Here is a 57,671-nt window from a genome sequence, read left to right on the forward strand (position 1 = left end):
ACACAAAACAACTTTATTTAACATAAAGTTTACACAGCAACACAATGGGGACAAATGATGCCATAAGATTCTGATTATTAAAAGATTATTTAAATATTGGAGTTATCAACAAAAGACAACTGTCAAATAACCGGAACTTTTACTCAGAAAAACCGTTTGATTAATACCTTATATATATAGTAGCCGATTAAACATCCTATAGTATCAGCAACGACATCTAAAGACTCCATGGATCTACCCAGACCCATTTCCTCCTGAAGAATCTCTGTAAGGAAGGCATATATAAGAATAATCTGAAAGAAATATGAAAATTTGATTTTAGGGAAAGTAGCAATGAAGCAGAAACCTAACATTGCGAATATGCTCAAGTGTAAAACTTTGTCGATGCCATTGAACATAAACCAGTATTCCTGGTTCTCTTCTCCGGGTTTGAGGAGCATATAAGTAAGAAATGCCCAGTAAATGGGCAAAATCTTACTAAATATTTTTGAAATCTTATCCAAGGATTGCCTGGTATTCTTCTGCAGAAAGCAATTCAGAATGATCTGCACCTTCAGCAAGTTCTAATTTAATGATCCATCCGTTTCCATAAGGATCCGTGTTTAACAACTCTGGCTGATCTTCCAACTCTGAATTAAATTCAATCACTTTTCCTGCAATAGGTAAGAATAAATCTGAAACCGTTTTCACCGCTTCTACACTTCCGAAAACAGCTCCACCTTCAAGATCATCATCTACCGTATCTACATCTACGTATACGATATCGCCCAATTCTCCCTGAGCAAAGTCTGTAATACCGATGGTAGCAACATTACCTTCAATCTTGATCCATTCGTGATCTTTCGTGTACTTTAATTCTGATGGTGTATTCATTTTAATTTTTATTTTGTACAAATGTATTCAAAATAATAGTAGCTTCAAATATCGGATATAAAAAATGTCCTTCAAAATTGAAGGACATCTAAGGTTTTATTTAATTTTATTTAGAAACCACCGCCTGAATCTCCAAACGTAAATGTCGCAGACAGGCCGGCTCTAATGGTAGATAGCGGGAAAGCCGTCGATATTTTATACTTGGAAGTCATCTGCTCATAGAATACTCTTAGGTTTAGGTTTTCAGAGACGTTATAGTCTGCAGAAATCTTAATATTCATCAGCTTCTGTCCTCCTGTAATCTGCGAATCATTTAACAGAATATTCATAATAGAGGTTTTACTGTCTCTTAAAGAAATATCTCCTCTAATATTAAGATCACTGCCCTTTCCTCTGGATCCTCTTGTATTCGCCATCCCTAATCGGAAGTTTCTAACAATATACCCTAATCTTACCACATACTCTGTATTGGAGTCTTCGGTAAGGGTATGGTTTACCAGCCCCAGAAGCATCATTCTATTTCTATTGTACTGGAGACCGAACTGCATATTGTTTCTCATGGTAACATCAATACCAATAAGTGGTGAGAAGGATTCTACATAACCGACCTGTGAGAATGTAAATGGATTGATATAATCATTATTGACGTCAAAAGCATTTCCACCAGAAACCCTGTTAAAATAGTCAATACTTGATTGAATCCCTGTTGCCGTATAGGTTGCGGTATATCCATGCAGTAAATCAAATTTAGAGAACTGCCCGTTAATGATCGGAACATTTCTTAATCCTGAATAGGTGATCTTCCAGTTTGGAATTGGAAGTCCTGCTTTTCTGGCGTTTCCAATCTGCTTAACCGATTTCCCTTCAACTGCAGCTCTAAATGCAGGGATCAATACATAAGCGTTGGCAATGCTATAATGTTCGGCAAAACCTTCATTTGTCATCACTTCACCGATACCCATTTGCTGAGAAAGTATCATTGCATTTTCTCTGATTGCCTGATATACGGCCTGGGTTTCTTTAAATGAAGTTTTAAGAAGAACGACTGAATTGGAATAAGTCACCTGATCACTGGCAAATGCATAATCGTGGTTTACTGTTCCAAGATTATTACGGTTGTTGAATCCAGATTGTGAAAAGTTCCTGTTATAGTTATGCAGGGCACTAAGGTCTATTCTAAAATCGTTCATCGGAACAATCTGAAGATTGGCTCTTAATTCCCTCGTTGACATCTTAATGTAAGGATCGGTCATATAAGGTGAATCACTTACCCATCCATTTTCCAGAACAGTTCTTCTGATATCAGCCTGCGATCCAAAAAGGAATCCCATAGTAGGTCCTCCAAGTGTTTGACCATAACCATACATATTAGGAGCTGAAAGCAAACCGGGAAGTACTGTTCCGTTGTTTTCTGAATAATTAACATCCAGCTGCTTGAAAGAGGTCATAAAAAAGGCTGCACTCTGAAGTATCGTCAGTTTATTCTTGAATTTATAACCTTTATATCTATACTTTTTCTTCTCCCACTGTTGGGTATACACGTTATTCAGGGAATCAATTTCCTGCTTACGTTTCTGCAGTTTTGCGGAGATATTCTTGAAATATTTAAACTGTCCGAAGAACTTAGGAATATCTGCAGTAGCTGTAGCCTGAATCACATTTGTGTTTTGTCCCACAGAACCTAAACTTCCTTCCGGACTTGAAAGAAGCGCAGTAGATCTTGCGTTCCAATTATACGTAAGACCATATCCCACTTCTGCATCAATGAAATCAAGATACGGAAGATACTGGAATGGTAATTTGTAGTTCAGCTGTACTCTATGATTATATAATACCGGTCTACCTGCTCTGAATATGTTTCCAAAGATGGCTTTATTATCCATCGCGTTGACATCTAAATTATCATTAAGCGTTCTTGTTGCTGAATTGATCTCCAGCTTTAATGCTTTTGTGAAATTGAATCCTAAACCATACTGCCATCCGAAGAAGAAGTTTCTGTTTTTGATTGCAGCAAAACTATCGCCCATATTTCCACTTAAAATCGCTTCCACATTTCTGAATTCAAGCTCATTATAATTCCTGTCTATTTCTGTTCTGAATGATAATCTTGTTGGAATCGGATTGAAATTGAATTCTTTAACCCATTTCAGATATTTTGTGGATTTTGCAGTATCACTGATCATTTTGTTGAAGGGCTTAATTACCCACGGCTTGAAGGTATAGTTGTAGTCAACATAACCTCTCAGATACTGTCGGTAATTTTTAGACGTATAAATATCCCTGAAATAATCATCATTATAAACGGCAGTTACAGAAACGTTTTCAACATCGTAGAATTTAGGTTTTTTATTTGGATTCACCCTTTCTTTATGCATATTGACAACACCAATACTTCGCTGTTGTGTATAAGTTCTTGCTACTTTTTTAAGCTGTTCTTTATTCGGTGCCTTAGTAAACTCCACATCGGTGTCAAGAGGGTTGTATTTCGGATCCTCGATGGTTTGTGAATAAGAGTAGTTTAATGGGATTTTCATTCCACTCTTTTCCGGAAGGAATTTGTCTACGTTTACCGCTGTGTTGATACTGAATGCGGATTGCGTGGACTGAGTTCTTTCTGCCGGTTTTGAATCTATATTACCGAAACCTACAGAGGTATAAGATGCACTGGTATTCACCGTAGCAAAATCCCCAAGATTAAAGTTCAAACTTGCATTACCTGCGTAACCGCCATCATTTTCAATTTCTGAAAGACGGATTTCATTTACCCAAAGGATACGGTCAATGGTAGCAGCTGATGCTCCTCTTTCTGTACCATTTCTTATCCCTATCATAATGGTTGTTATATTACCTAAACTTGGACGTCCCTTAATATAGATTCTCTTAAAATTATCTCCACCATCAAAAGTCCTGTCCATTATTCTCTGTGATATTTTATCCGGACTATTCTTATCTCTTCTTATTTTAGCATCTACGAAGTTCTGGATTTCAAGATCAACATCATTTTCAAACGGCCAGATTTCCATTGGAGCTGTAGCTGTATTTGGAGTTAATTTTACAGAAGCTTCATATTCATAATAGTTGTCTGTAGCATCACTACCAAAACGAATAAAGAATTTTGTTTTGGGATCTATATTACCGATATTAGGGTCTCTTTTTTTGGGATCATGAGCATGTACAAAAAGTTTTAATTTTTTATACCTTCTCATATCTAATGTAGTGTTTTTGAAAACCCCTCTAGCTTCGGAACTCAAAAGTTCTGTTGCCTGCATGAACAAAGATGCTTCATTCTGTCTCTGAGCTCCCGCATTTCCGCTCAATACCTGTCTGTCAATACCTGGAGGCAATACATAAGGAGGTTGGTTTAGTGCATTTTCTTCAATATTTACACTTCCTACTTCAAGATTACTGGTATTCACCTCAGTACTTCCTTCATCATTAGATGGTGCAGCCTCACTCTCCTTAAATAACGCAATATTCTTAGGATACTTTCTCCAGTCTGATCTTACTAAATCCATAGTACCGAATCTTAAGGTAGAAGTATTCTCAAAGCCGGCAAGCATTAATCTTGCAAATCTTACGTTATTAAGTACCGATGGACTTCTTTCTCCTTCAGCTTCAGGCTCTGCATATTTAGAAACCGGAATTCTGAAAAGGTACCACTTTACATCTGAAGTCTGTCCGTTCTGGAAACTTGCCTTTACGGTTTTGACATCTACTATATTATTCTGCCCTAGTGCAAGATTTGCCTGATCAAGTTTTACAATATATTCGTTGTAGCTTTCTGTCTGATCAAGGTTATAATCTTTATTGATATCTTCTGCATCCGGAGTCTGTGAAGCCACTTCCAATGAATTGGCCTGAGAGTTACCTTCCGGATTTCTGAAATATTTATATCGTTGAACAAGTGATGCTGCCTGGCTGCCAGTAAATTTACTTGACATAAAAAACACAAAATCATCTACTGCAGGGTCAGCTAAATTGGTAACAGGGTTCACAAATGTATTCCCGAATCTCATTGCTTCCTGATCTGAGCTTAAACCGTCATACCCTAAATCCTGAGCTCTTCTGTCATCGCCTTCGCTTGAGAATGCATAAAGGATAGGGGGCTGCTTAGGCTGAACTCCCCAATTAGAGGTATTGGTAGTAGAAGGTGCCCCCGGAGTCGGAAGGCCATTTTCATACTGCATCTTACCGTCTTTCAGGATATCTTCTGAAACATTTCCTAATTGAAGTAAAAGTCGTGCTTGGCTTCCCAACACATTTCCATCCGCATAAGGGTCCATCATCCAGAACTCAACATATTCAATATTTGAATTAACAAAGTTGGAGACACTGATCGGTCGCATGATCCCTGCCCATCTGGCAGCGGCTGCTTCGGAATTTGGATTGACGTTATAAGGACCTTTTTCTTTAGGGTAGTAGGATATATCTAAAGTGTTGGTGAAAGTTTGCTCACCCGCAACAAAATCACGGTTATTGTAGATTTCAGAATACTGAACTCTTCTGGATGCGTGGTTCGAAACAGACTGTGGTGTAATTCCTGCCGGTGCTCTCCCCCCTACTCCCCAAAATCTTGGGTCAATATTGTACCACGAAAGAAGTCCTCTACCATAACCACTTGTTAAGGCATCATCAGCTGGTGCCCCATTAAATGGAGCTGCTGTATTTTTTTCAGGTCTTGAAGCAAGGCTCCATGCCGCAGGTTCTTTTAATGATATCTTAGAGGTCGTCTGTTCGAAATCATCGATATAAGACTGATCATTCGTTCCTTTATTAAGTCCCGGAAGAAGGTATGCCGCTTCCATCTTGAAGTTCAGATTTGAAGGAGCTTCAGTATTTATAAGTGGAATCTTATCGGTAAGTCTTGTAAGGAAAGGAACCTGATTGTTGTACATCATGTTAACTCCCGCCATTGTATTATTAACAGCTTCCTGCCCATAATTTACTTTCTGGGTAAGCGGAGATTCTGAATAATTAACTACCGTTGCACCTAATATAAAGTTCTCATTGAATCTTCTTTCTAAATTTAATCCTAAAAATCTTTTTCTTTGGGTATTAAAAGTCAACTGATTTTCTAGTGAAATATTGATAGCCTGTCCGGACTGTTTAACGTTTTCATTGATTACCGTTACTGTTCCAAGCATATAGTCGACGGTATAGTCAACTCCTTCTGTCAGCTGAACACCGTTTGCTGATACTTTTACAGATCCCTGCGGAACATTCACCGCTCCAAGAGAAATTCCTTGTCCCTGTGTTCCTTTATAACGTCCTTCTATGGTATACCGCTGAGCAAGATTACTGGAACTTGCTACCTGTTTCTGTTGTTTATAAAGGTCTGTGAAGACAAATTGTGCATCATTACCCACCTGACTCTCCATAAAACTTCCGAAAGGCTGTGCTTTGGTAAAAATAATTCTTCCTGTTTCCGGCCTGATCGTAATTCCGTTGACAAAGTCAAAAATACCATCTCCCATCACACCGCTGCTGGCCTGGATGTCTCCGTTCATATTTAGACGGTCCCAGTTAAGTAATTTCAATAAATTCTTATCCTGCACTGCAGTACCCGGAAGATAGTTTACTTTACCTCCCGTCTTCGGATCTCTGTAGAAAACGTTAAGAATAAAACCATCCTGTGCTACCTGCCCTGCATCCAGAGAATAGATGTTTTTCATCATCAGGTCCCACATTGGGGATGCCGTATTCACCTTATTATTTACTCTAAGGACTTTAGTGACCAACACGGGACTCTCTTCTGAGAATTCCCCTACTTTATATACTTTGTTGGTTCCATCCGTATAGGAGTACGAAACGGCTAAAAGCTGATTTTCGTTCAGCTTTTGATTTAATGATACGTATCCTAGCTGAGGCTGTAATGTATATTCATTGGCATTCAGCCTTCTTGCTTTTGTATTAAAAATAAACTGTTCTCCATTGTCATATGGCTGCGTACTGCCAGGAAAACTCTGCCCCTGGAAAGTAGTTGCGTAATTTTTCCCAGCTTCTCTCGGCCCAACCGCTGCATTAATAGACTGGTACAATCCATTCTGGGCATTATCAGGCAATCCTGAAGCTCCTTCCCCTAAGTCTCTAATCCCGATAATACTTTTCTGATACGCCAGATTACTGTTTCCCTGATCGAGAACCCAAACCTCCAATCTTGTAATATTTACTCTGGAATTGATTTGTGGGTAATTGGTCAGAGCCTGATCATAGTTGTCCAGGAAGTAGTGCCCCAGAAAGAAGTGTTGGTTATCTTCATAGTCGATAGCGTTGACTTTAAAATTATTCATAACACCACCGCCCTGTACTACAATATTTCTGGCCTCTCCCTGCTGCTGGGAAAGAACCACTGTTCCGTAGGTTTTTCCCAACTGAAATTCTGACTTAATCCCGAATAGAGATTGTGATCCACGGATAAGACTGGTAGAAAGTGGCATGTTGACATTACCAAATTCTATTCTTTTTATAATTTTATCTTCTCCTCCTGCATTAGGCTTATCTACATCACCAAGACCTTTGGTTTGGAGATCTTTCCAGTTTCCTTTTGCCTGCCATACAAGATTCATTCTGTTTTCGAATGCAAAACCACTCTGGGTATCATAATTGGCTTTCAGCTGTAGGTTTTCACCTACTTTTCCTAAAAGTCCGAGCTGTATTCTCTGATCAATATCAAAAGTAAAACTTGTCCTGTTTTGCGGCAGGATCAGCGGATTATCAATTTTCTGATACAATCCCGCAAAATCAATAGATGCATATCCTGAAGGAATGATTTCGATCTTATTACTTCCGAAAATAGTTTCAAAAAGCCTGTTGTTGATCATCAAAGATGGAATCAGCCCCTGTTTCCGGGCATCTGTTCTATCTCTTCTGAAAAGAAGGCTGTATTTGTCAGATTTTTCTTTGTAGTATGCCTTGGTCTGAGTAGCGAGCATGAATTCTTTATACTCTTCGGGAGACATGGCTGTAGGGGGACCTGTAAATGTATTTCCAATTTTAGGATACACATAATACATGCCTGTTTTTATGTCATAAAAGGCCTCATACCTTGTGGGATCGGCCAGTTGATAGTCTTTCTTTATGATCGCAGTGTCACGTACCTGTTGTGCAAAGGCACTTACTGACATACACAGGAACGACAGGAACAAAAATATGTTAAGATGCTTATTATTCGCCACCAAATGTTAAATGTTTTTTAAAATTTGTTTTACCAATTCTTCTACGGTGATCTCCGGATTTTGCTTCATCATTCTGTCTGCTATCTTTTCGCTCATACGTTTCGGGATCCCTAAAACTTCTAATGCAGATAACGATTCTTCCTTTACTTTATTATCCACAAATGCAGAAATATTTTCCGCTTCAATGCCGAATTTCTGGACTTTATCCTTTAAATCTACTATGATTCTTTCTGCTGTTTTGGCTCCTATTCCCTTCGCTTTTTGGATCAGTGCACTGTTCTTGGAAAGTATTGCTGTAGCAATCTCTTCAAGGCTTAAAGTGGATAGTAAGATAAGAGCAGAAACAGCCCCTACTCCGTTAACGCTTATTAACAGATTGAACATTTCTTTTTCTGAACGAGTGTTAAAACCGAAGAGAAGATGGGCATCTTCCCGTATGATCTGCTGAATAAATAAGAATGCCGGCTTATTCAGGGCCAGTGCCTGGGAGGTCATCAAACTGATACCTACATAGTAACCAACTCCTTGTACGTTGATCACTGCGTAAGTGGGCGTAAGTTCTTGAACGCTGCCTTGTAAGGAAAATATCATTATTAATTTTTAAAACTCCCAAATATAGCAATTTAAACTAATTAATATTTTCATTTCATGCACGAATGATTTTTAACTTAAATTTTGACTGTGAATTCAATGAATTAATATAAACGTAATAAAAACAAAAAACCCATCCGGACGGACAGGTTTTGTAATGATATATCGCAGCGTAATCTATAATGGATTTATATCTATACACATGCTTATGTTACAAGCACCGTTTACGCAAGTTGGTGTACAACCTACAAGACACAGTTGTCCTTGAGACGGAAGGCAATAATATCCTCCTCCCGGTGATTGAATAGGCTGAGTTCTAGGTCCTCCTCCATTGATTTGTTTCAGATTTTCTCTTGATAGTTTTTGGATGTTTTTCATTATAAATAGTTTTTAATTACACGTAAATATATTTATTTTTCTATAAAATCATTATAATATTTCAAAAAATTATTTACTATTTCACTTTTTTAGGAATAATGAAAGGCTACAGCTGCTAAATCCATATTTTTAGACAAGTCTTTATCCGCATCTTTAATGATGTTAAACAATAAAAAAAGCAGTATACAAGATGAGTGTACTGCTTTTTATCTATAAAGAAGACTCTTTATTATTTTTTGCTCTCTCTTCTCTGTGCATCAAGAACTGCTACCGTTGCCAGATTTACAATTTCATCCACACTTGAACGCATCTGTAAAACATGTACAGGCTGTTTCAGACCCATTAAGATTGGTCCGATTACCTGTGCTACTTTCATTCCTCTGATGATCTTGTAAGAAAGGTTGGCACTTTCAAGATTCGGGAATACAAATGTATTGGCAGGCGTTGTTCCTAATTTTGAGAATGGATAATCACTCAAATGATCCGCATTCATTGCAAAATCCGGTTGGATTTCACCATCAACTACCATCTTAGGATATTTCTCATGAAGAATGCTTACTGCTTTGGCTACTTTTTTGGAAGTATCCGAGATTGCTGCAAAGTTTTCGAAACCAAGCATTGCAATTCTAGGCTCTATGGCAAAAGATTTCACAGTGATTTCAGCCATTTTAGCGATATTCACAAGATCTTCTGCTGTAGGATTCTGATTGATAGAAGTATCCGCAAAGAAAATAGGTTTCTTTTCTGAAAGAATCATCATCATTGCCGCTACTTTATCTACCCCTTTGTCTTTTTCGATCACTTCTAAAACAGGGCGAAGCACTGAAGTATAGTTTTTAGAGAATCCAACGATAAGACCGTCTGTATCTCCATGTCTCAACATTAAAGGACCGAAATAATCTCTCTGACGAACATATCTTTTCGCTTTGTACTCGTTCATTCCTTTTCTCTGACGAAGTTTCCAAAGGGTTTCTCTGTATTTTTTTCTGTTTTCTTTCTGATCATCATCGCTTGGATCGATAATCGGGATATCAAGACTGATTCCGAAACGCTCCATCTGCTCTTTGATGTATTTCTTATCTCCTAACAGGCTTGGAAAAGCAATTCCTTCCTCATAAAGAATCTGTGCTGCTTTCAATACATTGTATTCTTCAGCATTTCCTAAAGTGATTCTCTTAGGATTTGATTTTGCACGGCTCTGCATCATTCTTACCAACTTCTCATCTCTTCCCATTCTGTCAAGCAGCTGGTTTTCGTATTCATCGAAGTCTTCAATTGTTTTTCCTGCAATACCGCTTTCTATCGCTGCTCTTGCAACGGCACTGGATACTTTAGTGATCAGTCTGTTATCAAATGGTTTTGGAATAAAATATTCTCTTCCAAACTGCAAGTTCTGAACATTGTAAGCAAGGATCACCGCTTCAGGTACCGGCTCTTTTGCAAGATCTGCAATCGCGTGTACCGCAGCTAGCTTCATTTCTTCATTGATCCCTCTTGCCTGCACATCTAATGCTCCACGGAAAATGTAAGGAAATCCTAATACATTATTCACCTGGTTAGGATAGTCACTTCTTCCCGTTGCCATGATCACGTCTTTACGCGTTTCAAGGGCAAGATCATAAGCAATCTCAGGATCCGGGTTTGCCAAAGCAAAAACAATAGGATTCTCGTTCATGCTTGAAAGCATTGCCGGAGTCATCACATTTCCTTTTGATAAACCAATGAAAACATCTGAACCTTTTACAGCATCTTCCAGGGTTTCGATATCGGTATTGGCAATAAAGTCTATTTTTTCCGGAGTAAGGTTTTCTCTTTTATGATTGATGACCCCTTTACTGTCACACATTAAAACATTTTCTCTTTTCAGGCCTAAAGAAATGTACAAATTGGTACAGGCAATCGCAGCCGCACCGGCTCCGTTGACCACCATTTTCACTTCTTCAATATTTTTATTAGCGATTTGAAGAGAGTTGATCAGTGCCGCAGCTGATATAATAGCTGTTCCGTGCTGATCATCATGCATTAAAGGAATATCAAGCTCTTCTTTCAATTTCTGCTCGATATAGAATGCTTCAGGAGCTTTAATATCTTCAAGGTTGATCCCTCCAAATGTAGGAGCAATCCCTTTTACAATCTGGATAAATTTGTCCGGATCTTTTTCATCGATCTCAATATCAAAGACATTGATGTCTGCAAAGATCTTAAACAAAAGACCTTTTCCTTCCATTACCGGTTTTGAAGCTTCCGCTCCGATATCACCAAGTCCAAGTACTGCTGTTCCATTGGAAATTACAGCAACAAGGTTTCCTTTTCCAGTGTAGTCGTACACCGTTTCAGGCTTGTTATGGATCTCCATACAAGGAACTGCCACCCCTGGTGAGTATGCCAATGATAAATCTCTTTGAGAAGAGTGAGGCTTCGAAGGGATAACTTCGATCTTTCCTTTAGGTTCGGCTTTATGATAATCTAACGCGGCCTGATTAAAGTTCTTTTCGTCGCGGTGGGTTTTACTTGACATAGAATTTTGGTTTTTATTAAAGTATATACTTAATATGGTAGTCTACTAAACTTTCGATTGGTTTCTGGACAACATGTCCAACATTTAAATGAAACTCTTCCGCAACAGAGCGGAGTGTTTGTTCGTAATAATAAGCAATAGAGCCGATAAAATTAATTTCAGCGTCTTTTGACTGTTGATAAGGAATGACCTGATATTCAAAGAAATTTTTCATTTCTTCATATACCATATCCCTGAAATAGGGATGGTCCTTTCTTTCGATGACAAATTTATTGAAATCAGCCAGCCAGGCATTAGGTCTCGGGCTGTGATACATATGTTTCAACGCTTCTTCCACAGTCAGTTTATAGTTCTGTTCAAATTCTTCATGAAGATCTGCCGGCAGTTTTTTCATAAAATATCTGCGCACCAATTGTTTACCAATAGCACTTCCGCTTCCCTCATCTCCTACAAGAAATCCAAGGGAAGGCAATTCTATCTTAAGGTTTTCACCGTCAAAATAGCATGAATTTGAACCTGTACCTAAAATGCATACTACCGCAGGCTTTCCACTGTATGCAGCGTATGCGGCGGCCATAAGATCTTCTTTCACAATAATTTCAGCTTTTGTGAAGATCTTTTTTAATTCTTCTTCAATGGTTTCGCAGTTTTTTTTCACACCACATCCTGAACCATAGAAGAAAATCTTTGTTATGGAATTTTTAACCAGTATAAGGCTGCTGTTCTTTTCAATTTCGGGAACAATAAGTTCTCTGTTGATAAAGTTAGGATTAAAGCCGATAGTTTCTGTTTTTAAAAACACTTTTTTGAAATCATCAAGTATCACCCAATCTGATTTGGTAGAACCACTATCAACAATAGCAACCATATTTTACATTTTAGTTTAAGGATGCTAAATTATGAATTTATCTTCAAATAGCGTTTAAAAACAGACTGGAAGCTTCTAATGTTTTATATCAGCTTTTTGATTATTGAACTTGATCAACCAGTCTTCAATCTCATCTTCAAGATAGGAACTCTGAAGCATAATGGCATTGATAAAATCATCGGGTACGGGTTTGTCTGTGGCATTTTCAAGATTCCACAATTCGTCTGCCATCATTTCATATTCTGAATACACTCTTTTGAAGCGGGAATTTTCTTTCTCAAGAGCTTCAATATTTTTTTGTTGAAGCTGGAATTTTCTGTATTTGTTTTGACTTTTCATACAAATATTGTTATAGATTGGGTCGTAAAAATTAAGGTAGTATGCGTTATAGCGCACATTACAAGATAGAAAAAACCATCAACACAAGAAGTTGAAAATGAATTTATTATCAGGTTATAATTACATCATTCTGAATAATAAAATTAGAAATTATTTTGATTCAAAAAAATTATTTAACAACTTTTTTCATTGTTTAACATATGCTTATCACAATATGATCATGACTTAAATTTAGGAACTTCCCCCAATCCCTTTCATTACAACGATTGTCATTTTGCTATCATTTATAACATCAGCAAAAAATAATTTTCTGTACTATTTTGGGTTTACTGAGAAATGGCCAGAAGGTTTCAATGCGCTATATCGTTCATTTTCACCATTCAAAAAAAACACATATTAAGCTAAAAATCAACAAAATACACCAATATATTATTTTTAAATCATGTTTTATTCTTACATTATTAACATATAATTATAAATTTGCACTTTCATATATATTGAATGAGAGAATTACTAATACGCCAGAAACAGGTTTTGTTCTTCATTATCGCAGGAGGGCTCAGTGCTGTTGTAGAAATTGGAAGCTTCAAGGTATTCAGCACCTATCTTCCTCATTTTTTTGCCAGGGAGATTAATTTCCATGGCATTCATTATCCTTTAAGTAATATTTTCTCTACAAGCTGCGGAATCATCACCAATTATTTTCTGAGCATCTGGTTTGTTTTTGAAAGAGGCAAACATTCTAAAAGAAAAGAGTTTGCGTATTTCATGGGCGTGTCATTTATTTCAACATTAGTAAGTTTAGGTTTTTTCCAGATTTTCTACAGCTTTATATTTAAAGATAATATCAATTTAATTTTTTATACCTTAAGCCCTGAAATGATCAGTAAGATCGCTGCGATCCTACTCGTTTCCATTCTTAATTATTCTGTAAAAAAGAAAATAATTTTTAACGGTTAAGCTGTGACAAAAATTTTAAATTATCTCTGGAGATTCTGGCTGTTATTATTAGCATTTGTCTTAACTGTCACATTGGGAATCCCTGTGTATATTTTATCCTTTAATAAAAAGCATTACAAATACGCTTACCAGTTTATCCGCATCTGGTGCTTTGGTATGTTCTACGGGATGGGACTGAGGTATGATCTGGTAAAACTTTCTGATCAGACAAAAGATAAAAACAAACCTTATGTCTTTATCTCCAATCACACATCCATCATGGATATCATGCTCGCCTGTATCCTGATGCCGGATCACCCTATCTGTTTTGTAGGTAAGAAAGAACTGGTGAAAATTCCGATTTTCGGTACCATATATAAAAGGATATGTGTCATGGTAGACCGGAACAGTGCCAGAAGCCGTGCAGATGTCTACAGAAGATGTGCAGAAAAAATGGAAGAAGGCAACAGCATAGCTATATTTCCTGAAGGCGGTGTCCCGGATGATACCTCCATTATCCTCGATGAATTTAAAGACGGTGCATTTACCCTGTCTTCCAAGCACCATTCTCCTATTGCCGTATATACCTTTGTGGGTTTGAAAGAAATTTTCCCTTTCGACAGTTCAAAAGGTTATCCAGGACGCGTAAAGGTTTATTTTAACGGGGTCATAGAATCTTCGGATTCGCCAAAAGACCTAAAAACAGAGGCTTATAAAGAAATAAAAAAAACACTGCTGGAATACTCTATATAAAAGAAATAGTTATATTTGTTTGCGAAATTTTTAACAAACATGTCTAAAACAAATCAACCGACTAATTACCCTGCACTATACACCCTGGTGCTTGTATTTTTTTTCTGGGGTTTTATTGCAGCCGGCAATAGTATTTTTATCCCTTTTTGTAAAAACTATTTTTCACTTGACCAATTTCAGTCCCAATTAATAGACTTTGCATTTTATACGGCCTATTTCTTAGGAGCTTTATTGCTGTTCATATCCAGTACTATTAAAGGTATTGATATTATAGGAAAATGGGGATATAAGAGGAGTATTGTCTACGGGCTGCTGCTCTCAGCCATAGGAGCTGCTATCATGATCTTAGCTGTTAAAGCCAATGTTTACTACGGAATGCTCATCGGGCTTTTTGTTGTAGCGTTAGGGTTTTCTATCCAACAGACTGCTGCCAATCCTTTTGCGGTGCTTTTGGGTGATCCGAAAACCGGAGCGAGCAGGCAGAATTTAGCAGGGGGAATCAATTCTTTCGGAACATCAATTGGACCAATCATTGTAGGTCTTGCCCTTTTTGGAACGACTGCTACAGTAGATGACGATCAGATCAAACACCTGGCACTGGACAAAGTTATTTTACTTTATACAGCTGTAGGAGCACTGTTCTTAATTGCTGCCGGAGTTTTCTATTTTTCTAAAAAACTTCCTGACGGTATTTCTAATGAGCCTATGGAAAAAGCTGGAAAAGCAAGAAAAACTTTGATTGCTATGACCATATTGGTGATCTTATTCTTTATTCCGGTATTCAGCAGCTACAATTCTGATGAAGCAAAGAAAATTGAAATCCTGGGTAATGAGATTTCAGTACTTGACACCCATCTGAAAAAGGAAACAGACGCTGTAAAAATAGCAAAATACTCTGTACAGATGGCAGACAAGACAACAGAACTTGAAACGATAAAACATCCTCTTGAAAAAGAAAGAATGATCTATCTGGGAGGTGCATTACTCTCGGTTATTATATGTCTTATTTTCGCCAATACCAGTTCGAAAAAGAATCCGGACGGATGGGGTGCCATGAAATACCCACAGCTTGTATTGGGAATGATTGCCATTCTCTGCTACGTAGGAGTGGAAGTTGCGATTGGAAGTAATCTTGGTGAGCTTTTAAGTACACCCGCATTTGGAGGACATCAGTCTTCAGATTTAGCTCCCTATATTTCTATGTATTGGGGAAGTTTAATGATCGGAAGATGGACCGGAGCCATTGCGGTATTCAATCTTAATAAACAACAGCAAACCATTGCTACCATTGTGGTTCCTTTTGTAGCATTTCTTGTCATTATTGGTATCAATACTATTGCACAAAAAGATATGTCACATCTATATTTTTACGCAATCTGTATTGCCATTCAGGTGATCTTATTCCTGATCAGTAAAAACAAACCTGCTACTACATTAACTATTTTTGGTCTGTTTGGAGTGATCGCAATGATCGTAGGACTTCTTACCACAGGAAACATCGCTATCTATGCATTCCTTTCCGGAGGTCTTGCGTGCAGCATCATGTGGCCATCTATCTTTACCCTGGCTATTACAGGTTTAGGAAAATATACCGCTCAGGGATCTGCTTTCCTGGTAATGATGATTTTAGGAGGAGGTATTATTCCGCCACTACAGGGAAAACTGTCTGATATCATCGGAATTCACAATTCATATTTTATTCCGGTGCTATGTTTTGCGTATATTGCATTATTCGCATACATAACCAAAAAGGCTTTGTCTAAACAAGGAATCAATGTTGATATTTTAGAATCTGATGGAGGTCACTAATACAACAAAAACAATATATAAGAAAAGATTTTGGGCAGGTGTATTACTTGCCCAATTTCTTTTGTTCTACGCGTTCTCTAAGTCGGAAACAATGATTGATTTTTTCGAGAGGTTCTTTGAATTACAGAAAAAGATCCATCAGCTGCTTTTCAGCTGGATCCCGTTTTCTTTCGGTGATCTTACTTACATTCTTCTGGGTATTTTCCTTTTATACTGTGTTATTCTATGCTTTAAAAAGAAAAGCAGACCTAAGGCTCTTTTAAAGATATTGATCACCATTAATATCTTTTACTTTATCTATCAGATTGTTTGGGGAATGCTCTATTTTCAGACGCCAATCCTTAAAAAACTTTCCAGCCAGAAAGAACCGGAAATTGCTAAAGCAAAGACATTAGCACTACTCTATTTGGAAAAATGCAAAAATACCCGGGCTTCTGTAAGGGAAGACAGGAATGGAATATTCATTATCACAGACCTGAAATCTATCCAATCTGAAATTTTACGCCAACAGGGCCAACTTCCAAAATATATATCGAATAAAGAGGCTCCGCAAATCAATACTTTCAAACCCAGTTTATTTAAGAGCGTTATGAATTTTACCGGAATATTGGGCTATTACAATCCTTTTACAGCCGAGGCACAGTATAATGCTGAACTTCCACATACGATGATTCCTTTTACTTCTGCCCATGAAAGCTCTCACCAACTAGGCTTTGCAAAAGAACAGGAAGCTAATTTCGTAGGCTACCTTATTGGTATCAATGCTAAAAATCTGGACCTGAAATACAGCACCGAATACTTCACCCTGAAAAGTCTTTTAAGATTTATTGTTGAGGAAGATCCTGCATTTGTTAAGTCAGTCCTTAATCAATATTCTCCTGCTATGAAAAGAGACAGACTTTATGAAAGGAGTTTTACTTTCAGACATCAGGGCTGGCTGGATGACTTCTTTAGGTTTACTAATAACCTGTTTTTAAAGAGTAATCAGCAGGAAGGAGCCGTTACTTACTCTTACTTTATCGACCTTCTTTTGAACTACGAAAAGTAATACACAAAAAAAAAAGAATCGTATCAGGCGATACGATTCTAAAAACACAAATGATGAAAAAAAATTTATTACCTTGACTTGTTCCCTCATTCAAGGCGATGTAAAAGTACAATATATTTTATAAATACAAAAACATTTTACTCCTTTTTTAAAACTTTAAGAAAACTTTATGATTTTATAAGTTTTTTTGAGTTCATGGACAAAAATTATAATTCTGAAAAAATGAATAGTTCAAACATAATTCATTATTAAAACATCAATTAAGGTATTGAAAAATCATTTAAACAAACTATTATTTAATAATTAAACAATTTAATTTCAGTCCGTTTTTCAATTCAAAAAATTAGAGTTATCCAGTCCAAACGGGCAATGGTATTTCAAAAAAACAGGCTTTTTTAGTTTCATAAACTTCTAAAATAATCCTGCTGAGTCTGACCTATTTTTAAAAGTGGAATCACCAAAGAAAGCAAAGTACAAGCAACTGTCCATTAATACGTAGGTTTTCGGAAACATCAACAATTCCAGCCTTTAGTAAGTTTCAAAACGTCTGGTTTAAAAAAGCAGACCTATAAAAATAAGAAAGATTTTCCGTTTCAAAACCACTAAAATGCGGCTATAATCCATATACTTGTACCTGGGAAAAGTGGAGCAAGAATCCCTTAAAACAAAAAGCAATACAATATTATGGTATGGAAAATCTTCTTTAAAACAGCGATCCTCTTTGCAACAGTCTGTATCTTCGGTCAATTGTATGGACAGAAATACAGGGTTATCTATTCTATGAAGTTTAAGCCAGATTCAACCGCAACAGAGTATACCACCAAAAATATGCTCCTGGATATAGACGGTAATAACTCGCGATTTTATTCCTATAAGGTATTTCAAAGTGATTCGACCTACATCTCAAATGATAGATTGGGCCGCGAAACAATGCGCAAATCTCTGGATTATGAATTTATGGTCATCAAGAAAAAAAGCCAGAATAAGATCGCAAAATTTTATAAAGGTCTCATCGATATTTATGAAATGAAAGAAGATTTTCCAAACCTTCAATGGCAGATCTCCAATACTGTGAAAATGATAGGTGACAATAAATGTCAGAAAGCTTCTTTGGATTATAAAGGAAGAAAATGGGAAGCCTGGTTTGCAATAGATATCCCTATCAGTGATGGTCCTTATGTTTTCAGCGGACTTCCCGGCCTGATCATCTCCATGTCGGATGCTTCAGGAAGTTACAGTTTCGATCTTACCTCTTTAAAAAAGAATGAAGAAAACCTTTATACTTCCAATCATCTCTCTCTAAAAGCAGTTCCGATTACTCTTAAACAACTTCACAAATTGTATCTGGATTTCTACAATGATCCATACAAGGAAGTAAAATCAGGACACGTTAAAATGAAAGTCGTTGATCAGGATGGCAAAGAGATAACCCCCAATTTCTACGAACTCACAAAGATTAAACAGGAATCTTTAAGAAAGGCTAATAATCCTGTTGAGCTTTCTGAAGCCATGCAATACCCAGATTAAGGAAGATTCACATCATGTTTTATTACGAAATAAGCTTCATTTTTCTCAAAATAGCATAAAAAATACATTAAATTTAGCACATAATCAATTATTTAACAACCATATATCACTAACAAAAGAAAAAAAATTTGTTTTTTTAAAACATCTGCGTATTTTAGTTAAAAATATTACTATGATTTTCGACAAACTCATTAACTATCTAAAACTCGATAAACAGGAGTTTTCTTTCCAGTTCAATTCCCATCCCAACTATCCTTCTGCATTAGCTTTTAGTGATACTCTTAACTTTATGGGCGTAAAAAATGACGCTTATGAACTTGATAAAGAATATTGGGACGAACTTCCTGAAGAATTTATCGCCATTGTAGATAATTCCTTTTCTCTGGTAAAGAAGTCAGGAAGCAGTTATTCAGTTTATTCGGAAAAATCAAATACCCTTAATAAAGAGGAACTTCATAAAAAGTCTACCGACTTCGTCCTGCTGTTTGAAAAAACTGAAAATGCAGAAAATAAAGCAGCATTTAATTTTAAGCCTCTTTTATACGCAGTTTTTGCAATTATTGTTGCTTATTCCTTTCTTAGCTTAAGTATATATGAAGCTCTTTTTAATCTTCTTTCACTGGCTGGAGTTTATATCTCTATGGAGATTTTCAATCAGAAATTCGGTAATACATCTACGGTAATCGGAAGTATTTGTGGAGATACTTCTGCCAAACAGGCTACAAACTCATGTGATAAGATCATCAAACAGGATAAAACAAGTATATTAGGCTTAAAGTTTTCTGACTTTTCTCTGATCTACTTTACCGGACTTGCAGTACTTGGACTTTTCCTTCCGGCCACTGCGTACATTGTAAAAGGATTTACTTTAGTATCTGTACTTGCCATTGGCTATTCATTATACATCCAGGCTTTTGTAGAAAAAGCTTTCTGCAGAGTTTGTCTTCTGATTATTTCAATACTGGCAGGACAATTGGCGCTCAGCATCTTCTTTTTTCAGAATATATCTTTCAGTATAGGGATGTTATTATTAACGGCTGTTTTATGGATTCTTGTATTTTCAGCTGTTTTGTATTTCAGTAACATTCTATCTCAGAAAGAAAATCTTCAGAAATCCAATGCCAAAAACCTTAGATTTAAAAGAAATTACGAACTTTTCAAAAGCCAGCTTCTTGAAAATGAAAAAATAGAATTTCAAAATACTGATACTTTTTCATTGGGAAAAAAAGATGCCAAACTTCGTCTGTCTATTGTATCCAATCCTTATTGCGGTTTCTGTAAAGACGGTCACAAAATTATGGAAAAACTTCTTGAAAAATATCCCGATGATATTTCTGTACAGATCCGTTTTAACTATTCATCTGAAAGAGCTGATGAAAAGTACACCAAATTGCTTTCTGCGTTTAACCACATCTACCATAATAAACCACAAAACGAATTCCTGAAGGCAGTAGAAGAATGGTTTGAAACTAAAGATGAAAACAAAATCGCCGCTCTGTCAGGATCTTCATCTCCAGAAGACCTTACCCCATTTATTGAAATGACGAAAGATAATAACAACGCAGGATTAAACTTTACTCCTATTTTCATTCTTAACGGATATCAGTTTCCTGACAAGTATGACCGTGAAGATATTTGGTTTTTCGTTGACGAATTAATGGAAGATGAGGACTTTCAATAAGAATTCTTTGTGAATTAAAAAATTCACTATCTTAGGAAAAAATATAAGCCTATTCCCAAGAGCTTAAAAAACTAAAAACTTACTAACACTATGAAAAATTTAAAAAAAGTCTCAAGAGAAAATTTAAAAGCAATCACAGGCGGATACGGTGCACCTATCAGTGATGGTATGGGCGGATGGTACTGCTCCAACCGTTTCGAAGTAATTTGTCTGGAAGGATGTGTAGCGATGTGTATGTCCGGAAACCGATGCAAACCTTCATTCTGTATTGACCCTATATTCGGTTAATTGAAAATGATTCTGCAAAGTAGTTCTTATACGATGCAAACCTTAATACCAATACCTAATACAAAAAATTACTACTATGAAAAACCTAAAGAAAATCTCAAGAGAGGGTCTAAAATCTATTAAAGGAGGGCTTAGAATGTGTCCGGCAGATGGAAACTGCGGTGGCAACCAATGCTGCGCTAACGGTGTATGCAGACCAATTGCTGGAGCAGGACCCAACACTTACTATTGCACACCTCCTCAAATGATTGATTTTACACCATTATAATAATACCCTTTTTCTGCATTGCAACAAATGGTGCTATTATTAGCCAACGATCAATTAAGTACAACAATGAATAAAGCAAAAATGTCGTCCTTTTGTGACGACATTTTATAATGAGTATTAATTTTGAAGAAATTTCCCTTTTATAAACAGCCGGATGCCAAAGACTGCGGCCCTACCTGCCTTAGAATTGTAAGTAAACATTACGGCAGAAGTATCTCTCTGCAGCAGATCCGTACCCTTTCTGAAACGACACGTGAAGGAAGCAGCCTTTTAGGACTGAGCGATGCATCAGAAAACTTGGGATTCCGTTCCCTTGGAGTCCAAATCGATTTTAATACCCTTGCAGAAGAAGTTCCTTTCCCCTGCATTGTACACTGGAACAAGAACCACTTCGTTGTTGTTTACAAAATTGATAAAAACAACAAAGTCTATATTTCAGATCCGAGCTACGGACTGATCACCTATACCCGTGAGGAATTTATCAAATTGTGGATAGGGGAAAATGCCAATGAAAATACAGAGGAAGGAATTGCACTGATTCTTGAAACTACGCCTGCATTTTTTCAGACGGAATTTGATACAGAAGAAAGTAAAGCCAGTTTCTCTTTTCTTTCAAAATACCTGCTGAAATACAAGTCACTTGTTATACAGCTTGCGGTAGGTCTTTTGGCAGGAAGTTTACTGTCCCTTATCTTCCCTTTTCTTACCCAAAGTATTGTAGACGTCGGGATACAGAATCAGGATCTCAACTTCATTTATGTTGTTCTTCTTGCCCAGATCATGTTATTTCTGGGAAGAATGGGTATTGAAGTAATCCGGAGCTGGATTCTTTTGCATCTTTCAGCAAGGATCAATATTTCGATCATTTCGGATTTCTTTATCAAACTAATGAAACTTCCTATAAGTTTCTTTGATACAAGAATGACCGGAGATATCATGCAGAGGATCAATGACCACCACAGAATTGAACAGCTTTTGACAAGTTCTTCATTAAATACTTTGTTTTCTTTGGTTAACCTGATTATCTTCAGTATTGTCCTGTTGTTCTATGACTACAGACTTTTTGTAGTTTATATTATAGGAGCAGCACTGTATATTGGATGGATCAGCTTTTTCCTAAGTAAAAGAAAAGAGCTGGATTATAAAAGATTCTCTCAGGTTTCTCAGGAGCAGAGTAAAGTGATCGAGCTTATCAACGGTATGCAGGAAATTAAAATGCATAATGCAGAAAAGCAGAAACGCTGGGACTGGGAGTTCCTTCAGGTGAAGTTATTTAAAATCAGAATAAAATCACTCTCTCTTGAGCAGTGGCAGTCTGTAGGAGGAAATTTTATTAATCAGATGAAAGATATTCTGGTGAGTTTCCTTTCAGCGAAACTGGTTCTTGACGGTAATCTTACGCTGGGGATGATGCTTTCTGTACAGTATATCATCGGACAGCTGAACAGTCCATTATTACAGCTTATTGATTTTATTAAGCAGACTCAGGATGCAAAGATTTCCCTTGAAAGATTAGGAGAAATTCATGATAAGGAAGACGAAGAAGACCTCACTGAGCAGTATGCAGGAGAAATTCCTCAGAAAGATATTGAAGTCAGCAATATGTCTTTCAGATATATTGGATCTGATGTCCCTGTATTTGAAGATCTCAATCTTACGATACCTTACCAGAAAACCACCGCTATTGTAGGTGCCAGCGGAAGTGGGAAAACCACTCTTCTCAAACTTCTGATGAAATTTTACGAGCCTACAGCCGGAGATATCAGGCTTGGAAGTACTCAGTTGAAGAGTATTTCTCCGAGGTTCTGGAGAGATCATTGCGGTGTCGTAATGCAGGAAGGATATGTATTCAATGATACCATAGCCAATAATATTGCAGTAGGAGAAGATTATGTAGATAAGCAGAAATTAAGGCGTGCTGTAGAAATTGCCAATATTCAGGATTTCATTGAAAGCCTTCCATTAAGCTACAATACAAAGATAGGAAATGAGGGTCTGGGAGTCAGTGGAGGTCAGAAGCAAAGACTTTTCATCGCCAGAGCTGTTTATAAATCTCCTGAATTTATCTTTTTCGATGAAGCGACTTCTGCTTTGGATGCCAATAATGAAAAAGTGATCATGGAAAATCTTGAACAGTTTTTCAAAGGTAAAACGGCCATCGTCATTGCACACAGGTTGTCAACCGTAAAACATGCTGATAAAATTATCGTTCTGGATCAGGGTAAAGTAGTGGAAGAAGGCAGCCATGCTGACCTGGTTTCTTTAAAAGGAGAATACTACAGACTTGTGAAGAATCAGTTGGAATTAGGCAACTAATTTCTACAAAACAAATCATCAACGCGGGATCCGAAAAGCATGTAGAGTAGGAAAAAATAAAATTATATTACTATGAAAAATCTAAGAAAATTAACAAGAACCAACCTTAAGTCTTTGAATGGAGGAGGAAGAATTTGCGGAGATTATTTTCCGGAAAATCCACCTGAACCAGGAACACCTTTCCAATGTGACTGTGGTTTAGCATGGTGTGAAAAAATGACTGCCTGTGTTCATCGTAGTTTTTTCTCACCTGAAAACTGCAGGGTATAAGGACGATAAGACATTTTATGCTTAAGATCTACCTATCAGCAACTTTCTTCTGGGGGTTGCTGATATTCAAAAAATTGTATTATTTACAATTACTCACAGAGCATCAATTCCGCAAACTGTATAGATTTAATGACTAAAAATGTTATTAAATCTTCATAGATTTAATTTTTTAATACAATGTCAAAAGATATTTTAGATAATATAGAATTACGCTCTGAAAGTGTTCAGGACATTCTTACCCAGCCACCTCATTGGATGATACGCTGGGGAAACAGCGTTATATTAATTATACTTCTGCTTATCCTCGTGATGAGCTATATCATCAAGTACCCGGAATTTGTTTCTGCTCCGGTTATGGTTACCTCTCAAAATCCGCCCGAAAAAATAGAGGCGAGAATGAGTTCAAAAATTGAGAAGATCTTTATTAAGGATCATCAGGAGGTTAAGAAAAACGATGTCCTTATGGTGATGCAGTCCACGGCAAATTATAAAGATGTCCTGGAACTGAAAAAACTTGTGGACTCCAGTTCACCGCAGCAGCTTCGAAATTTTCCTATTGCACAAACTTCAAGATTCAAGCTTGGGGAACTGCAGGGAGATTATAACAGTTTTGCAAAAGCCTTTCAGGATGAAGAACTCTTTACAAGACTTCAGCCATATGCACCGGAAAATATAGCCGCCAATCAGAGTATCTCCGAATACCGGGTAAGAATTGCTACTTTAAAACAGCAGAAAAATCTTGAATTGGCTAAATATGAGTTATCCAAGAAAAGCTACCAGAGATCTCAGGAACTTTTCAAGCAGGGAGTGATCGCTTCCATGGAACTTGAAAATGAAAAAGTAAAATATCTTCAGGCACAGCAGAATCTTGAAAATTTAAATATTTCTATTTCCCAAATGGATGAAGGTATTTCCAATCTGAATAAAACAAAAAGCGGAACTGCTATTAACACAGAAAAAGACAAGATCACTTATTCTTCACAAACTTTACAGCTTTTTGAACAGCTTCGTAAATCTTTAAAACAGTGGGAACAGAATTATCTGGTGATTTCTTCTACAGACGGTATGGCCAGTTTTCAACAGTTCTTCGGTGAAAATCAGTTTGTGAAAATGTCTGAGCCTATCCTTTCAATACTTCCTACAAACAAAGAACAGCTGGTTGGCAGAATGTCTGTTCCTACGGTTAATTCCGGAAAGGTAATGACAGGACAAAAGGTACTGATCAAACTTGACAACTACCGCTTTCAGGAATATGGTATCGTGGAGGGAAAAGTACAGAACATATCTCTTATTCCCGATGATAAAGGTAATTATTATGTAGATATCACCCTTCCCAAGGGCTTAAATACAAGCTATAATAAGAAACTCCCGTTTGATAAAGAACTCAGAGGTAATGCAGAGATCGTAACTCAGGATCTTCGGCTTATTGAAAGATTCTTTTACCAAATCAGAAAATTACTGGGATACCAAACTTAATTTCCCTTTAAACATACAAAACGAAAAAACCGCAGTATTAATAACTGCGGTTTTTTCGCTTTTAAAAGTGCCATGATATACTGGTCACATTATATATTTTTACTAATTACTTAGGTTTGACTTTTAAAAATATAAAGCTGTAATCTGTTGGGTATTTAGTGGCAACTGTGGAGGCATTTTTATGACAGTCCATGCACTGTTTGTCCTGAATATAAGTTTCCATGGTGACGTTGGCTATATTTTTGGGTTTTATACCACCATCCCTCAAAGGAGGTGTATTTTTGTTATCTTTATCCTGAACCGGGTTTTCCGGCCATTGGACATTGACGAGTTGATAATACTGCCATACCGATTTAGGATTACTGGCCCTGATCATGCCCTGAATCTGTTTATTCAACTGCTGGATCTCCGGTGTTATGGCATTATTAGCTATACGAACAACCTGTACCGGCTTATTTAAACTGTCCTTTCCGGGCACTGGAGACTGATTGGGTTTATCCTTACTTTTAGGATTATAAAAACAGTAATTAACGGACGGATCAACCTGCCCTTCCGTGGGTGCGTTATTGATATGTTCAAAGGTCATCCAGGTAAACTGCGGAGACTGGCTGGTCTTTCGGATGATATGCAGTCCTACCAATCCTAAATATTTTTGGGTGTATTTGCCATATATCGGCTGGTTATTTTTGTCAAAACCTTTGATTTCAGGAACCATTGCCATGGATATTTTATAAAAATCCTTAAGCGATTCCAGTTGATTTTCCGGGATAACACGCCAGGCTGCTTTTATCTCAATTGATTCCATTGGAAGCCATACTCCTTGATTTTTTGCTGCAAAAGCATTTAAATTTTCAGAATTGTAAAGTTTATTATTTCGTACAAAATCACTTTCAATATTATTCATTCTGATCTCATACCAAACAATATTTCCGCTCTGATCTGTAAGCCAGGCTCCCTTTGCCTGCATGATCTCATCCACATTACCCCCAAGCATTGCTCTGAGTTTTGGCTTCGGTATATTTACATTAATATCGGTAAACTTATTGATCTCATTGATGTATTTTATATAGCCCGATTTACTTTTAAGGCTCCATTGTGCAGGTTGTTGAGCAGTGAATACATCATCAATACTCAGATAACTTTCCCAAACAGTTGGCTTGTAATCTCCAGGCATTCCATAATCAGAGGCAAGAGCTGTGGTATCAGGAATTCCCCTTTGGTCGGAAGCTATCCAGTTTAGAGCAAGAAAATTTTTCCAGGCAAAACAGTTCATAGAATTTTGATCACTGTGTAAACAGTTATCATCAGTCAGCTGATAGCCCACCGAAGGCGGATCACAAAAAGCACCACAACCGTAATCGTCAAGTTCTTTAGAAAAACCAATTCTGGAGTTTAATTTTTTGTCCTTTTTTCCGGATTCACATGAAATTGAAATTAAACTCAATAGAAAAAAGGAAAATAGCAATGTTCTCATTTCAGTAGTTTTTGAACCTGTGTAATCTGCTGATCAGAAAGCAGGGTTTGATTAGGGAGACTATTTAATTGAGGAAGTGATCCCGTTGCTACAACTTCAAGAACCCCCGATAAATTATATTTGGGATCTGAAGTATTATTATAAAGAGCAAGGGGTTTCTCTCCCAGCAATGCAGCAGCATCAACTGTTATATCAATGATGAAAAGTTGATTATCATTTCCCAGATCCTGAAAATCTTTTACGGATACGCTGATTCCTGCTCCAAAATCAAAACCGGTTTCTCTGTTGGCATCACTTGCCAATACAGCAATTCCTTTGGTGGTTGTTCCGGCTTCTACCTGTGTAGTACATGAAGTGAGATTTGAAAGTGTATTCAGTTTATTATGAAGACTCGCCAGAAGTAAATTATGATCCAGAACATATTGTATACTTGGTAATGTAACAGCCGGATTTCCGACAGGAGGATACTCCTGAGGCTTATCTCCACCTCCTGGAATTCCAGTTCCTGCAAGCTGTACATTGAAAACATTCGCAATTTGAGAACCCCATTTTAAAGGCTGCCCCTGCACCAAAATATCGCTAAGCTTAAACCTGGCCCCTGCTGGAGCTTCAAATCTCGAATGAAGGATCATATTATTAGGATAAAAAGTAGTCCCTGGGTTGATATCTGTTCCTCGGATAATTTTATAGCAGTCTTCAATGGTATACCCTTCCGCTGAATCAGGCATTTGGAACTGGGTAAAATCAGGCAGCTGTCCATACAGTGCAATAGGATTGGTTAGTGATACTTTAAGCTTATTAATGTAAACAAGGGAATTGACATTCTGCCCTATGCGGGGATCACTGTTTCTGTAAATCTGTCCATATTGTGCTGCACAGACCAAAGTATTGGCATCTGTGATTACATTTCCATCTACCACTCTTAAAATAGTTGCTGCGGCTCCGAGATAGATTTCAGCGCCTAATGAGTTGGGCGGGCTGGTAAGATGGACCGCTCCTCCTTCGGTTTCTGTTGCCGAAGATCCCCTGTTCCATTTATTAATAGGATTATAGGCGGGCAAGCCTGTTTCCCGTACAATAACCGGATTATTGCTGCTATCCAAAAGATAAAGATCTTCTTTTTTTACATTAGAATTATTAAGAATTTCCTGATACAGGGAAACTACAGTATCTGCTGAAAATTTCCACATATGAAACCAGTATTCAGGGTTTTCATGGGTGAAATTTACGGCAATAACATCTCCGCTGGCATCTCTTGTAACTGCCCATTCACAGTATTCATCCTGCCAACCTCTAGGTCCCGCCGGGCCAAAGGTTTTTTTGGTTGTATTGTTTGGATCGCATGGGTTTTTAGGAACCGTTAATTCGATGGCATATTTTTTACTAAAAGCCTCACTACCGATATCTGCTAGCTCATACAGTTTGTCCTGAGCCTCTCCTTTTCCGAATTTCTGCGCAAATAGATCACTGAAGTAATGATTGATTCTGTTGGGAAATGCTCCCCATTGTATAGGAACTGTATTATTCTTAGCAGGAATCGCAGGTGTTACCAAAGGATTGTAATACCAGCTTCTGGGATGGTCATAGCTGCTGGACCATGGATTTCCCATTTGTGAATTGATGGTACAGTATTTTACATAGTTGCTCCAGGCATTTTCAATCTTATTTTTCAGATCGGGCTGATCTTTAAAATCTTTTTCAGCCTGATAGGCCGGGGTGTTAAATTTGTTCATGGCTTTAATTTTTTTGGTGGTATATAGTTTTTGTAAAATTGAAGTAATTACAGTAAGAATGTATATTTCCAATACATCAGCACTGAAAGTGCAGTGGGGGTCAACTTTCAAAAAGCATGATTCGGAATCAGTATTTCTAATAATGCTTTCAAGAAAAGTAAATGATGATACTCAAAGCTAGAAATTCTCCATTGATATTTTTTACGTATTTCTACGCAATTTTATATTTCAAAGTTTATACGGAACCCCTACAAATCTTTTAGTACAAACAAAAAATTAAAATTCCATAAAAACAAAACTCAGTTTAAAGCAAAAAAAACCGCACATAAAGTGCGGTAATTTCTCACCCTTATTTTAAATTCATAAATAAGTTCAGTGAAGTTGAGTATAGTAGAAAACAAAGTATTCAGTTTATATTCAATGTCGTTTTCAGATTGATCCTGGCCTGAGCAAAAATGACACGCAAAAGTTTCAAACGAAAGCTGAAGCGCCATACCGGAAGCCGCGGATGTTCCATATGTTCGCTGATCATAATGAAAGTAACAGCAAGCATAGCCAAATTATGTCCTGAAGGCAGCAACATCGGGAAAAGCATCAGCGCCCACCCTGCTCCTACACACCAAATCCCATGCATAATTCCAAACATCAGTGCGTCCCGATCTGCCTCAGAACCGAAAGCAGCCAGCGTAACATGGTCATGCCCTCTATTCAGGCACTTTTGCTTAATTGGAGAAAACTGCCATATCACTGCAATAATACCAATTCCAATTGCTGGTATATAAGAATTCGGCAGAAGGAGATTCAATCCTACAATCACCGCATTCATAAAGAATCCCATAACAATCCATACAGCGGTATAACCGAATATGAAAAGTAATGCTGACCAGAACCGCCTGCTTTTGAAACTGCATTCATAAATATACTGCACCGGTGCAATCAATTTGGGTAGCATCATCGCAAGCACCATCAATGTCCATCCAATCATCAGATCAGAGATGGGATTCATCTGCAAAATCATTTGAAGTGATGCTCTTGAAGGTCCTTTAAGGGTTACATGACAGTGTTTGACTGTCATAATTCCACCCGGATCAAATAACAGAATTATCCAAAATACAGCACTTACTGCCAGAATCGTTATACTTATTGAATAACGGATCCATTTTGAGGGTTTCATAGCTGCTGTGCTTCACGATAAATACTTACGCGACCAACCGTAATTTTGTCATTTGGAAGAATCGCATTATCAGGCAGGATCGTTACATCAAGAGAATTAACATCGAGTTCGTTATTAATAAAGAGGTTATCAATAATATCTGTAATATTGAGGATAAATGTAAGACCGGTTCCACCGTTATGTCCATCTTTATCCGAAGCACTACGCAATCCAAAAAGAGAAACATGCCCTGCCAGCTGATGGTTGACAGAAATACTTAAAATGTTGGCATCTTTGGTTCCTTTTACATTTTCCAGCTGAAGATATACCTGATCGGGTAAATTGGATGCAGAAGCTTTCATTAAACTGTTAGGTACATTTTTCCATGAACTGCCTTCTAATTTAACGGTAGTCTTTACTCCCGATCCGTCGATTTGAACCTGCCCTGCGTTGGCACCAACAAGTTCAGAGTTACTTCCTAAGTCCATATTTTGTTCTTGTAAAGTTTCAGTTTCAATAGGTTCTGCTCCCAGTTTAATTAATCTTTGAGAAAGTGTTTTCTCCAAAAGAGGACCTGTTGTAGGGGCCAGATCATCATATGTATAATCCAGATTAGCTAAGGTAGTCATTTCTGCGGGGGTATATACCCATTCTTTACTTCCCGGCAAAGGCATTACAAATTCTCTTTCACCGTATGCTGCAGGCCCCTGAAGCCACATTGGATCAGTTGGATTATCATTTTTCACATTCCACGAAGCCCACATCCTGTCAATATTGCAGTGATGGAGATAGAAAATAGGATCAAGTCCTGCAGTATCAGGATCGGACATGATTCCATCCTGTCCTCCTACCTGTACATGTACAAAGTTATGAGGATTTTTTTCCAGATTACCACTTAGTCCACCTCCATGCCAAAATTTTGTTTTCGGACCGCCATAACCAGGAAGAGATGTTGCTGAATTGCTTCCTGTATATATTGTATTTCCCTGGCATTCCTCTGATAATGGTGGAATTTCAACGTAGATATTTCCATCACTTTTAGGACCATATCTTGCCGTTACAAATAAAGGGTTGGGAGTTTTCCCGTCAGGAAGCATCTTCTGTGTGAAAGCAGGTGGTATTTTATACTGATCTTCCGGCCCCAGATAGTTCCAGTAAGGAAGAGCCCAATCCTGAGGACCGCCCAAACTGATTACAGCCTGGCGAATCTGTTCTTCCAATGCAATAAGATAGCCGCGGTGCCACGGTCCAAAATACCAGCTCTGGTGCTGACACTGATTCCAATATTTAGCAATTACACCTGAGTTGGGAAGTGGAGTTGTCGGAACTTTAGGAAATCCGGGAAGAGTATTCCAGTTTGGAAATTCTGGTTTTCCCATTTGTTCTCCATGCATAGCGGCAAAAAACCACCAGCTATTTTCGTCATTTAAGGCTCGGGATTGCATCACACCTACTGCTTTTGCGTACCATAAAAGATCCGGATTATCAAAAGTGCCTTTGTTATCCCACGCGTTTTTTCTTGTAAACTTTGCCATCGATTTTTTTTGTTTTCTGGTTTTTATATAGTCTTATGAAAAATCACTGCTTTTGGAAAGCAGATTCATAGTAACTACAAATCTATAGACACGCGACGAAATAAGATTACGTATTTATACGTAATTTTCCCATTTACGTGATTTATATTTTTTGAAAACAAAGCTGAACAATTGTAGTATGTGACAGAGTATTTTGTCACGTAAAACCTGTGGCAGGTAGTTTATTATTTGCTGGTTTAGGTTTTAAAACAACGAATAATAAAAATAATAAAGGGAAAGTAATATGTATTACTTTCCCTCTTATTGTAGCGAAGACGGGAATTGAACCCGTGACCTCAGGGTTATGAATCCTGCGCTCTAACCAACTGAGCTACCTCGCCGTTTTGGTGGTGCAAATATAGAAAATATTTGTTTACCACCAAAATTATTTTAGCTTAAAATATTCCAAAACATTACCAACATGGTCTGGTTTATTGATTATCTTATTGTTAGCATCTAAAATAAAATACGTCGGAGTTGCATGAACATTGTAAGTTTCCACGTAACTGCTGTTCCATCCTCTTAATTCGGAATCATTGATCCAAGGAAATGCAGCGATTTTCTGGGTATATGAATTTTTATCTGTATCTAATGACAGTCCTATAATTTGAATATTTTTCGCTTTTAAATCGTTGTATTTAGCCAAAAGCTGTGGAAGCTCTGTTTCACAGTGTGAACAGGTAGATGACCAGAAAACAATGACTTTCTTATCCGCTTTCACGTCGTAAAGTGATTTCGCAGATGTATTAACCGCCGACTGGAATTTAACATTAGGGAATGCAGCTCCCATTTCAATATTAGCATTGGATTTAAGGGTACTTGCCAACCTGTCGTTAATCGTACATTTAAGGTTTTTCGCAAGCGTCAGATACTTCGTTTTAAACTCCTCCATATCATACGCATCGAAGATGTCAATAAGTTCGGACAAAACGGTCTGACCTCGCGGCGTTTCTACTTTTAAACGGTCTAAAAGCTTATCTACTGAGCCTCCGACATCGGTATTTCCACCAGTGTTAAGATAAGAAACTAAAACGGGGCGTAACATGGAGGAAGACTCAAGCATATCATTAGACTTATCAAGGAAATTGATGATATCATCCTGAGTGACCTTTTTGGCCGGATCAACAGAAGTAGAAAGAAATTTACTGTAATTCGTGTTATAATAAGAAATAAATGGGTGCTGTGCAGCATCAATAGCGTTATTTGCTCCAGACAGCCTGTTTATTTCAGTTTTCAGAGCTTTTCCAAAGTCTGTATTGTCCTTATAATATTCTTTGATCTGGCTCAGCGCGGGAAGAATAAGTTCCTTTTTCTGTGAACCTTCCTGCTGCTTGCTCATCAGATCATTGGCTTCATCAAGATAGACTACATCTTTAACCTTATTATTCTGAACATCCAGCTTTATACTGACATTTTTATTCTCAGAAATAAAGCTTACCGCATTGTTTGAAGACGGAAAATACACTTTCATCATTCCCATATAATGACTTGGGTATTTGAATGTCCATGTATTATTCTTACTTTGCTCTTTAGTGACAATTATATCTTTTGAACCATTTAGTGTATATAAAATGGCATCCTGATCTTTAAATTCGGCAGGCGTCTGTACGGTAACTGTAAACTGAGCCTGCAGAGAAAATGCAGCTAATACTGCAGATAATATATATATCTTTTTCATAAAGTAAAAATAAAAAAACTCTCTGATTAATCAGAGAGTTTAATGTTATTTTAATAAAATTTTAGGCTTTTACGCTCTTAAATTTTTTAGTGTAAAATATAATGAACAATACAGCTACTACAGACAGTACATAAATATACATATCAATAGGAGATGCTGGTGCTCCGGGGCCCCCGCCACCAATACCTCTGGCAGCAGAAGAAGGAGGTGCAGGAGGAATTTCTTCTGCATATGCAAATGATATTACAAAAAGAAAAAGAGCTGATATTAGTTTATTGATCGTTTTCATATTATTGTTTTAAGATTTTAGTGTTAACAATTACTCCCTTATCAGAAACCACTTTTACAACGTAAGAACTCTTAATTGAACCATCAAGCTCAATTACGAAATCCCTAGATGCATCTACTGCTTTCTTAGAGATAATAAGTTTACCACTCATATCATAAACTTCAATATCTGCTTTTTTCCAACTTGGATCAAACCTAACTATATAATTGCTAACCGCAGGGTTATATACAACCATTGTTTTAGAGAATGTCTTAGTCTCATTAGCTGTTGCAAGCACTTCTTTATCCGGTGCTCCATAGTATAAGTTATAAGACTTTGAATTCACAGAAATAACTGCTCCCTGTTTTGCTTCTTCTACAGTCCCGTTAGAAGATTTGTAGAAGAATCCTTTTCCAGAAGATAACTGATGTGCGCCTGCAGCAAGCATCTCAGCATTTTCTCTGATTTCAAATTTATAGGAAACTATTTTTTGACCTGCAGTATTATAATCAAAGTTATAAAGCAGAATATCTTTTCCTAAGAAGTTATTTTCGTTAGCTTCATTAATGTATAACTGATATTGTGCCGTATAATTAGGATCTTCTCCTCCAGTTAAGCGTTCTTCATAGGTAACAATCTTATTACTTGAATCTGTACCTGCCTGTACCGTAGTAGCAGTAGAAACCTGGTGTCCGGTAGTTGCATGGGGAGAAACTACATAATACACTCTTGAAACTTCATTACCACTGGCATCCAAACCAATTACTCCTAACTGTTTTATAGTTCCAGCAGCAGTATTGGTCGCAGACTTACTAGCAGTAACGCTATAATCTGTGCCGTCTACTCTAGCTGTATTATTAAACCTTCTAAGTGTGTTGAAATTTAATGTTTGAGGATTATTATTCCTCAATTTCATAATGAAAACACCCATTGGTTTTACCATTAGATTATTGATGTCTCCTACAGGTATGTGAGTAGTTTCATCAAATGTCATAATGAGAGGATTTGTAAATGAACTCCCGGTATTATTGACATACTGTACAGTTCCGGGTGAGTATTGAACAGCCCAGATGTTACTGATAGCATTATCATCACCAGCACCACTTTCATCATATCCGATTTTTGATAAATCCAGGTTGGTTAAAAACGGGTTTCCAAATTCGTAGATATTTTTACCGTAAGAACCTGCCCAAGGGCTGGCAGTTTGTTCAAAATCATCGTAGAGATAAGTATTATACTTCTCATTGTAACCGTTTACAGAGTTACCATTTGTTCCAAAACTAACCCCATTTCCAGCATCTACTAAATTAGCTGTTGCTAAAGTGGAAAAAGGTTTACCACTAACGGTATATACTCCGCTAGCAGCTGGGGGATTACTAAGATCTAAATTGTTACTTTTTGATCCCAGCATATAGTAACCATATGGTGCCGTAGTTGATGAAAGAGGCTTCGTCTCACTTACAACAGTGGCATTATTCCACATTAAAATTTCATTTTTGGAGTATCTGGTCCCACTGAAAGGTTTATTAAGTTCTGCAGAAAGAGATGATAGTACTTTATCACTGAAAGGCAAAGCCATTTGCTGATAAAAATCACCATCACCATGCTTAGCATTTCTATACTCTTTACTTACAATACCAGTAATATTGGATTGGGATAATCCATCGACGTACAACTGTCCGTACGTGGAAGTAGCATAAGAAGCAGGAGTGTTTAATCTTAAAACAATATTTCCGCCATCGGTTTTATCAGCACCGGCGGCATCTATTGTTTTAAAATTATCGGTAGCAGATCCTACAACCATGATATTTCCGTGCACATCCAAAAGACCATTACCTTTTGTCTGTACACCTCCACCACTATAAACTAGGGTGCCTTCGCTCACATACATATTAGCATTAGTGTCAACGTGACATAGTACCTGCGCCTGAACAGAGTAACTAATTGCTAAAAGACCTATAGCAAATAAACTTTTTCTCATTGTATAAATTATTTGTGTGTTAATACAATCTTCACCTGCAAAGGTAAGATTTTTTTTTAAAGTAGAAAAAAAATATTATTTATTAACAAAAATATTATCTTCTGTCAATATTATTTCTTTCTGCTCTCCTATTGAAAACATATAGTCCTCTAATACTTTTTCTGTTGTTCCTCTTAAGCCTCTGGCCCCCAATCCTTTTTCAATAGTCTCTTCTACGATTTTTTCAACCGCACCGTCTGTGAAAACCAGGTTGGCACCGTCCATTTTGAACAGTTCAATGAACTGATTAATGATCGAATTCTTGGGTTCTTTCATGATTCTTACCATGGTCTCTTTGTCCAGTTTATCTAGGTAAGTAATGATTGGAAATCTTCCCAAAAGTTCAGGAATCAATCCAAAAGAACGAAGGTCAACAGCATTAATATTTGTTAATACATATTCGTCCTCATTGGTATTATTTATTTTTTCAGAACTGAATCCAATAGCCTGTTTGTTCATTCTTCTTTCGATGATGTCTTTGATCCCGTCAAATGCACCTCCTGCTATAAACAGAATATTTTGGGTATTCACCTGAATATATTTTTGGTCCGGATGTTTTCTTCCGCCCTGAGGTGGAACATTAACAATACTTCCTTCCAAAAGTTTCAGTAATCCCTGTTGTACACCTTCTCCTGAAACGTCTCTGGTAATACTCGGATTATCTGATTTTCTTGCAATTTTATCAATCTCGTCAATAAATACAATTCCTCTTTCTGCTTTTTCTACATCATAATCTGCCACCATAAGAAGTCTTGAAAGAATACTTTCTACATCTTCCCCTACATATCCGGCTTCGGTAAGAATAGTAGCATCTACGATACAGAAAGGTACATTAAGCTCCCTTGCAATAGTTTTTGCAAGAAGAGTTTTTCCAGTACCGGTTTCGCCTATCATGATGATATTTGATTTTTCCAGTTCTACTTCTCTGTTTTCATCCTGAGCATGAAGAAGTCTTTTATAATGATTGTATACCGCGATCGAAAGCTGTTTTTTTGCCTGATCCTGTCCAATGACATATTGGTTAAGGAATTCTTTGATCTCTTTCGGTTTCTTAAGTTCGTCTATACTTTCTGCAGGAGAAGACCCCGTTTTAGAAACGCTGTCTTTTACAATAACATGTGCCTGTTCGATGCAGTTTTCACAGATAAAGCCACTCTGCCCGGAAATAAGCATCTGTACTTCATTTCTTTTTCTGCCGCAGAAAGAACATTGGTTTGAATTCATACTATATAATAATGTTAAAGAAAATCGTAAAAAATTGCTTTTTTACGATTTTATGCTTTTTAAGAATTAATGATTGAGTTTTGGATCTCTTTATATTCTTCGTCTGTTAATTTTAGTCTTTCATTTCTGAAGTTCATATCCTCCACCTTGGTTAAGGGAATGAGGTGGATATGGGCATGGGGAACTTCAAGTCCTACTACAGCAACTCCTACTCTGATGCAGGGTACTGCATTTTTTACCTTTTTGGCAACCTGCTGTGCAAATTCCCAAAGGTTTTTATACTCTTCACTTTCCAAATCAAAGATCAGATCAACTTCTTTTTTAGGTACAACCAGTGTATGTCCCTTCACCAAGGGCATTGCGTCGAGGAATGCAATAAAATGATCATTCTCAGCAATTTTGTATGAGGGAATTTCGCCGTTGATGATTTTTGTGAATATACTGCTCATATTTAGAAGTTAGATTTTAGAAATTAGAATTTGGATATCGTGCTTAGACTATAGGGAAATGTCTAATACTTCGAAAGACAGTTTGTTTCCGTTAGGCAGTGTAATATCTGCTGTTTCGCCAATTACTTTTCCTAGCAATCCTTTTGCGATGGGTGTATTCACAGAAATTCTTCCTGTTTTAAGGTCGCTTTCATTATCCGGTACCAGTGTAAAAACCTGCTCCAGATTTGTTGCATTGTTTTTAAGTTTTACCGTAGTAAGGATAGAAACCTTTGAAGTATCTAATTGACTTTCATCTATGATCTTGGAAGTTGCGATAATATCTTTAAGCTTTGAAATTCTCATTTCCAGCATACCCTGAGCCTCTTTAGCGGCATCATATTCAGCATTTTCAGATAAATCTCCTTTATCTCTTGCTTCTGCGATCTGCATGGTAATTTTTGGTCTTTCCACAGTTTCTAACTGTTCCAGCTCAGCTTTCATTTTCTCTTGTCCCTCCTTTGTTACATAGCTTGCCATAATTTTCAAAATTTAGGTTTGGTATAAAAAAATAATCCGACATTTGCCGGACAATGTATTACGTGTTATATCGTTTAACTTTTACAAATATATAAAAATTTAAATTGAAATGAAAAAAACTTTCTCAATCCTCTGCATTTCAACAATACTGATTTTCAGTAATTTAACTATAAACTCATGCGGAAGCAGAGAAGATACTGTAAGTTGCTTTCCAAACAACCCCATTAATGTAACTTTAAATCTGAACCTGCCTGCTTACAATAATCTCAATTACGATGGAGGCTGGATTTATGTAAACGAACAGCAATCCGGAACAAGAGGACTCATCATCGTTCGTGCCGGAGATCTTTTTAAAGCATATGACAGGAATGCTCCTCATATTTGCCCTGATGCCAACACCACTCTTGAAGTGAAAGACAATATCAGTATTCTTTGTCCGAAAGATAATACCAGATGGATTTTGAGAACGGGACAGCCAGAATCCGGAGCCAAAACTTCCCTACCCCCAAAAACTTATCCTTTTAATTATGATCCCGCTACTAAGAATTTAAATATTTATTATTAAAATGAAGATTGTTATACAAAGAGTTTCTGAAGCGAGTGTAAAAGTAGATGGAAAAATTGCAGGAAAAATCGGTAAAGGGCTGATGCTTCTTACCGGGATTGATGAAAATGATGAAAAAGCAGATGCAGACTGGCTGGTCCAGAAGATCTTAAATCTTAGAATCTTTGGTGATGAAGATGATAAACTGAACCTTTCAGTAAAGGACATTTCAGGGGAAATCCTTTGCATCAGCCAGTTTACATTGATTGCCGACTACAAAAAAGGTAACCGCCCATCTTTCATCAAAGCTGCAAAACCGGATCACGCAATTCCTCTTTTCGATTATTTCAAAGAAGAAATCGCTAAGTCAGGGCTAAAAACAGAAAGTGGAATTTTCGGGGCAGATATGAAGGTTTCTCTCATCAATGACGGCCCGGTAACCATCGTCATGGATTCTATCACAAAAAGCTAAAACGAAAAGAAATACAATACGTACATCTGTACCTGAGGGTTCGGGAACCTCAAAATTTAAAATTAAAAACTACCTATTCATGCACTCGAATTTTAAATTAATATTCGGAATTTTAATAACGTTGAGTATCCACTTCACATCCCATGCACAGAATCGTGATGAGCTTTTAAAGTCAAAACTTGACTCAGCATTTTCCGAATTATTTAAAGCGGATGAACCAGGAGGTTCTATTTTAATTCAACAGGGAAATAAGATTTTGTATGAAAATTCTTTCGGCCTGGCAGACCTGAAAACCAAAGATAAGTTTACCAGCAAAACCGTTTCAAACCTGGGTTCTATTTCTAAAACCTTTGTGTCTTATGGAATTTTGATCCTTCAGAACCGACATCAGCTGTCTACGGATGATAACCTGCTTAAATTCTTTCCGGATTTCAAGAATAAGGATATTGGCGCCAGGATTAGGCTCCGTCACATCCTTACCCACAGTTCCGGGCTTCCTGATCTGAGAGATGTAGATAAGGACAGTATATTTTATCTTACTGCCAAAGATGAAGAAAATTTCAGACCGTTGAAGTCCACCGACTCTCTGGATTTTGAACCGGGAACCAAATTTGAATACTCCAACCCTGCGTACAATGGCCTGGCAATGGTAGTTGAGAAAACAAGCGGGATTAAATGGCAGCGTTTTATCGATCAAAATATTTTCAAACCTGCAGGAATGAAAAACAGTCTGATTACCGATGGTAGCTTTCCTGATAAAAATGTAGCCCACGGTTATATTCTGAAGAATAATATGTATCAGGAATATGATTATGGAGAATGCCCCACTTTTGCAGCTGCCGGAAACGGAGGGGTATGGAGCTCTATCGAGGACCTGAAAAAATACATTACGGCAATTAGCCAATGTATGTTTACGGACTGCTCTGTTATTAAAGCTTCAAAAACGATATATAATCCATCCGGCTGGAAGGGTGAAAAACCACCCTATCACACGGGAACCTGGTTTGTTCATCAAGGTTTCTATGCTGATACAAAAACAGAGGAAACGGTGAATGTCATTGAGCATGCCGGTGATCAGGGAGGTTTTAAATCCCACCTCATCATGATTCCTGAAAAAAATATTTCCATTATTTGGCTGACCAATAATAATAAATTTATTACGGGTCATATCAGGAGAATCCTTCTTAAGATGAAATATATTGACTAAGCCAGCACTCAATTCTCTTCTTCATAATAATTTTTTACGATGTGAAATGAAACTCGGTTAATTTCAACAAAAATTTAATTTCATCAAAATGTGATTTAAATTTATTTTATTAGCTTTTTTTATTCATTATTAACAAAAATAAAGCTATTTCTAAACAATTACGTTAATTATTTTCCCATTTCACAATATTACTCATTAAAGTTATATATTTGGATTACAACCATTTAATCTTATAATATGAGAACAAAATTCAAACTTTTTACATTATTACTTTTCAGCTTTTTCCTTTTTTACGGCCAAAATGCCCCCAATAAGGCCGACAAACAAAATCCTAACATATATGTATGCTTTTCAAAAAATATTGAATCTGAAAAAGCTGCACTAGCCAAAAATCCTGCTTTGGCAGAGTTTGTTAAAAAAAATGAAATTTCATTTGTGAACGATTTCGGATTCACGAACCGCAAGCTTGATGAAATGATCAGAAACAGCAAGACAAACGGTCATTCAGGTGAATCTGTCGAAAAACTGAAACGGATCTTTAAAGTGAATATTCCTCTTCAAAATAATGAAGATGCCGAAAAGCTGGCCTCCACTCTGGAAAAGTTTCCGGAAGTAGAATACGTTTCTGTCATGAGCAGCGTTCCGATTGAACCTCCATTTGTTAAAGCTTTTGTGGCTACACCTGATCTAGAAAACGTTCAAACTTACCTCAACGATAATCCGGGAATAAATGCAAAATATGCCTGGTCACGAGGTATTACAGGACAAAACATCAGAATCCGTGATGTAGAATATGGATTTTACAAAACCCACGAAATGCTTTCCAACCAAAATTCTATTCAGCTTGAAACAGGATTTGCCCCGAATGCAGGATTATCAAATAACAACTATCGTGATCACGGAACAGCTGTGGTAAGTATTTTAGGTTCTGTAAAAGATAATATCGGACTTTCAGGAGGGGCTTACAGTGCTTCCGAAATAAAAGGATTTATGGAATGGACCACTGTAGGTTATGACAGGGCTTCTGCGGTAAGCAGATCGATCAATGCATCGCAGGCCGGTGATATTATTTTATATGAAATGCAGACAGGAGGAAAAGACGGCCAATATTGTCCTGCTGAATACAACAGTGTGATCTGGGACTTGACGAAAGCCGCTACCGATTCCGGAATTATTATTATTGCAGCAGCAGGTAACGGAAATCAAAATCTTGATGATCCTTTTTATGCTGCGTATAATGCAAGAGGAAATAGCGGAGCGATCATTGTTGGTGCAGGTTCGCCCAATACCACGCATTCAAAACTGAGCTTCAGCACATACGGAAGCAGAGTGGATGTACAGGGTTGGGGAAGCAGCGTTCTGGCGGCGGGATACGGTTCTTATGCACAATATGACGGTGACACCAACCGTACTTATAACTATTTTAGCGGAACAAGTTCTGCAACTCCTGTAGTTGCTTCTGCTGCGACATTGATCCAGTCTTATTATTATCAGACCACAGGACAGTATCTGACTCCCGCAGCAATGAAAAACTTATTAATATCTACTGGAATTCCACAGGGAGGCACTGTCGTTAATCAAAAAATAGGACCTTTACCTAATGTAAAAAATGCCATTTTGCAACTCGAAGGCACTCTATTCCTTAAGACTAAGAATACCGCTGTTCCTGTGCCATTGGATATTAAAATTTACCCTAATCCTGCGTCAAGTTATATTGCTATTCAAGGGAAAGAAAGTAAAAAACTTGATTTTGAAATCATTAACATGCAAGGGCGAACAGTTACAAAAGGTTCTGTTTCCCCTAATGAAAAGATCAATACTTCAAATCTTTCTACAGGACAGTATATCATCAATATTACTGAAGGGCAAAGGAGAGTTGTTGAAAAATTCACGAAATTATAATCCCATCCAAATAGAAAACGTCTTTCAAATTTTGAAAGACGTTTTTTTAATCTGTTTAATAAAAACTATTTTGCAGGAACACTGTTGAAATTCAGCGCTATTTTAAGAGTCATATCTGAGCTTGTCTGGTTCTTCAGTTCATACACTGTTCTTACTGTAAGTCCTGAACTTTTTACAACCTCATCCAGATATCCTGTATCGTTCAGGTCCAGATTTAAGCTGGAAGAATCTGTTGTTATATTGGAACGTGAAGCAACAAGTTTTTCACCTGTTCCGCTGGATGAGACATATACTTTCACTGATTTCACTGCACTCAGATTTCCACCTGAAGGAGAAGCTACAGAAATTTTTGCTTCTGAAATTCTTACATCCTTGATCTTTGCATTATTATTTCCTCCAAACCAAGTCTGTACATTGGTAGCAGTAGATGTTGAGGAAACTTCTTTATCTGCCGGCACTCCTGTAGACACCAACACATTGGCTGTATATGGGAAAGTATTCTGAACCAGCGACTGTACAGTTCCACAGCTTACTACTAATGCTGAGAATGCCGCTGTCATTAAAAATATATTTTTCATAATCTTAAACTTTAGAATTGAGTTTGCAGAAATTATACCAAATCGGTAAATCTTATTCTACGCTAACATTAAAACTTCCTTTTGTATTACCGGAAGCCATATTGCTTTTACCAATAATTAACCAGACCTCACCTGTCCCTTTTGTTTCATAAGTAATCTCTCTGCTGAAGGGCCCGTCATAGTCGCCATTGGGAAGTTTTATCTGATTGAATCTGATATTAAAGTCTTTCTCATTGGTAGAAATTGTAGCTTTAATAGAGGGTTTATCATAATGTGTCAGTTTCAGAACCAGCTCCTGACCGTCTTTTGTAAATTCTTCTCCCAGTGTGAAAGGCAGCTGAGATGCATCGGCTGTTCTTACAATCTGGCCCTCTTTTTCACTTCTCATCACTCCTTTGCGAAGGACTTCTTTAGTGACAGGAGCATTGTTAATGATTGAATCTTTCTTTCTAAGTTCAGCAGAATCCGCTTTTGCTGCGACATCCGGCATTTCTGTGACCACAGCAGAATCTCTGTTTGGAGTTTCTGTGATGTTCGCTTCTTTTTTACATGAAATAATAATCAATGGAATTAACAATAAGGATTTTTTCATAATAATTACTCTTTTAATGTTTCATAGTAAAGGATTTTTGAAAGGAAAGGTTTGGATTTTTCTTCTTTTACTTTTTCCATTACTTTCTTTTTAAGCAGAGGATCGTTCTTTTGATCTGCATACCTGAGCAGCTGTCTTTCACTGAAATTGATCTGTTCAAGGTGATAGTTCACCACAAAATCTTTACGTTTCATATTCTGGGAAGTAATAATTCCGCCCCAGTTGACATAACTGCAAGCCAAAATTGTTCCATAAAAATACCAGGTCATCACATTGAACAGGAATGCATTTCTTTTTTTTCGCTGAATTTTAATAAAAGTTAATCCCAATCCGGTCAGTGCCAACAGGAGAAAAGCAACCACTCCCAATCTTTTATAAGTAAAACCGTAACTGATTATATATTCGTAGTTTTTCAGTGCGGTACAAAGAACAAGAAGAGCATTCAGTATGATCCAGATTCTGGCAAGAATTTTCATGAGTTTTGCCTTAGGATCAAAATTAAAACTGGATTTAAAATAGAACATAATCACCAACACTGCCATCACAATAGACATGATGACCGCATTGACTCTGTCATGAGTTTCCTCTGAAAGCTGAACCGGCGTTTTTGACGCCTCATAAAACTGCTCATAATTGTAAGTGATGATAAAAAAGACCAGTAAAATATTCAGACAGAAGAAAGAAATAATTCCGCTTGTTCTTTCTGCGTCAAGATCAAGAAAAGAATAGGTTGCTTTCTGTATTTTGGCTGCATCTTTAAAATTATCATCCAGCAGATCATTCTTTTTGTAAATGAATCTTTCTACCGAATAATTCCAGTAATTGAAAGCAATAAAGAAACCCAGAACTGACAGACACAGTATCTGCCATATATTAATATCAAGTTCATAATCTCTGAAAAGGGCTGCAAAATGATCACTTCCTGCAGAATAGATACCGAAAAATATGGAGATCAGCACTACGGGAATAATAATGAACCCTAAGCTTTTCTGCCATACTCCCGAAACATTTCTCTTGGGAAGCCACCCCTCAAAGTTAAAGATCCTGAAAATAGAGGTAAAACTGTTGATGATAAATACAGGAATCAGAAAAAGAATTTTCAATTTTCTGTTTCTAGAACGGTAACCAAGAAGAAGAATGGAACTTACAACCGCCAGTAAGGACGGAAAATCTCTGAACCAGATAAAAGCAATGCCCGACAAAATAGTTGTAACAAAAAGTATCATAAAGATTCTTGTCCTGTTTCTTTCCGGAGTTTTGAACAGAGTCAACCCTGCGTAAAAGATACTCAGAATTCCGAGATTCATACCGATGTCCTGATCATAAAAAAGAATAACAAACAAGGCGGTTGTAAGAAATATATAATGATGTGTTTTCATGATGGGAGATATTAAAATTTGAAGGATTGATTGGTTTATAGTTTAAAATCAATGAGTATACCCATATAAAGAATGGTAATAGGAATATTAACCAAAAGCAGCAAGACAGAGTTTCCAGAGGTTTTCTTATCCGCAGTATGGGTCAGGAATTCCATCAGCTCGTACAGCAGAACAAGCAAATTGACAACTGCTGCTATGGTGACAAAGTAAAACCCGAAGACCATCAGAAGTTCTGCTTTTGTGATCAGGTAACAGATTAAAAGTAATGTCCCTGATAAAAACGAGATCAGAAAAGTATTTCTACCAAGCGCAGTATATTTTATTTTCTTCATGGCTTATCATTAATAGAGTGGCGCTGTTTCTTTCTGTTGGATATAATCTTTCAGGTGGTCAAAATTCTGCCACAAAAGGCTTTCAAAGTCCCAGTGGTAAAAGGGTCTCATGCTCTGCCCCTTTCTGTATGCCTTCATATACAGTTTCATGTATTCCGGGAGGATAAGTGTTCCCAATATAACAGCAGCCAGCAGATGGGCATTGAGCTTACCGTTTCCAAGAAGCAGATATTGCATCGCAACCTCATCTTCGAAATGGGTTCCGCATCCGGTGATCAGGTGATGTACGTCATGGTCTTCCATTTTTGGAATCATAGAAAATCCATGTTTTTTGTAAAATTCCCCTAGTTTTCTACCCAAGGAATCTTCCTGAAATTGCAGCAGCTGTTCTTCATTGAACTGCCATTGTCTTTTTTTTCTTTTAAAATATTTTCTGTAGAGTTTCTGGGTTTTATCGTAGACAAAAAGCAGAAATTGAACACGTACTTTTTTCATAATGTATTATTTAAATATTAAATTAATTCCTGGCATGACAAAACGTATTTTTCTCTTTATTTGAGGATCCTTCATCCGTGTTGTATTATCTAGTTTAGATTAAGTCCTATGGCAGCGTAAAGAATAGCTATGGGAATATTGATCGTCATCACACCAATAGTTTTGAGACAAACCTTTAACTTAGCCTGATGGAGAAGTCCATAGACTAATAGTCCTATGACAATAAGGAAATTTAAAATTGTCCCGAAAATCAGGAGAATATATCCTCCTATAGCAAAATCCACATGCTTTGTTATTAGATACCCGAAAAGGCAGATATTTCCCAGTGCGAAGCACAATCCAAACATATATTTTCCAACATTTATAATTTGATGATCTTTCATAGATGTAAATATTTTAAGCCTGTGTTAAAGTAAAGACGGTAATTTCCGGACGTACCATAAATCTGATCTGAAAAGAATGACCAATAGCTCTGTTGATATACAGGATTCTTCCATCCTGAAGATCTATTTCCCCTGAAATATATTTTCTGTTTTCAACGGGAAGAAGCGGTGTGATGACTCCCGGGATTCTGCACTGTCCTCCATGTGTATGACCACTTAGTATCCATCCCTGGTATCCGTTCCATATATCCCTGTCGCAGGCATCCGGATTATGACAGAGTACAATATTGGCTTTAGAGGGATTATGCAATTTCATCACTTCAGTTGGATAGAAATTCGGAGACCACAGATCTTCAAAACCTATAAAATTCAAGCCGTGACTTTCTTCACTTCTGTTGTTAAGCATAATAACTCCAACATCTTCAAGAATCCGGCAGATGTTTTCTGCACAATGGTTATCACTCCAGTTCTTTCCATAATCATGGTTTCCAAGGATTCCAAAAGTTGCCAGTTTGCCATGAACGGCCTGGTTCATTACTTTTTTCAAGTCTTCCTGTTCTTGTGCTGTTCCTTGATTCACGAAATCTCCTGTATAGACCACAAAATCAGGATTGAACTGTTGAGCTTTTTGGAAAGAATCGATAAGAAAATTCCAGTCGAAGCGGTCACCCACGTGTAAATCTGATATCTGCATCAGTATTTTCCCGTCCAATGTTTCGGGAAGGTTTTTAACAGGAAGCTTTCTTTGGACAAATTCTACCCAGAAAGGTTCTATCTGCCAGGAATACAATGCCGGAAATATTCCTATCACTGAAATTTGTGCGAGTCTTTTAATGAAAGTTTTTCTTGTCATCACTGAAATTTTATAATTTGAAAACCTGCTTTAATTTCCTGCGAATGGACTGCCGAAAATCCCTACCGCCAATTCAATCCAGACTAAGCCGAAGACCATCAAAACGAAAACGCAGATTAAAATTCTCTGGCTTTGTTTTTTAATTTTGCTTCTTACCAGATTGATTAGAAATGCAGTGCTAAAGAGTAAAACGCCTGCAATCAGAAAATCTGAAACTGACCAATTGATCTCTTTAGAAATTAGGGTTCCCAACAATGGAATACACAGTAAAACCAATGGAAGCAAATAAATTGTGAATGTTTTTTGTTTTTGTGTCATCATTTTATTTAATTTTAAAGTGTAAAGTACTTTGTATTTCAAAGTATAATTTCAAAAAAATATAGGTTTATCTCCCCAATAGTTTTTCAAGTCCGTCAAGGTGTTCATTAAAAGCCTCCCTCCCATTCTGTGTCACACGGTAAGACGTTTTAGGTTTTTTGCCTACAAATTCTTTTTTCACTTCTATGTATCCTGCTTTTTCCAATGCATTACTGTGGCTGGCCAGGTTGCCGTCTGTGATTTCCAGAAGCCCTTTCATTTCAGAAAAATCAACCCAGTCGTTGACCATAAGAACGGACATTATTCCCAGTCTTACACGGCTTTCGAATTCTTTATTGAGTTGATTTATTTTTATCATAACAAGGCAGTAGCTGCATGAGTTTAAGAAGCGGTTCTTAAAAATCCTGCAAATTTAATCTTTATTTATATTTTTTATGCATGATCAGTCCATACACAATATGTAAAACCCCAAAACCAATCGCCCAGAATAAGAGTCCCCACCCTAAAAAGAACAGAGAAATCAATCCCAGGATAATCTGACAGTATCCAAGATATTTAATATCGGTGAGCGTATATCTTTCTGCACTCACCAGCGCTATTCCATAAAAGATCAGTGTAGCCGGGGCTATCCACACAAACAGATGGTGAAAAAGGAGAGCCAGACAAAAGACTCCTCCTGTTACCAAAGGAACAGCAAAGGTAAGCAACAGTCGCTTTGTGGTACTATCCCAGATCTTCTGTCCTTTCTTTTTGCTTTTATTAGCGGTAAAAATATAGCCGCTGAGCACTGCTGCAAGCAAGATCACAGTTCCAATCACGACAAGTTCTCTTACCAATGCGGGGCTGAAGAAATTTCTCTGCCCATCAAAATAGCTTATTCCCTCGCGCTGGAAAACAAAATACACATATCCCGCACCAATAAGTGCAGCGACTCCGGCAAATACTCCAGACAGTCCGCTCAATGAAATAAATCTGGAAGACCGCTCCATCATGGAACGGATATGAGATAAGTCTTCGTGATAGTTTTTTGAATCCATAAAAAGAACTTTGAATTACAAAGTTATAATTTATTTTTAATCTTCCAATTATTTTTTAAAATTTAATAGTATTTTTTTCTTCTCCATTTCTACAATTCTTAACTTTAAGAAAACAGAATTGAGTTTACCATTGACAGAAACAGAATCCTAAATTAGTTAATGAATGTATTATGGGCAAAGCTTCAATAGATTATTCTCAGATTCAACTGGAGGAAAACATTCCTTTAACGGACTCTGAGCTGAACAATATAAATGTTCAGAGAAAAGGTTTCTTTAAAGATGCTCCGGGTATTCTACTGGCCGTCATCATTCTCATCATTCTTATCGCCTGCTATTTATTGAAAGATGAATTTATCAACTTCAAATATTATCATTACATTCTGTTTTTCTGTGTTGCATCAGCTTTGTATGCATTTTTTTATCTCATCATGTACCTGGTCTATATGTATTTCGTCCAGAACTGGGAAAGAGATATCAGGAATGGAAAAAACATTCTGAAGAGCATTATCACCAGCCGCCATACCACAGAAAATGATGAATATATCCTCACCTTCTCCGGACGAAACAAAGATGAAAAAATAAAACTGCCTGTTTCTAAAGATGATTACCTAAGATACAAAACAGGAATGCAGGTAGTAGTTGTTTATTTAAAGCACAGCAAAGTGGTTCTTTCTCTGGAGGAGTTAGAAATTCCCATCTCGGATCAGTATTAGATACATTCATCACATTATTTATAACCATTGAATTATAATTTTCCGCTCTTACAAGACCTTAATAAAGTCTCTTGAGAAACTTAAATTCTTCGCCATATAATTCCAATCTTCTGCTGTTGAGAATTTCATTGATGTATATTTTTTCGACCAGCAATACTAAACTTCAAATCCATTTGATTTAAAAATTTCACTAAAAAACAAAATATAGTTAATTTTTTTTCATAAAAACACGAAAAAATTAACATTCATTAACAATTTTAAATAACTTACTTAATATTTATCAAAAACATAACATTTTAACATAAAAACCATTGTTGGATTAAAAAAATATCACATATTTGTGTTAATTATTTATTAAATTTTGTTAATATGAACTCGAATGTGAAATTAAAAATTTTATCTACAGCCGTATTTTTTTTTACGGCCCAAGCTGTAACAGCACAGAAAGATTCGACGAAAACCAAAGACATTGATGAAGTTGTCATTGTTGCTTACGGGAAACAGAAAAAGGGGACTATTACCGGGTCTAATATTCAGGTAGACGCAGCTAAAATAGAGAACCGGCCTATTTCCAACGTTTTGCAGGCATTGGATGGTGCTGGAGCTGGTATTCAGATTGCTGCCGGTACCGGCCAGCCAGGTGAAGGTTCATCAATAAGAATCAGAGGAACGGGTTCTTACCTTGTTTCAAACGATCCCCTTTTAATAGTGGATGGAGTTCCTTTTCCAGGCGACCTAAATTCATTGAATCCTAACGACATTGAGAGTTTAAATGTGTTAAAAGATGCAGCATCAACTGCTCTATATGGGTCAAGTGCAGCTAATGGCGTTATTATGGTAACTACCAAGAGGGGTAAAAAAAATTCATCCAGATTTACCCTTAACTCCAATACAGGTATTGTAAGCAGATTTGTACAAGAGTATGACAGAGTAGGGGCAGCTGATTATTATGTTCTTGCGTGGGAAGCCATGCGTAATGGCAGAAGAATAACAAATCCAACTGAAAGTCTTGCCGCATCAAACTTGTGGGCAACTAATAATTTAATTTCCGGAAACCTAAGAACCAACATTTATGATATACCGGATAATCAGTTGGTTATTGATGGATTGCTTAATTCTTCGGCTAAAATGCGTTACAATGATTTTGACTGGGCCGATCCTATAATCGGTGTAGGTTTAAGACAAGACCATACAATTAGTTTTTCAGGTGGAAATGATAAAAGTACATTGTTCAGCTCACTAGGCTACACCAATGAAAAAGGATACATTGTAAAGTCAAGTTTCGAACGTATTAATTTAAGAATTAATGCAGATTCACAAGTTAAAGACTGGTTTAAAATTGGAACCAGCTTAAATGGTGTTATTACGAGCCAAGGTTTAGCTGTTAATGGAGCAGACAATAATTCAGCCTATATAAATCCTTATGCATGGACGCGTGGTATGGGACCAATTTATAGTCCATACCGACATAACCCTGTTACCGGAGAGAGACTATATGATATAAACGGTGATGTTCTTTATGATGATGGCTCTTTGCGCGGTGTCGATGCCGCTGCAGGTAGAAATATTATCTGGGAAACTTTACTAAATGATGATAAAACAAATTCATACAATCTCCAGTCTAATGTATACGCCGAGTTTAAGCTTCTACCGGAATTGATGTTCAGAACCAATGCAGCATATAATTTCAGAGGAACATTAAATAAAACATATGGAAACAGACTGATCGGGGATGCACTGGGAATTGGTTCTGCTTCCAGAACAATGTACCTCACCAGAGACTTTACCTGGAACCAGGTATTAACGTATAATAAAAAATTAGGAGGACATGATGTAACTGTTCTTGCCGGACATGAAAATTTTGATTATAAGCAAGATAATATGTATGGTTATAAGAGAAATCAGGTATTGGATAATTTTTATGAGTTTGGAAACTTTGTAGATAACAATACCCTTACTTCATATCTTCGAGAAAGAACTAAAGAAAGCTGGTTTACAAGGTTAAACTACAATTATAATGAAAAGTATCTTTTAGAAGGCTCAGTAAGATGGGATGGATCTTCCCGTTTTGCTACAGATGTAAGATGGGAGTCATTCTGGTCAGCTGGTGCCGGATGGGTGATTTCAAAAGAAAACTTCCTGCAGGGTAATAAATTTGTGAATTTCTTAAAACTAAGAGGTTCTTATGGCGAAGTAGGTAACGATGCTCTGGATACTAATTATGCCTATCAAACCTTATTTGCTTTAGGCTACAACAATGGTGTAGAACCGGGAATTTTGCTTACCAATGTGGGAGATCCTTTAGTTACCTGGGAAACTAAAGCGCAATCTGATATTGCCTTAGAATTTGAATTATTTAATAAAAGAGTGCGCGGTACTGTAGAATATTATAATTCTGAAACCAAAGGGTTGCTTTTTCCTTTTCAAGCTCCTATAAATGCAGGTATTCCAGGTAATAGTATTGACAGAAACGTAGGTAACATGGTAAATAAAGGATATGAAATCACTTTGAGCGCAGATATTATCAAGAATCAAAACGTGAAATGGACTGTATCAGCCTACGGAACTACTTATAAGAATGAGATTACAGCCCTTTCTCAGGACGAATTTATTAATGGGAGTAAAAAGCTGATGAAAGGTAAAGATTTATATGCTTTTTGGTTAAGATCATGGTACGGAGTAGATCCTTCTGATGGATCCCCATTATTTGTCTTAGATCAGGATTTATTCCCAGGTTCTACAGCAGCAGATGTAAGAACTGTAAACGGAGTCCTGGTTACAACTAATCAAAATAAAGCTAAATATGAATATCATGGATCAGCAATTCCTGATTTCTTTGGAAATTTCTCAACTACATTTAACTTTAAAAACTGGGAGCTTTCTGCATCATTCAATTACCAGTTTGGAGGAAAAATCTATGATACTAACTATGCAAGTTTGATGGATGCCTATCCTCAAGGAGGAGCTGCACATACCGACATCTATAACCGTTGGACCACTCCCGGACAGATTACTGATGTACCTGCTCTCAACGCATCAACAGTAGTAGCTTCAAATTCTGCTTCATCAAGATGGTTGGTAGATGCCAGTTATCTGATGTTGAGAAATGCTTCAATAGGTTACAGCTTTAATCCTAACATTATAAAAAGTGTGGGAGTAAGCAGCTTAAAATTGTTTGTGAGTGGAGAAAATCTTTGGGTTACCAGCAAAAGGAAAGGCTTAGAGCCCTACTCTACCTTTAACGGTACTGTCACTAACAGATATTCGCCTTCCAGAATTATTACTTTCGGTTTAAGTACAACTTTTTAAAATTATCAAAATGAAATTTATTACAAATAAAGCACTGCTAATTTCCGGCTTTTCAATATTAAGTATTTTATCATCCTGCGAAAGAGATGATCTGGAGAAAGATCCAACCACCGCAGCCAGTGAGCTATTAGTAACATCAAGTCTGGATAACTTAAATATTGCCATTAATGGGATGCATAGAAATATGTATTACAGGCAAAACAGCAACCAGGGACAGAATGGCGCTACCGGAATAATGATCTATATGGATGTAATGGGAGATGATTTAGTTTTTCCTACTACGGGTAACGGATGGTTTGTAACTACTCTCCGATGGCTGGATAATGCTAATGCCACTTCTACAAACTTATTTTATCCATACGATTTTTACTATGGACAGATAAGAATTGCGAACATTATTATAAAGGCAGCCCCTAACGTTCAGGGGGATCAGACGCTCAAGGATAAAGTATTGGGCGAAGCTTATGCTTTCAGGGGATATTGCTATTTTATGCTTGCCCAGATTTATGCAAAAAGATATGTTGAAGGAACTACGAATTCGCAACCCGGAGTACCGCTTAGGCTGGATGACTCTTTTAATGCTATTCCCAGATCATCTCTGGAAGAGGTCTATACATTGATAAATTCAGATTTTGCACAGGCTTACAGTTTCCTAAACGGCAAAACAAGGTCTGATAAATCTCACTTTAACGCAAATGTTGTCAGAGGATTAATGGCTAGAGTAGCTTTAGTACAGGGTAAATATGCTAACGCTGCTTTATACGCAAAAGAAGCTAGACAGGGCTTTGTACTAATGAACAATACCCAATATAAATCAGGTTTCAACAGTTATTCCAATTCTGAATGGGTTTGGGGCTATAAACCAATTGATGCCACAACAGATTTCTTTGGAAATTTTATGGGGTATATGTCCAGAAATTATAATTCAGGACAGATTAGACAAGCCCCTAAAGTCGTGAATAATTTATTATACGCGATGTTTCCGGCAACCGATGTGAGAACACAGGTTATCGATCCTACAGGAGCACATACAGCACTTGCACTACCTAATACTTACAGTAAATTCCCTTATACATCACAGAAGTTTCTTTCTGTAAATGCATCAGGCACTGTTGATAATAATACAAGTTTAGGTGATATTCCATTTATGCGATCTGCGGAAATGTATCTTATTGAAGCCGAAGCATTAGCAAAAGACAATAAAGAGGCAGACTCTAAAATTATATTTAATGAGTTTACAAAAAATAGAAACCCTTCATATGCAGGTGCCACAACAACAGGTCAAGCCTATATTACTGAAGTTTTAAACAGCAGAAGATTAGAACTTTGGGGAGAGGGCTTCAGGTTTCTTGATCTGAAAAGATTAAATCTTCCTTTAGACAGAACGGGTGCAAATCACGTCTCTGCTGTCACCAATAATTTAAGTACTGTTCCTGCCGGAGATAAGCGCTGGACATGGCTTATTCCTCAAGCTGAGATCAACGCATCTCAAGGATTGGTACAACAAAACGAACTTTAATTCAACATTCATATTAACTAGAAATCCGCTTCATAATTGAAGCGGGTTTCTTCTGATTCAAATTCAAATTTAATACATCAAAAATAAAGAGGTTAACCATTTGGATAACCTCTTTATTTTTATGTTAAGTAAAGAATTATTTTGCTCTTAATCTTTCTTTAATCCCTTCAATATTTTTCTTCGCAGAATCTTCAAGAATTAAACTGGCACTCATATGGATTCTTGCAGGCATCAATTCATTAAAATGATCGGTCCCTTCCCACGATACTTTCTTGATTAAAGCTAATGCATCACTGCTTCTGGAAGCTAACGTCTGCATAAATTTTTCTAATTTAGAATCCATTTCTTCAATGTTTTCTGATACGGAATGATAGACATTGTGCTGTTCTGCCCATTCTGCTGATCTGAAATCAGCATCAATAGCCATTGCAGAAAACTGTGACTTTCCAATTTTTCGTTCTACATACGGTCCGATCACGAAAGGTCCGATTCCTAAATTAATCTCTGTGAGTGCCAAAGCTGAATCTCTAGTCGCGAAACAGTAATCTGCCCCACAGGCAATTCCTACTCCTCCACCGGTTGTTTTCCCCTGAACTCTTACCACCACTATTTTCCCACAGTTTCTCATCGCATTCAGAACTTTAGCAAATCCTCCGAAAAATTTTGTTGAGGCTTCCAGTTCTTCTATAGACAAAAGCTCATCAAAACTTGCTCCTGCACAGAATGCTTTTTCACCTTCACTCTTTACCAAAATAGCCTTTACTTCCTCTTTAGCGCCTTCATCGAGAATAGTCTGAGCCAGTTTCTCTAAAATAGCACCCGGAAGTGAATTGCTTTTTGGTGTTCCGAAAGTAATTTCGGCGATATTGTTTTTAATTTCTGATACTACGAATTCGTTCATTTTTATTTTAATTGGATTCTTACAAAAATACTAAATACTGGTCTTCTGGAGAAAATTATAAGGGATAAAATAAAGATTAAACAACATTCCTAAATCAGTGATTCTCCATACCGCATAAAACGCCTGTACATAAGGCAAAACAAATATCTATTACGTATAAATACGGACTCCTGAATTTGGTATTTTCTACTCTAGTCCGGCCTTATTATATATTGTTCCTTTGGCTTATCAAAAAAACTAACCATCACCGGCGGAATCCGAAAAGCCCAGAACAGAGTAGGAAAACTTAACAACTGAAAAAACTATTATCATGGACGAGTACATTGGAATTGTAAAACTATTTGCGGGAAACTTTGCCCCTAAAGGCTGGATGTTCTGTGACGGAAGCTTACTGAGAATTTCAAATAATTCTGCTTTATTTTCCATCTTAGGAACCACGTACGGAGGAAACGGTGTAGACACTTTTGCACTGCCTAATCTGAAAGGACGTATGGCCATAGGAGCTGGAAATGTAAATGCAAACGAATATTATCCTCTGGGAGTTGCAGCAGGAACGACACAAAACACAATCATGGCACAGAATCTACCAAGTATCGGATCCGGATTTCAACTGAAAGTTGCCAATGTCAATGCTACAGCTTCTACTCCAACAGCTACATCATCTATTGCTAAAACAGGAACACAGATAGGCAGGGACTTCAATGCAGTACCGGGTTTTGCAGCCGTTGATCCTGATACGGCTCTTAATGCCAGATCGATCTCATACATCGGACAAAATCTTCCGATGAATAATATGCCGCCTTACTTAGGGCTGAACTACATCATCTGTATAGAGGGAATTTATCCTTCGCGCAGTTAAAAACAACTTATTTAAAACCTAAATCATGAAAAGAACTATTTTTTTAACCATCTGTAGTCTGTTCATATCTCTACTATCATTCGGGCAGACCAGTACAGAGCAATTTGAAACCGAATCCAACGGGAGTTCAAGTTTCACTGATAACGGAGTAATCTTCAGTATTATTTCACATGTGGGAGTTTTCGATGTTCAGGCCGATTTTCCTGATACAGGATGGAACGGAACAGCGAACGACAACAGGTATATTGATAACTCCAATAATACGGCCTCACCACCGTCTTTCAGTATTAAAACAACTTCCAATCTGTTTAAAGTAAACAGATTCTGGATGTATCTTTCAGCTCTTAATTTAGATTTGACGGTACAGGGAACCTTAACGGTTACAGGAAGACTGAATGGAGTAACCAAGTTTACCCAGACAAAATCTAATGGCTTTGCCACTTCTATGACTCCTACCAATGGATACACCCTGATTGATCTTACCAATTTAAACGGTCAGAATTATTCTAACATCATTATTGATGAGCTTAGACTAACATTAGGAGGAAACTACAGATATGCAGGGTTTGATGCTTTTACCTGGGTAAAAGACAGTGGTCTTGTACTGGCAGCACAGGAAACAATTGCTTCACAAAAAGTAATAAGCATTTACCCCAATCCTACCAGCGGATCTTTTTCTATTCAGACGGAAGACAATGCACCTGCTGAGATTTACAGTCAGGATGGGAAACTTATTAAAAAGCTGGATATGAAGAAAGGAACCAATCAGGCAGATATCTCGGAACTTCCGAATGGCGTTTATATGTTCAAAACACCATCTGGTACCTCCAAGATTATCAAAAAATAAAAATTTCATAAGTGATTTGTGCCCTCGAAAAGATTCTAACGCATAAATGAGAAATCCCCTGAACAATCAGGGGATTTTATTTTTATCGGGTCCATTTATGAAGATGTTCTATTCTTGCATTCTTTTTTAACAGAGACTGAAACCTCAGCTGTAATAAAATACGGCGCCCTTCAATAGTTCTTGTAAAGACCAGCTCGGATTTCTCCAGTTGGGCACTCCAGTTTTGAGCAAACAGATCTGCACTTTTTTTATTTTTGGCGAAAATTTCAGGTACCGGATAGTATATATATTTTTTCGTAAAGAAAAGTTTCGTCTGTTGTTTAAGCAGGTAACGGGGATTATCTATTTTAGAAATTACTTCCTGCAAAACCTGAATAAACTGCGATTTCTCATAATGACTTCCTCCCTCAAGATAGCAGAACATATTATTTGTATCTCCTGAACTTACTACTTTCATATTTTCAGGAACTGTAGTAATGATTCGCTCATAGATGAGACTCTTCAGAACAACTTCACCAATGAGCCCCAAGTGCCCTGCTATATTTTTGTATTTCAGATACTGTCTTAATGCCCGGTAAAATTTTAGTCCGTACGCTACAAATCCCAATCCCCCAAAAAGAAATAAGATCCAGGAAAAGCTTTTAACAGAATCAATGGCCTGCATATTCCTGAGTATTCCTAAAAGAATATCCTGTCCAAAAAGCAGAACGGTTGATATCATCACCCTGGAAAGATCCGCTGTCATTTTTCCAAGATAGGTCATCTTCATATCCTTTACTGCTGCCAGATCACCGGAAGGCACCTTAATTTCTTCCACAAGAATATTTCCTTTATCCAAAGCGGATTTCCAACGCTTCGTAAGATCTTTTCTGCTTTTAGCCCATGAAAAACTATCTTGATTAACGGTCGGAATTTCATCTTCCCTTTCAATAGTTTTGATGTGCAGCCTTTCAAAATTATTTTCAATGGAGGTTTCCTGTTTCGTCGAAATACCTACAAAAGTTTTGAATCGTCTTTTTATAATATCCATGTCCTGACCGCCATTTTCACTCTGTGGGTCGAAACATACGAGATGCCAAATATTACCGGTCTTTTCAGGAGCATCTTTATCTATTCTGATCACCCTTCCTCTCATCTGGTTAGAGAGAACAAATGAGCTTACAAAACTGGCGAGTATGAGGGTATTCATTTTGGGAGCATCCCAGCCTTCCCCGAGTAAAGCTTTCGTTCCGATCAAAACCTGAATACAGCCCTGCTGAAAGATTTCAGTGATGATCTGCACAATATCCTGTCTGATCTGTTCTGTAAGAATAACCTGGATATAATTATTATCATAAATAACAGGAGAAAATGATATCTCGGATATCCCTCTTCTGATACACAACTCACTCAGCGTCTCCTTTACAGACATTGGTATAATGACAATGCTCCCTGTAAGAACGCCTATTTTTTTATTCTGTATGTTCTCCCGTCTCAGTTTTTCAAAAATGGGAATGGCACCTATTGAATCGAGCTGGAGATTATTTTCATTGTCACCGGACAGGTATTCTTTTTTAATAAAATCGGTAAGAATTACCATTTTAAGATCTTCCTTCAGCACAGAAAATTCAAATTCCACGATATCTTTGATTCCCTGAAGTTTTCCAATACTGGAATTGAGGATCTGGTTCAAATTTTTATTGTTGAAAAAACTGATAGTCTTTTTTTCAAAAAAACCCTGTCTTTTTAATCTGTTGCCTAAGGCTGTACGATGTTCGTCCACATTCTTAAAATTCACCTCATCTACGATCAGGTAAAAGTCAAGAAGTTCTTCGAACCAGAAAAAATCAAATTCGGGAATATACTGATGCTGATCGCCAATGATTTCAAAGTGAATTTTGGAGATTTCTTTTTTTCTGAAATGAAGATAGATGAGTCCGGAAGTATACGAAGATATATTTTCATAAATCCAATCCAAATGTTCCATCGGTTTTTGATAAACAGGGTGCTGTTCTAATGCATGCAGAAGAACATCATCATTTTCAATTTCTTTAAAAAAAGCAGCTGCCTGGATATGGTAATGTTCTATTTTCTTCTGTTCTTCGTAGGATGGTAACGTAAAATAGACCAAATCCTGATGCGGACAGAGATCGCCTTCAATCATTAATTCAGGAACTGAAATCTCCGCATCAATAGGACCGTTCAGCTGAATATATTTTTGCCATTCCAATCCTGAGACATCG

General features: G+C 37.1%; 50 protein-coding genes and 1 tRNA gene (1 of these 51 running past the window's edge). 20 read left to right on the forward strand and 31 right to left on the reverse strand.

Annotation, left to right across the window (positions count from 1 at the left end; genetic code table 11):
- Nucleotides 1-143 precede the first annotated feature (143 nt).
- The 8 genes from IW16_RS00005 to IW16_RS00035 all read right to left on the reverse strand — a co-directional run bounded on the left by IW16_RS00005 (nt 144) and on the right by IW16_RS00035 (nt 12,742).
- Nucleotides 144-470 (reverse strand): VanZ family protein, encoded by a 327-nt coding sequence (locus IW16_RS00005; RefSeq protein ID WP_034740392.1) that lies wholly within the window; start codon nt 468-470, stop codon nt 144-146.
- Between the two features lie 25 nt (nt 471-495).
- A complete protein-coding gene (gcvH, locus tag IW16_RS00010; RefSeq protein ID WP_034738445.1) occupies nt 496-873 on the reverse strand; it encodes a glycine cleavage system protein GcvH in 378 nt (125 codons plus the stop codon).
- A gap of 110 nt (nt 874-983) precedes the next feature.
- On the reverse strand, nt 984-7,997 hold the full coding sequence (gene sov / locus IW16_RS00015) for a T9SS outer membrane translocon Sov/SprA (protein ID WP_051889791.1): 7,014 nt from the start codon (nt 7,995-7,997) through the stop codon (nt 984-986).
- A 57-nt stretch (nt 7,998-8,054) separates the two neighbouring features.
- On the reverse strand, nt 8,055-8,639 hold the full coding sequence (gene ruvA, locus IW16_RS00020; protein WP_034738448.1) for a Holliday junction branch migration protein RuvA: 585 nt from the start codon (nt 8,637-8,639) through the stop codon (nt 8,055-8,057).
- 177 nt (nt 8,640-8,816) lie between these two features.
- Nucleotides 8,817-9,017 (reverse strand): bacteriocin-like protein, encoded by a 201-nt coding sequence (locus IW16_RS27260; RefSeq protein WP_449390378.1) that lies wholly within the window; start codon nt 9,015-9,017, stop codon nt 8,817-8,819.
- A 229-nt stretch (nt 9,018-9,246) separates the two neighbouring features.
- Nucleotides 9,247-11,535: an NADP-dependent malic enzyme gene (locus tag IW16_RS00025; RefSeq protein WP_034738451.1), complete on the reverse strand. Its 2,289-nt coding sequence runs from the start codon at nt 11,533-11,535 to the stop codon at nt 9,247-9,249.
- Nucleotides 11,536-11,551: 16 nt separating this feature from the next.
- The gene (locus IW16_RS00030) at nt 11,552-12,403 is read right to left on the reverse strand and encodes an ATPase (RefSeq protein WP_034738452.1); all 852 of its coding nucleotides are present in this window, start codon (nt 12,401-12,403) and stop codon (nt 11,552-11,554) included.
- A gap of 75 nt (nt 12,404-12,478) precedes the next feature.
- The gene (locus tag IW16_RS00035; RefSeq protein ID WP_034738456.1) at nt 12,479-12,742 is read right to left on the reverse strand and encodes a hypothetical protein; all 264 of its coding nucleotides are present in this window, start codon (nt 12,740-12,742) and stop codon (nt 12,479-12,481) included.
- A 501-nt stretch (nt 12,743-13,243) separates the two neighbouring features.
- On the opposite strand from IW16_RS00035, the gene IW16_RS00040 reads away from it, so the two are divergent.
- The 11 genes from IW16_RS00040 to IW16_RS00085 all read left to right on the forward strand — a co-directional run bounded on the left by IW16_RS00040 (nt 13,244) and on the right by IW16_RS00085 (nt 25,117).
- Nucleotides 13,244-13,702, forward strand: coding sequence for a GtrA family protein (locus tag IW16_RS00040; protein WP_034738458.1), 459 nt, complete (start codon nt 13,244-13,246; stop codon nt 13,700-13,702).
- A gap of 3 nt (nt 13,703-13,705) precedes the next feature.
- Complete coding sequence (locus tag IW16_RS00045; RefSeq protein WP_084694469.1) at nt 13,706-14,434, forward strand: lysophospholipid acyltransferase family protein; 729 nt, start codon at nt 13,706-13,708, stop codon at nt 14,432-14,434.
- A gap of 39 nt (nt 14,435-14,473) precedes the next feature.
- The gene (locus IW16_RS00050; protein ID WP_034738460.1) at nt 14,474-16,243 is read left to right on the forward strand and encodes an MFS transporter; all 1,770 of its coding nucleotides are present in this window, start codon (nt 14,474-14,476) and stop codon (nt 16,241-16,243) included.
- A 91-nt stretch (nt 16,244-16,334) separates the two neighbouring features.
- The gene (locus tag IW16_RS00055) at nt 16,335-17,291 is read left to right on the forward strand and encodes a DUF3810 domain-containing protein (RefSeq protein ID WP_316931910.1); all 957 of its coding nucleotides are present in this window, start codon (nt 16,335-16,337) and stop codon (nt 17,289-17,291) included.
- Between the two features lie 684 nt (nt 17,292-17,975).
- Nucleotides 17,976-18,818, forward strand: coding sequence for a GLPGLI family protein (locus tag IW16_RS00060; protein ID WP_034738471.1), 843 nt, complete (start codon nt 17,976-17,978; stop codon nt 18,816-18,818).
- Between the two features lie 172 nt (nt 18,819-18,990).
- Nucleotides 18,991-20,499, forward strand: a complete 1,509-nt coding sequence (locus IW16_RS00065; protein ID WP_034738474.1) for a vitamin K epoxide reductase family protein — start codon at nt 18,991-18,993, stop codon at nt 20,497-20,499.
- A 90-nt stretch (nt 20,500-20,589) separates the two neighbouring features.
- Nucleotides 20,590-20,787, forward strand: coding sequence for a bacteriocin-like protein (locus IW16_RS00070; RefSeq protein ID WP_034738477.1), 198 nt, complete (start codon nt 20,590-20,592; stop codon nt 20,785-20,787).
- Between the two features lie 76 nt (nt 20,788-20,863).
- A complete protein-coding gene (locus IW16_RS26415) occupies nt 20,864-21,055 on the forward strand; it encodes a bacteriocin-like protein (protein ID WP_131327815.1) in 192 nt (63 codons plus the stop codon).
- 123 nt (nt 21,056-21,178) lie between these two features.
- Nucleotides 21,179-23,371 carry a peptidase domain-containing ABC transporter gene (locus IW16_RS00075; RefSeq protein WP_034738479.1) on the forward strand — a complete coding sequence of 731 codons (2,193 nt, stop codon included), beginning with the start codon at nt 21,179-21,181 and terminating at the stop codon, nt 23,369-23,371.
- A 72-nt stretch (nt 23,372-23,443) separates the two neighbouring features.
- The gene (locus tag IW16_RS00080) at nt 23,444-23,641 is read left to right on the forward strand and encodes a bacteriocin-like protein (protein WP_034738482.1); all 198 of its coding nucleotides are present in this window, start codon (nt 23,444-23,446) and stop codon (nt 23,639-23,641) included.
- Nucleotides 23,642-23,818: 177 nt separating this feature from the next.
- Nucleotides 23,819-25,117 (forward strand): HlyD family secretion protein, encoded by a 1,299-nt coding sequence (locus IW16_RS00085; protein ID WP_034738485.1) that lies wholly within the window; start codon nt 23,819-23,821, stop codon nt 25,115-25,117.
- A 106-nt stretch (nt 25,118-25,223) separates the two neighbouring features.
- Here the strand turns inward: IW16_RS00085 and IW16_RS00090 are convergent, their stop codons facing one another.
- The 11 genes from IW16_RS00090 to greA all read right to left on the reverse strand — a co-directional run bounded on the left by IW16_RS00090 (nt 25,224) and on the right by greA (nt 37,209).
- Complete coding sequence (locus IW16_RS00090) at nt 25,224-26,591, reverse strand: hypothetical protein (RefSeq protein ID WP_034738487.1); 1,368 nt, start codon at nt 26,589-26,591, stop codon at nt 25,224-25,226.
- Nucleotides 26,588-28,324, reverse strand: a complete 1,737-nt coding sequence (locus IW16_RS00095; protein ID WP_051889797.1) for a hypothetical protein — start codon at nt 28,322-28,324, stop codon at nt 26,588-26,590. The genes IW16_RS00090 and IW16_RS00095 overlap by 4 nt, the downstream gene beginning before the upstream one ends.
- A gap of 406 nt (nt 28,325-28,730) precedes the next feature.
- Nucleotides 28,731-29,498 carry a copper chaperone gene (locus IW16_RS00105; RefSeq protein ID WP_051889799.1) on the reverse strand — a complete coding sequence of 256 codons (768 nt, stop codon included), beginning with the start codon at nt 29,496-29,498 and terminating at the stop codon, nt 28,731-28,733.
- Nucleotides 29,495-31,012 carry a tyrosinase family protein gene (locus tag IW16_RS00110; RefSeq protein ID WP_034738491.1) on the reverse strand — a complete coding sequence of 506 codons (1,518 nt, stop codon included), beginning with the start codon at nt 31,010-31,012 and terminating at the stop codon, nt 29,495-29,497. The genes IW16_RS00105 and IW16_RS00110 overlap by 4 nt, the downstream gene beginning before the upstream one ends.
- Before the next feature lie 306 nt (nt 31,013-31,318).
- Nucleotides 31,319-31,392 (reverse strand) — tRNA-Met (locus IW16_RS00115).
- A 44-nt stretch (nt 31,393-31,436) separates the two neighbouring features.
- Nucleotides 31,437-32,729, reverse strand: a complete 1,293-nt coding sequence (locus tag IW16_RS00120; RefSeq protein ID WP_034738493.1) for a peroxiredoxin family protein — start codon at nt 32,727-32,729, stop codon at nt 31,437-31,439.
- Between the two features lie 61 nt (nt 32,730-32,790).
- On the reverse strand, nt 32,791-33,018 hold the full coding sequence (locus IW16_RS00125; RefSeq protein ID WP_034738495.1) for a hypothetical protein: 228 nt from the start codon (nt 33,016-33,018) through the stop codon (nt 32,791-32,793).
- A gap of 1 nt (nt 33,019) precedes the next feature.
- Nucleotides 33,020-34,978 carry a T9SS type A sorting domain-containing protein gene (locus tag IW16_RS00130; protein ID WP_034738497.1) on the reverse strand — a complete coding sequence of 653 codons (1,959 nt, stop codon included), beginning with the start codon at nt 34,976-34,978 and terminating at the stop codon, nt 33,020-33,022.
- 75 nt (nt 34,979-35,053) lie between these two features.
- Entirely contained in the window at nt 35,054-36,241 is a 1,188-nt protein-coding gene (gene clpX, locus IW16_RS00135; RefSeq protein WP_034738499.1) for an ATP-dependent Clp protease ATP-binding subunit ClpX, read from the reverse strand.
- A 59-nt stretch (nt 36,242-36,300) separates the two neighbouring features.
- Nucleotides 36,301-36,690, reverse strand: a complete 390-nt coding sequence (locus IW16_RS00140) for an HIT family protein (protein WP_034738501.1) — start codon at nt 36,688-36,690, stop codon at nt 36,301-36,303.
- A gap of 48 nt (nt 36,691-36,738) precedes the next feature.
- Nucleotides 36,739-37,209 carry a transcription elongation factor GreA gene (gene greA / locus IW16_RS00145; RefSeq protein WP_034738504.1) on the reverse strand — a complete coding sequence of 157 codons (471 nt, stop codon included), beginning with the start codon at nt 37,207-37,209 and terminating at the stop codon, nt 36,739-36,741.
- Nucleotides 37,210-37,318: 109 nt separating this feature from the next.
- Here greA and IW16_RS00150 point away from each other — a divergent pair, with 109 nt between their 5' ends.
- From IW16_RS00150 to IW16_RS25495, 4 genes are all read left to right on the forward strand, one after another.
- On the forward strand, nt 37,319-37,774 hold the full coding sequence (locus IW16_RS00150) for a hypothetical protein (RefSeq protein ID WP_034738508.1): 456 nt from the start codon (nt 37,319-37,321) through the stop codon (nt 37,772-37,774).
- A 1-nt stretch (nt 37,775) separates the two neighbouring features.
- Complete coding sequence (gene dtd / locus IW16_RS00155) at nt 37,776-38,225, forward strand: D-aminoacyl-tRNA deacylase (RefSeq protein WP_034738511.1); 450 nt, start codon at nt 37,776-37,778, stop codon at nt 38,223-38,225.
- Nucleotides 38,226-38,304: 79 nt separating this feature from the next.
- A complete protein-coding gene (locus tag IW16_RS00160; protein ID WP_034738514.1) occupies nt 38,305-39,432 on the forward strand; it encodes a serine hydrolase domain-containing protein in 1,128 nt (375 codons plus the stop codon).
- A gap of 237 nt (nt 39,433-39,669) precedes the next feature.
- A complete protein-coding gene (locus IW16_RS25495; protein ID WP_051889800.1) occupies nt 39,670-41,334 on the forward strand; it encodes a S8/S53 family peptidase in 1,665 nt (554 codons plus the stop codon).
- A 65-nt stretch (nt 41,335-41,399) separates the two neighbouring features.
- Here IW16_RS25495 and IW16_RS00170 read toward each other — a convergent pair whose 3' ends face one another.
- The 10 genes from IW16_RS00170 to IW16_RS00215 all read right to left on the reverse strand — a co-directional run bounded on the left by IW16_RS00170 (nt 41,400) and on the right by IW16_RS00215 (nt 47,301).
- Nucleotides 41,400-41,912, reverse strand: coding sequence for a hypothetical protein (locus IW16_RS00170; protein ID WP_034738516.1), 513 nt, complete (start codon nt 41,910-41,912; stop codon nt 41,400-41,402).
- Between the two features lie 52 nt (nt 41,913-41,964).
- Nucleotides 41,965-42,504, reverse strand: coding sequence for a hypothetical protein (locus IW16_RS00175; protein ID WP_034738518.1), 540 nt, complete (start codon nt 42,502-42,504; stop codon nt 41,965-41,967).
- Between the two features lie 5 nt (nt 42,505-42,509).
- Nucleotides 42,510-43,883 carry a DUF4153 domain-containing protein gene (locus IW16_RS00180; protein ID WP_034738521.1) on the reverse strand — a complete coding sequence of 458 codons (1,374 nt, stop codon included), beginning with the start codon at nt 43,881-43,883 and terminating at the stop codon, nt 42,510-42,512.
- Between the two features lie 35 nt (nt 43,884-43,918).
- A complete protein-coding gene (locus tag IW16_RS00185; RefSeq protein WP_034738524.1) occupies nt 43,919-44,215 on the reverse strand; it encodes a hypothetical protein in 297 nt (98 codons plus the stop codon).
- Nucleotides 44,216-44,224: 9 nt separating this feature from the next.
- Nucleotides 44,225-44,710: a Coq4 family protein gene (locus IW16_RS00190; protein WP_034738527.1), complete on the reverse strand. Its 486-nt coding sequence runs from the start codon at nt 44,708-44,710 to the stop codon at nt 44,225-44,227.
- An 89-nt stretch (nt 44,711-44,799) separates the two neighbouring features.
- Entirely contained in the window at nt 44,800-45,093 is a 294-nt protein-coding gene (locus tag IW16_RS00195; RefSeq protein ID WP_034738530.1) for a hypothetical protein, read from the reverse strand.
- Between the two features lie 13 nt (nt 45,094-45,106).
- Nucleotides 45,107-45,946 (reverse strand): metallophosphoesterase, encoded by an 840-nt coding sequence (locus IW16_RS00200; RefSeq protein ID WP_034738533.1) that lies wholly within the window; start codon nt 45,944-45,946, stop codon nt 45,107-45,109.
- 30 nt (nt 45,947-45,976) lie between these two features.
- On the reverse strand, nt 45,977-46,267 hold the full coding sequence (locus IW16_RS00205; RefSeq protein ID WP_084694470.1) for a hypothetical protein: 291 nt from the start codon (nt 46,265-46,267) through the stop codon (nt 45,977-45,979).
- 64 nt (nt 46,268-46,331) lie between these two features.
- A complete protein-coding gene (locus IW16_RS00210; RefSeq protein WP_034738535.1) occupies nt 46,332-46,622 on the reverse strand; it encodes a winged helix-turn-helix domain-containing protein in 291 nt (96 codons plus the stop codon).
- A 61-nt stretch (nt 46,623-46,683) separates the two neighbouring features.
- Nucleotides 46,684-47,301: a hypothetical protein gene (locus IW16_RS00215; RefSeq protein WP_034738537.1), complete on the reverse strand. Its 618-nt coding sequence runs from the start codon at nt 47,299-47,301 to the stop codon at nt 46,684-46,686.
- A 170-nt stretch (nt 47,302-47,471) separates the two neighbouring features.
- Between IW16_RS00215 and IW16_RS00220 the strand changes: the two genes are divergently transcribed.
- The 3 genes from IW16_RS00220 to IW16_RS00230 all read left to right on the forward strand — a co-directional run bounded on the left by IW16_RS00220 (nt 47,472) and on the right by IW16_RS00230 (nt 52,842).
- Nucleotides 47,472-48,014 carry a hypothetical protein gene (locus IW16_RS00220; RefSeq protein ID WP_034738539.1) on the forward strand — a complete coding sequence of 181 codons (543 nt, stop codon included), beginning with the start codon at nt 47,472-47,474 and terminating at the stop codon, nt 48,012-48,014.
- A gap of 369 nt (nt 48,015-48,383) precedes the next feature.
- Entirely contained in the window at nt 48,384-51,323 is a 2,940-nt protein-coding gene (locus tag IW16_RS00225; protein WP_034738541.1) for a SusC/RagA family TonB-linked outer membrane protein, read from the forward strand.
- Nucleotides 51,324-51,333: 10 nt separating this feature from the next.
- On the forward strand, nt 51,334-52,842 hold the full coding sequence (locus tag IW16_RS00230) for a RagB/SusD family nutrient uptake outer membrane protein (protein ID WP_051889802.1): 1,509 nt from the start codon (nt 51,334-51,336) through the stop codon (nt 52,840-52,842).
- 136 nt (nt 52,843-52,978) lie between these two features.
- Here the strand turns inward: IW16_RS00230 and IW16_RS00235 are convergent, their stop codons facing one another.
- Complete coding sequence (locus IW16_RS00235; RefSeq protein WP_034738545.1) at nt 52,979-53,743, reverse strand: enoyl-CoA hydratase/isomerase family protein; 765 nt, start codon at nt 53,741-53,743, stop codon at nt 52,979-52,981.
- 310 nt (nt 53,744-54,053) lie between these two features.
- On the opposite strand from IW16_RS00235, the gene IW16_RS00240 reads away from it, so the two are divergent.
- Complete coding sequence (locus IW16_RS00240) at nt 54,054-54,602, forward strand: phage tail protein (protein WP_034738547.1); 549 nt, start codon at nt 54,054-54,056, stop codon at nt 54,600-54,602.
- Between the two features lie 25 nt (nt 54,603-54,627).
- Complete coding sequence (locus IW16_RS25500; RefSeq protein WP_051889804.1) at nt 54,628-55,449, forward strand: T9SS type A sorting domain-containing protein; 822 nt, start codon at nt 54,628-54,630, stop codon at nt 55,447-55,449.
- An 82-nt stretch (nt 55,450-55,531) separates the two neighbouring features.
- Here IW16_RS25500 and IW16_RS00250 read toward each other — a convergent pair whose 3' ends face one another.
- Nucleotides 55,532-57,671, reverse strand: the 3' portion of a protein-coding gene (locus IW16_RS00250; protein ID WP_034738549.1) for a DEAD/DEAH box helicase family protein. It continues 542 nt past the right edge of the window; only the last 2,140 of its 2,682 coding nucleotides appear in the window; the start codon falls outside the window, past its right edge — the gene reads right to left on this strand; it ends in the stop codon at nt 55,532-55,534.

The sequence above is a fragment of the Chryseobacterium vrystaatense genome, assembly GCF_000737765.1.
GTDB classification, from domain to species: Bacteria; Bacteroidota; Bacteroidia; order Flavobacteriales; family Weeksellaceae; genus Chryseobacterium; species Chryseobacterium vrystaatense.

Bases quoted from the DNA above. Each gene is read 5' to 3' on its own strand.
- IW16_RS00220 (WP_034738539.1), top strand. From the start codon at position 47,472: ATGGGCAAAGCTTCAATAGATTATTCTCAGATTCAACTGGAGGAAAAC.
- IW16_RS00230 (WP_051889802.1), top strand. From the start codon at position 51,334: ATGAAATTTATTACAAATAAAGCACTGCTAATTTCCGGCTTTTCAATA.
- IW16_RS26415 (WP_131327815.1), top strand. From the start codon at position 20,864: ATGAAAAACCTAAAGAAAATCTCAAGAGAGGGTCTAAAATCTATTAAA.
- IW16_RS00130 (WP_034738497.1), bottom strand. From the start codon at position 34,978: ATGAGAAAAAGTTTATTTGCTATAGGTCTTTTAGCAATTAGTTACTCT.
- IW16_RS00190 (WP_034738527.1), bottom strand. From the start codon at position 44,710: ATGAAAAAAGTACGTGTTCAATTTCTGCTTTTTGTCTACGATAAAACC.
- IW16_RS00025 (WP_034738451.1), bottom strand. From the start codon at position 11,535: ATGTCAAGTAAAACCCACCGCGACGAAAAGAACTTTAATCAGGCCGCG.
- greA (WP_034738504.1), bottom strand. From the start codon at position 37,209: ATGGCAAGCTATGTAACAAAGGAGGGACAAGAGAAAATGAAAGCTGAG.
- IW16_RS25495 (WP_051889800.1), top strand. From the start codon at position 39,670: ATGAGAACAAAATTCAAACTTTTTACATTATTACTTTTCAGCTTTTTC.
- IW16_RS00185 (WP_034738524.1), bottom strand. From the start codon at position 44,215: ATGAAGAAAATAAAATATACTGCGCTTGGTAGAAATACTTTTCTGATC.
- IW16_RS00225 (WP_034738541.1), top strand. From the start codon at position 48,384: ATGAACTCGAATGTGAAATTAAAAATTTTATCTACAGCCGTATTTTTT.
- IW16_RS00085 (WP_034738485.1), top strand. From the start codon at position 23,819: ATGTCAAAAGATATTTTAGATAATATAGAATTACGCTCTGAAAGTGTT.
- IW16_RS00090 (WP_034738487.1), bottom strand. From the start codon at position 26,591: ATGAGAACATTGCTATTTTCCTTTTTTCTATTGAGTTTAATTTCAATT.
- IW16_RS00215 (WP_034738537.1), bottom strand. From the start codon at position 47,301: ATGGATTCAAAAAACTATCACGAAGACTTATCTCATATCCGTTCCATG.
- IW16_RS00035 (WP_034738456.1), bottom strand. From the start codon at position 12,742: ATGAAAAGTCAAAACAAATACAGAAAATTCCAGCTTCAACAAAAAAAT.
- IW16_RS00080 (WP_034738482.1), top strand. From the start codon at position 23,444: ATGAAAAATCTAAGAAAATTAACAAGAACCAACCTTAAGTCTTTGAAT.
- IW16_RS00055 (WP_316931910.1), top strand. From the start codon at position 16,335: ATGATTGATTTTTTCGAGAGGTTCTTTGAATTACAGAAAAAGATCCAT.
- IW16_RS00040 (WP_034738458.1), top strand. From the start codon at position 13,244: ATGAGAGAATTACTAATACGCCAGAAACAGGTTTTGTTCTTCATTATC.
- IW16_RS00105 (WP_051889799.1), bottom strand. From the start codon at position 29,498: ATGAAACCCTCAAAATGGATCCGTTATTCAATAAGTATAACGATTCTG.
- IW16_RS00140 (WP_034738501.1), bottom strand. From the start codon at position 36,690: ATGAGCAGTATATTCACAAAAATCATCAACGGCGAAATTCCCTCATAC.
- dtd (WP_034738511.1), top strand. From the start codon at position 37,776: ATGAAGATTGTTATACAAAGAGTTTCTGAAGCGAGTGTAAAAGTAGAT.
- IW16_RS00160 (WP_034738514.1), top strand. From the start codon at position 38,305: ATGCACTCGAATTTTAAATTAATATTCGGAATTTTAATAACGTTGAGT.
- IW16_RS00150 (WP_034738508.1), top strand. From the start codon at position 37,319: ATGAAAAAAACTTTCTCAATCCTCTGCATTTCAACAATACTGATTTTC.
- IW16_RS00180 (WP_034738521.1), bottom strand. From the start codon at position 43,883: ATGAAAACACATCATTATATATTTCTTACAACCGCCTTGTTTGTTATT.
- IW16_RS00200 (WP_034738533.1), bottom strand. From the start codon at position 45,946: ATGACAAGAAAAACTTTCATTAAAAGACTCGCACAAATTTCAGTGATA.
- IW16_RS00170 (WP_034738516.1), bottom strand. From the start codon at position 41,912: ATGAAAAATATATTTTTAATGACAGCGGCATTCTCAGCATTAGTAGTA.
- IW16_RS00050 (WP_034738460.1), top strand. From the start codon at position 14,474: ATGTCTAAAACAAATCAACCGACTAATTACCCTGCACTATACACCCTG.
- IW16_RS00175 (WP_034738518.1), bottom strand. From the start codon at position 42,504: ATGAAAAAATCCTTATTGTTAATTCCATTGATTATTATTTCATGTAAA.
- IW16_RS00060 (WP_034738471.1), top strand. From the start codon at position 17,976: ATGGTATGGAAAATCTTCTTTAAAACAGCGATCCTCTTTGCAACAGTC.
- IW16_RS00210 (WP_034738535.1), bottom strand. From the start codon at position 46,622: ATGATAAAAATAAATCAACTCAATAAAGAATTCGAAAGCCGTGTAAGA.
- IW16_RS25500 (WP_051889804.1), top strand. From the start codon at position 54,628: ATGAAAAGAACTATTTTTTTAACCATCTGTAGTCTGTTCATATCTCTA.
- sov (WP_051889791.1), bottom strand. From the start codon at position 7,997: ATGTCAGTAAGTGCCTTTGCACAACAGGTACGTGACACTGCGATCATA.
- IW16_RS00195 (WP_034738530.1), bottom strand. From the start codon at position 45,093: ATGAAAGATCATCAAATTATAAATGTTGGAAAATATATGTTTGGATTG.
- IW16_RS00070 (WP_034738477.1), top strand. From the start codon at position 20,590: ATGAAAAATTTAAAAAAAGTCTCAAGAGAAAATTTAAAAGCAATCACA.
- IW16_RS27260 (WP_449390378.1), bottom strand. From the start codon at position 9,017: ATGAAAAACATCCAAAAACTATCAAGAGAAAATCTGAAACAAATCAAT.
- IW16_RS00235 (WP_034738545.1), bottom strand. From the start codon at position 53,743: ATGAACGAATTCGTAGTATCAGAAATTAAAAACAATATCGCCGAAATT.
- IW16_RS00125 (WP_034738495.1), bottom strand. From the start codon at position 33,018: ATGAAAACGATCAATAAACTAATATCAGCTCTTTTTCTTTTTGTAATA.
- IW16_RS00205 (WP_084694470.1), bottom strand. From the start codon at position 46,267: ATGATGACACAAAAACAAAAAACATTCACAATTTATTTGCTTCCATTG.
- ruvA (WP_034738448.1), bottom strand. From the start codon at position 8,639: ATGATATTTTCCTTACAAGGCAGCGTTCAAGAACTTACGCCCACTTAC.
- gcvH (WP_034738445.1), bottom strand. From the start codon at position 873: ATGAATACACCATCAGAATTAAAGTACACGAAAGATCACGAATGGATC.
- IW16_RS00095 (WP_051889797.1), bottom strand. From the start codon at position 28,324: ATGAACAAATTTAACACCCCGGCCTATCAGGCTGAAAAAGATTTTAAA.
- IW16_RS00240 (WP_034738547.1), top strand. From the start codon at position 54,054: ATGGACGAGTACATTGGAATTGTAAAACTATTTGCGGGAAACTTTGCC.
- clpX (WP_034738499.1), bottom strand. From the start codon at position 36,241: ATGAATTCAAACCAATGTTCTTTCTGCGGCAGAAAAAGAAATGAAGTA.
- IW16_RS00030 (WP_034738452.1), bottom strand. From the start codon at position 12,403: ATGGTTGCTATTGTTGATAGTGGTTCTACCAAATCAGATTGGGTGATA.
- IW16_RS00110 (WP_034738491.1), bottom strand. From the start codon at position 31,012: ATGGCAAAGTTTACAAGAAAAAACGCGTGGGATAACAAAGGCACTTTT.
- IW16_RS00120 (WP_034738493.1), bottom strand. From the start codon at position 32,729: ATGAAAAAGATATATATATTATCTGCAGTATTAGCTGCATTTTCTCTG.
- IW16_RS00065 (WP_034738474.1), top strand. From the start codon at position 18,991: ATGATTTTCGACAAACTCATTAACTATCTAAAACTCGATAAACAGGAG.